The 54,679-nt window shown below is 55.3% G+C and carries 57 protein-coding genes; 18 read left to right on the top strand and 39 right to left on the bottom strand.

Features of this window, described 5'->3' with window-relative positions:
- The 20 genes from B5F80_RS08825 to B5F80_RS08725 all read right to left on the bottom strand — a co-directional run.
- On the bottom strand, positions 1–1,760 hold a 1,760-nt coding region (locus tag B5F80_RS08825; protein WP_158099976.1), incomplete at its 3' end, for an ESPR domain-containing protein.
- 16 nt (positions 1,761–1,776) lie between these two features.
- Positions 1,777–2,205 (bottom strand): hypothetical protein, encoded by a 429-nt coding sequence (locus tag B5F80_RS08820; RefSeq protein WP_087478462.1) that lies wholly within the window; start codon positions 2,203–2,205, stop codon positions 1,777–1,779.
- Positions 2,206–3,124: 919 nt separating this feature from the next.
- On the bottom strand, positions 3,125–3,310 hold the full coding sequence (locus tag B5F80_RS08805) for a hypothetical protein (RefSeq protein WP_087478459.1): 186 nt from the start codon (positions 3,308–3,310) through the stop codon (positions 3,125–3,127).
- A 91-nt stretch (positions 3,311–3,401) separates the two neighbouring features.
- On the bottom strand, positions 3,402–4,235 hold the full coding sequence (locus B5F80_RS08800; protein WP_158099975.1) for an Rpn family recombination-promoting nuclease/putative transposase: 834 nt from the start codon (positions 4,233–4,235) through the stop codon (positions 3,402–3,404).
- Between the two features lie 215 nt (positions 4,236–4,450).
- Complete coding sequence (locus B5F80_RS08795) at positions 4,451–5,503, bottom strand: helix-turn-helix domain-containing protein (RefSeq protein WP_087478457.1); 1,053 nt, start codon at positions 5,501–5,503, stop codon at positions 4,451–4,453.
- A gap of 22 nt (positions 5,504–5,525) precedes the next feature.
- Positions 5,526–5,822, bottom strand: coding sequence for a type II toxin-antitoxin system RelE/ParE family toxin (locus B5F80_RS08790; RefSeq protein WP_087478456.1), 297 nt, complete (start codon positions 5,820–5,822; stop codon positions 5,526–5,528).
- A gap of 148 nt (positions 5,823–5,970) precedes the next feature.
- The gene (locus B5F80_RS08785; RefSeq protein ID WP_087478455.1) at positions 5,971–6,507 is read right to left on the bottom strand and encodes an N-acetylmuramoyl-L-alanine amidase; all 537 of its coding nucleotides are present in this window, start codon (positions 6,505–6,507) and stop codon (positions 5,971–5,973) included.
- A 59-nt stretch (positions 6,508–6,566) separates the two neighbouring features.
- A complete protein-coding gene (locus B5F80_RS08780) occupies positions 6,567–7,091 on the bottom strand; it encodes a hypothetical protein (RefSeq protein ID WP_087478454.1) in 525 nt (174 codons plus the stop codon).
- Position 7,092: 1 nt separating this feature from the next.
- Positions 7,093–8,208: a phage replisome organizer N-terminal domain-containing protein gene (locus B5F80_RS08775; protein ID WP_158099974.1), complete on the bottom strand. Its 1,116-nt coding sequence runs from the start codon at positions 8,206–8,208 to the stop codon at positions 7,093–7,095.
- Positions 8,209–8,402: 194 nt separating this feature from the next.
- Positions 8,403–8,531, bottom strand: coding sequence for a hypothetical protein (locus B5F80_RS11465; protein ID WP_255376427.1), 129 nt, complete (start codon positions 8,529–8,531; stop codon positions 8,403–8,405).
- Positions 8,532–8,636: 105 nt separating this feature from the next.
- Positions 8,637–9,326, bottom strand: coding sequence for a GntR family transcriptional regulator (locus B5F80_RS08770; RefSeq protein ID WP_087478452.1), 690 nt, complete (start codon positions 9,324–9,326; stop codon positions 8,637–8,639).
- Positions 9,327–9,498: 172 nt separating this feature from the next.
- On the bottom strand, positions 9,499–10,638 hold the full coding sequence (locus tag B5F80_RS08765; RefSeq protein ID WP_087478451.1) for a hypothetical protein: 1,140 nt from the start codon (positions 10,636–10,638) through the stop codon (positions 9,499–9,501).
- Positions 10,639–10,651: 13 nt separating this feature from the next.
- The gene (locus B5F80_RS08760; protein ID WP_087478450.1) at positions 10,652–11,764 is read right to left on the bottom strand and encodes a histidinol-phosphate transaminase; all 1,113 of its coding nucleotides are present in this window, start codon (positions 11,762–11,764) and stop codon (positions 10,652–10,654) included.
- A gap of 249 nt (positions 11,765–12,013) precedes the next feature.
- Entirely contained in the window at positions 12,014–12,961 is a 948-nt protein-coding gene (locus tag B5F80_RS08755; protein ID WP_087478449.1) for a sugar kinase, read from the bottom strand.
- An 82-nt stretch (positions 12,962–13,043) separates the two neighbouring features.
- Positions 13,044–14,384 carry an MFS transporter gene (locus tag B5F80_RS08750; protein ID WP_087478448.1) on the bottom strand — a complete coding sequence of 447 codons (1,341 nt, stop codon included), beginning with the start codon at positions 14,382–14,384 and terminating at the stop codon, positions 13,044–13,046.
- A gap of 42 nt (positions 14,385–14,426) precedes the next feature.
- Positions 14,427–15,443, bottom strand: coding sequence for a zinc-binding alcohol dehydrogenase family protein (locus tag B5F80_RS08745; protein WP_087478447.1), 1,017 nt, complete (start codon positions 15,441–15,443; stop codon positions 14,427–14,429).
- Positions 15,444–15,469: 26 nt separating this feature from the next.
- Complete coding sequence (locus B5F80_RS08740; protein WP_087478446.1) at positions 15,470–17,074, bottom strand: mannitol dehydrogenase family protein; 1,605 nt, start codon at positions 17,072–17,074, stop codon at positions 15,470–15,472.
- 27 nt (positions 17,075–17,101) lie between these two features.
- Positions 17,102–18,187 (bottom strand): mannonate dehydratase, encoded by a 1,086-nt coding sequence (gene uxuA / locus B5F80_RS08735; protein WP_239386338.1) that lies wholly within the window; start codon positions 18,185–18,187, stop codon positions 17,102–17,104.
- A gap of 233 nt (positions 18,188–18,420) precedes the next feature.
- Entirely contained in the window at positions 18,421–19,368 is a 948-nt protein-coding gene (locus tag B5F80_RS08730) for a 2-hydroxyacid dehydrogenase (RefSeq protein ID WP_087478445.1), read from the bottom strand.
- A gap of 123 nt (positions 19,369–19,491) precedes the next feature.
- The gene (locus B5F80_RS08725) at positions 19,492–20,046 is read right to left on the bottom strand and encodes a 3'-5' exonuclease (RefSeq protein ID WP_087478444.1); all 555 of its coding nucleotides are present in this window, start codon (positions 20,044–20,046) and stop codon (positions 19,492–19,494) included.
- Between the two features lie 68 nt (positions 20,047–20,114).
- Between B5F80_RS08725 and B5F80_RS08720 the strand changes: the two genes are divergently transcribed.
- A complete protein-coding gene (locus tag B5F80_RS08720) occupies positions 20,115–20,837 on the top strand; it encodes a SprT family zinc-dependent metalloprotease (protein ID WP_087478443.1) in 723 nt (240 codons plus the stop codon).
- A gap of 414 nt (positions 20,838–21,251) precedes the next feature.
- Here the strand turns inward: B5F80_RS08720 and B5F80_RS08710 are convergent, their stop codons facing one another.
- The 6 genes from B5F80_RS08710 to B5F80_RS08685 all read right to left on the bottom strand — a co-directional run bounded on the left by B5F80_RS08710 (position 21,252) and on the right by B5F80_RS08685 (position 27,224).
- The gene (locus B5F80_RS08710) at positions 21,252–22,421 is read right to left on the bottom strand and encodes an ABC transporter substrate-binding protein (protein ID WP_158099973.1); all 1,170 of its coding nucleotides are present in this window, start codon (positions 22,419–22,421) and stop codon (positions 21,252–21,254) included.
- A 62-nt stretch (positions 22,422–22,483) separates the two neighbouring features.
- Positions 22,484–23,446 (bottom strand): M23 family metallopeptidase, encoded by a 963-nt coding sequence (locus tag B5F80_RS08705; protein ID WP_239386337.1) that lies wholly within the window; start codon positions 23,444–23,446, stop codon positions 22,484–22,486.
- A 50-nt stretch (positions 23,447–23,496) separates the two neighbouring features.
- Entirely contained in the window at positions 23,497–24,021 is a 525-nt protein-coding gene (locus B5F80_RS08700; RefSeq protein ID WP_087478440.1) for a DUF4446 family protein, read from the bottom strand.
- Between the two features lie 53 nt (positions 24,022–24,074).
- Complete coding sequence (locus B5F80_RS08695; RefSeq protein WP_239386336.1) at positions 24,075–24,989, bottom strand: ParB/RepB/Spo0J family partition protein; 915 nt, start codon at positions 24,987–24,989, stop codon at positions 24,075–24,077.
- Entirely contained in the window at positions 24,979–25,755 is a 777-nt protein-coding gene (locus tag B5F80_RS08690; protein ID WP_087478439.1) for a ParA family protein, read from the bottom strand. Before B5F80_RS08690 ends, B5F80_RS08695 begins: the two co-directional genes overlap by 11 nt.
- A gap of 125 nt (positions 25,756–25,880) precedes the next feature.
- Positions 25,881–27,224 carry an ATP-binding protein gene (locus B5F80_RS08685; protein WP_087478438.1) on the bottom strand — a complete coding sequence of 448 codons (1,344 nt, stop codon included), beginning with the start codon at positions 27,222–27,224 and terminating at the stop codon, positions 25,881–25,883.
- Positions 27,225–27,416: 192 nt separating this feature from the next.
- Here B5F80_RS08685 and B5F80_RS08680 point away from each other — a divergent pair, with 192 nt between their 5' ends.
- Positions 27,417–28,073 carry a hypothetical protein gene (locus B5F80_RS08680; RefSeq protein ID WP_087478437.1) on the top strand — a complete coding sequence of 219 codons (657 nt, stop codon included), beginning with the start codon at positions 27,417–27,419 and terminating at the stop codon, positions 28,071–28,073.
- Between the two features lie 119 nt (positions 28,074–28,192).
- Here B5F80_RS08680 and B5F80_RS11370 read toward each other — a convergent pair whose 3' ends face one another.
- The 4 genes from B5F80_RS11370 to B5F80_RS08660 form a co-directional block, all read right to left on the bottom strand.
- On the bottom strand, positions 28,193–28,375 hold the full coding sequence (locus tag B5F80_RS11370) for a hypothetical protein (protein ID WP_204246378.1): 183 nt from the start codon (positions 28,373–28,375) through the stop codon (positions 28,193–28,195).
- Positions 28,376–28,651: 276 nt separating this feature from the next.
- Positions 28,652–29,692 (bottom strand): hypothetical protein, encoded by a 1,041-nt coding sequence (locus tag B5F80_RS08675; RefSeq protein ID WP_087478436.1) that lies wholly within the window; start codon positions 29,690–29,692, stop codon positions 28,652–28,654.
- Between the two features lie 257 nt (positions 29,693–29,949).
- The gene (locus B5F80_RS08665) at positions 29,950–31,239 is read right to left on the bottom strand and encodes a hypothetical protein (protein ID WP_087478434.1); all 1,290 of its coding nucleotides are present in this window, start codon (positions 31,237–31,239) and stop codon (positions 29,950–29,952) included.
- A gap of 277 nt (positions 31,240–31,516) precedes the next feature.
- Positions 31,517–32,800 carry an adenylosuccinate synthase gene (locus B5F80_RS08660; protein WP_087478433.1) on the bottom strand — a complete coding sequence of 428 codons (1,284 nt, stop codon included), beginning with the start codon at positions 32,798–32,800 and terminating at the stop codon, positions 31,517–31,519.
- Positions 32,801–33,038: 238 nt separating this feature from the next.
- Here B5F80_RS08660 and B5F80_RS08655 point away from each other — a divergent pair, with 238 nt between their 5' ends.
- The 7 genes from B5F80_RS08655 (at position 33,039) to B5F80_RS08625 (ending at position 39,332) form a co-directional block, all read left to right on the top strand.
- Positions 33,039–34,403: a PhoH family protein gene (locus tag B5F80_RS08655; RefSeq protein WP_087478432.1), complete on the top strand. Its 1,365-nt coding sequence runs from the start codon at positions 33,039–33,041 to the stop codon at positions 34,401–34,403.
- Between the two features lie 69 nt (positions 34,404–34,472).
- On the top strand, positions 34,473–35,138 hold the full coding sequence (locus tag B5F80_RS08650) for an HD domain-containing protein (RefSeq protein WP_087478431.1): 666 nt from the start codon (positions 34,473–34,475) through the stop codon (positions 35,136–35,138).
- A 218-nt stretch (positions 35,139–35,356) separates the two neighbouring features.
- Positions 35,357–36,463 carry an NADH:flavin oxidoreductase gene (locus tag B5F80_RS08645; protein ID WP_087478430.1) on the top strand — a complete coding sequence of 369 codons (1,107 nt, stop codon included), beginning with the start codon at positions 35,357–35,359 and terminating at the stop codon, positions 36,461–36,463.
- A gap of 80 nt (positions 36,464–36,543) precedes the next feature.
- The gene (locus tag B5F80_RS08640; RefSeq protein WP_087478429.1) at positions 36,544–37,299 is read left to right on the top strand and encodes a hypothetical protein; all 756 of its coding nucleotides are present in this window, start codon (positions 36,544–36,546) and stop codon (positions 37,297–37,299) included.
- A complete protein-coding gene (locus B5F80_RS08635) occupies positions 37,256–37,651 on the top strand; it encodes a spore germination protein GerW family protein (protein ID WP_087478428.1) in 396 nt (131 codons plus the stop codon). Before B5F80_RS08640 ends, B5F80_RS08635 begins: the two co-directional genes overlap by 44 nt.
- Before the next feature lie 118 nt (positions 37,652–37,769).
- On the top strand, positions 37,770–38,201 hold the full coding sequence (locus tag B5F80_RS08630; RefSeq protein ID WP_087478427.1) for an OmpH family outer membrane protein: 432 nt from the start codon (positions 37,770–37,772) through the stop codon (positions 38,199–38,201).
- A 198-nt stretch (positions 38,202–38,399) separates the two neighbouring features.
- A complete protein-coding gene (locus tag B5F80_RS08625) occupies positions 38,400–39,332 on the top strand; it encodes an AEC family transporter (protein ID WP_087478426.1) in 933 nt (310 codons plus the stop codon).
- 213 nt (positions 39,333–39,545) lie between these two features.
- On the opposite strand, the gene B5F80_RS08620 is transcribed toward B5F80_RS08625, so the two are convergent.
- From B5F80_RS08620 to B5F80_RS08610, 3 genes are all read right to left on the bottom strand, one after another.
- Positions 39,546–39,893, bottom strand: a complete 348-nt coding sequence (locus B5F80_RS08620) for a thioredoxin family protein (protein WP_087478425.1) — start codon at positions 39,891–39,893, stop codon at positions 39,546–39,548.
- A gap of 2 nt (positions 39,894–39,895) precedes the next feature.
- A complete protein-coding gene (locus B5F80_RS08615; protein ID WP_087478424.1) occupies positions 39,896–40,909 on the bottom strand; it encodes a permease in 1,014 nt (337 codons plus the stop codon).
- A 90-nt stretch (positions 40,910–40,999) separates the two neighbouring features.
- Positions 41,000–41,314, bottom strand: coding sequence for a metalloregulator ArsR/SmtB family transcription factor (locus B5F80_RS08610; protein ID WP_087478423.1), 315 nt, complete (start codon positions 41,312–41,314; stop codon positions 41,000–41,002).
- A 293-nt stretch (positions 41,315–41,607) separates the two neighbouring features.
- On the opposite strand from B5F80_RS08610, the gene B5F80_RS08605 reads away from it, so the two are divergent.
- The 6 genes from B5F80_RS08605 (at position 41,608) to B5F80_RS08580 (ending at position 48,710) form a co-directional block, all read left to right on the top strand.
- On the top strand, positions 41,608–42,945 hold the full coding sequence (locus B5F80_RS08605; RefSeq protein WP_087478422.1) for an acetyl-CoA hydrolase/transferase C-terminal domain-containing protein: 1,338 nt from the start codon (positions 41,608–41,610) through the stop codon (positions 42,943–42,945).
- A 398-nt stretch (positions 42,946–43,343) separates the two neighbouring features.
- Positions 43,344–44,138, top strand: a complete 795-nt coding sequence (locus tag B5F80_RS08600) for an enoyl-CoA hydratase-related protein (RefSeq protein ID WP_087478421.1) — start codon at positions 43,344–43,346, stop codon at positions 44,136–44,138.
- A 41-nt stretch (positions 44,139–44,179) separates the two neighbouring features.
- Complete coding sequence (locus tag B5F80_RS08595; protein ID WP_087478420.1) at positions 44,180–44,923, top strand: 3-oxoacid CoA-transferase subunit A; 744 nt, start codon at positions 44,180–44,182, stop codon at positions 44,921–44,923.
- Positions 44,923–45,582 carry a 3-oxoacid CoA-transferase subunit B gene (locus B5F80_RS08590; RefSeq protein ID WP_087478419.1) on the top strand — a complete coding sequence of 220 codons (660 nt, stop codon included), beginning with the start codon at positions 44,923–44,925 and terminating at the stop codon, positions 45,580–45,582. The genes B5F80_RS08595 and B5F80_RS08590 overlap by 1 nt, the downstream gene beginning before the upstream one ends.
- Positions 45,583–45,794: 212 nt before the next feature.
- Positions 45,795–46,109: a metal-sensing transcriptional repressor gene (locus tag B5F80_RS08585; RefSeq protein ID WP_087478418.1), complete on the top strand. Its 315-nt coding sequence runs from the start codon at positions 45,795–45,797 to the stop codon at positions 46,107–46,109.
- 12 nt (positions 46,110–46,121) lie between these two features.
- Positions 46,122–48,710, top strand: a complete 2,589-nt coding sequence (locus tag B5F80_RS08580; protein WP_087478417.1) for a heavy metal translocating P-type ATPase — start codon at positions 46,122–46,124, stop codon at positions 48,708–48,710.
- A 318-nt stretch (positions 48,711–49,028) separates the two neighbouring features.
- On the opposite strand, the gene B5F80_RS08575 is transcribed toward B5F80_RS08580, so the two are convergent.
- Genes B5F80_RS08575 through B5F80_RS08560 form a run of 4 tightly spaced genes read right to left on the bottom strand, consistent with a single transcriptional unit; the run spans position 49,029 to position 51,917 of the window.
- Entirely contained in the window at positions 49,029–49,553 is a 525-nt protein-coding gene (locus B5F80_RS08575) for a GNAT family N-acetyltransferase (protein WP_158099972.1), read from the bottom strand.
- Between the two features lie 56 nt (positions 49,554–49,609).
- On the bottom strand, positions 49,610–50,731 hold the full coding sequence (locus B5F80_RS08570; protein ID WP_087478415.1) for a HAMP domain-containing sensor histidine kinase: 1,122 nt from the start codon (positions 50,729–50,731) through the stop codon (positions 49,610–49,612).
- Positions 50,728–51,426, bottom strand: coding sequence for a response regulator transcription factor (locus B5F80_RS08565; protein ID WP_087478414.1), 699 nt, complete (start codon positions 51,424–51,426; stop codon positions 50,728–50,730). Before B5F80_RS08565 ends, B5F80_RS08570 begins: the two co-directional genes overlap by 4 nt.
- 59 nt (positions 51,427–51,485) lie before the next feature.
- On the bottom strand, positions 51,486–51,917 hold the full coding sequence (locus B5F80_RS08560) for a MerR family transcriptional regulator (RefSeq protein WP_087478413.1): 432 nt from the start codon (positions 51,915–51,917) through the stop codon (positions 51,486–51,488).
- Between the two features lie 151 nt (positions 51,918–52,068).
- Here B5F80_RS08560 and B5F80_RS08555 point away from each other — a divergent pair, with 151 nt between their 5' ends.
- The 3 genes from B5F80_RS08555 (at position 52,069) to B5F80_RS08545 (ending at position 53,780) form a co-directional block, all read left to right on the top strand.
- Complete coding sequence (locus tag B5F80_RS08555; RefSeq protein ID WP_143747173.1) at positions 52,069–52,398, top strand: hypothetical protein; 330 nt, start codon at positions 52,069–52,071, stop codon at positions 52,396–52,398.
- Between the two features lie 28 nt (positions 52,399–52,426).
- Entirely contained in the window at positions 52,427–53,275 is an 849-nt protein-coding gene (locus tag B5F80_RS08550) for an AraC family transcriptional regulator (protein WP_087478411.1), read from the top strand.
- 82 nt (positions 53,276–53,357) lie between these two features.
- Complete coding sequence (locus B5F80_RS08545) at positions 53,358–53,780, top strand: DUF2000 domain-containing protein (protein ID WP_087478410.1); 423 nt, start codon at positions 53,358–53,360, stop codon at positions 53,778–53,780.
- Between the two features lie 144 nt (positions 53,781–53,924).
- Here B5F80_RS08545 and B5F80_RS08540 read toward each other — a convergent pair whose 3' ends face one another.
- Positions 53,925–54,299, bottom strand: coding sequence for a helix-turn-helix domain-containing protein (locus B5F80_RS08540; RefSeq protein ID WP_087478409.1), 375 nt, complete (start codon positions 54,297–54,299; stop codon positions 53,925–53,927).
- A 57-nt stretch (positions 54,300–54,356) separates the two neighbouring features.
- On the bottom strand, positions 54,357–54,557 hold the full coding sequence (locus B5F80_RS08535; RefSeq protein WP_087478408.1) for a 4Fe-4S binding protein: 201 nt from the start codon (positions 54,555–54,557) through the stop codon (positions 54,357–54,359).
- Positions 54,558–54,679 lie beyond the last annotated feature (122 nt).

Here is a 54,679-nt window from a genome sequence, read left to right as displayed (position 1 = left end):
CTGCCCACCGTAAGACCTGCCGAGGTCAGCTTCGTCGTCTCATTGACCTTAAACCCGTTTCCGGCTGTTACGCTGGTTACATTCAGGTCGTCTTTTAAGTCTAACGCGCTGTCTGTCATCGTCAGGTTCGTATCATCATACTTAACAGAAATGGATGGATTATTTCCTTCTGCCCCAGGAGTAATAGTGATGCCATCACCGTCATCATACGTAGTTCCGCCACTAGCATTATTTTTTACAGAGTTTTCTAAATAACCTACACTAACAGCATCGCTTTCATTCTCAATATTGGCTGTCACTAAGCCGGAAATCGTGCCATTATTAATTCGAATACCTGTACTTGCGTCACCAACCGTTACAGATGCACTGAAGGATCCTGTTGCACCATTAAAGGCATTGGCATTAACATCGGTCACAGTTAAACTATCTTTCAGATCTAATGCGCCGTTTGTCATCGTCAGGTTCGTGTCATCATACTTAACAGTTACCTTATTGCTGCTGTCTACCGTCAGGCCGTCGCCCGTATTGACCATCAGCTTGTTGCCGTCCTGTTCATCAAATCCTAAGCCTTTTCCGGCATTGACTGCGATGCTTCCTTTCTGATCGTCCGTCTTCTGCGTGACCGTTATCCCTTTGCCGCTTTCATATGCCGCGTCGCTGATAGCTGTTTTCATCTGTTCTAGATTTACAGCTTCGTCGTTCTTGGTCGCAGTTCCGACGCCGCTGATAACGCCGTTCGCGTTCAGGCCGGTACTCGTGATGTACGCTTTTCCTCCTACAGTCAGCGTATCTGCCGTCAGGCTTGTATTACTGCCCACCGTAAGACCAGACGAAGTCAGTTCTACCGTATCATTGACCTTAAACCCGTTTCCGGCTGTTACGCTGGTTACATTCAGGTCATCTTTTAAGTCCAACGCGCCGTCTGTCATCGTCAGGTTCGTATCATCATACTTAACAGTTACCTTATTGCTGCTGTCTACCGTCAGGCCGTCGCCCGTATTGACCATCAGCTTGTTGCCGTCCTGTTCATCAAATCCCAGGCCTTTTCCGGCATTGACTGCGATGCTCCCTTTCTGGTCATCGGTCTTCTGCGTAACCGTTATCCCCTTGCCGCTTTCATATGCCGCATCGCTAATAGCCGTTTCTAACTGTCCCACATTCACGGCATCTGTAAGAGCTTCACCAATATCTACATTAGTAATCTTCTGTCCACCCATATCAGCGCCTTTCTTAAACGTAGCCGTTCCATTGGTAAAGAGATTGCCGTCGTTATCAACATGGAAACCTACAGCTTGGTCATTGCCGCCGACCCACAGTCCGTCTTTCGTCAAGGCGTTGTACGTGTTTTGTTGATTATGGGCATAGAATCCTTCTTCATTGTAAATGGTATGCTGCTCCGGCTGTTCCGTCGGCGTCGTACCAGTCGTATCTCCGCCTTCGCCGGGCTGCCCTTCGTCTTCATTTGCCAGCGGCGCGACACTCTTTGCCAAGGGGCTCTGTACGAGCGTGACCAGCGTATCCGAAGAGGTACTGTTCGTTTCTTTTACCCGGGCATTAACAATGGCGTAGGGGTCCGTCAGGTCTTCGGCCTGTACGGGCGCGGCGCAGAGGCCCGTCGTCAGCACCAGGGCGGCCAATACGGCGGCGGCGCTCCGGCCGACGCGGCTGCCTGCGCTCTTCGTGCAGCTGTGAGCCAGTTCGGATACGACGACGTATTGATGTTTTACTTTACTCCATATAACTTTGTATATTCGATTCATACCTATTTCCTCCTTGCTATGGTAATACGCGTTCTTTTTTGCTTCGATGCAGGGAAAACCAGCGCAGGCGGCAGGCGGCGCTGCAAAAGGCGATTCGCCGGTCGTAGGGCTCGGTGATTTCCACATAAGTTCCGCAGTTTCGGCAGTGAAAGGCGTGGCGTATAGTCTGGGATTTGACTTTTTCCGAGTGCTTCCAGTACAGCCGCTCGCAATGGGCCGAGCAGAATTTTGTCCGCCGGTCCGTCGCCTCGGTCACCCGCACCAGCTTGCCGCATTTCAGGCAGTGAAAGGTCCGCAGGGCTTCCTTTTTCCGCGACGACCGGCCGTGATCGTTTACGCCGTGCCGGTGGGCGTAGCGCCGGCAGTAATTGCTGCAGTATTTCTGCGTGATTCGGTCCGCTTCAAATTCTTTGCCGCAAACGGGACATATGGCTTTCCGTTTCATAGGCAACCTATGGATTCTCTAGCAAGCACACGGAGCGCGCGCCGGGCGAAGCAGTTCCGGGCACGCAAAAAAGACAGCATACACCTATGCTGCCTGAAAAACATGGTATCGCCAGAGTATACGAACCCCCCAAAGGACGGCGCTGAAAAAGAACGCACGAATTCCCCAAGCCGGGTCATCGATACGCCAAAGCATGTATAGGAGGTAGTATTTATACCACTACGGTACCCCCCCCCCGTATGGAATTTCAGGAATTTGTCCGCTCCTGCGATGCCATTCCAATCGTTTCGGCTAGAGATCATCTGTTTCACCCCCTTCTATATACTTTTTAGTCTAGCATGTTATATCGGCAAATGCAATATCCCCTAATCCAATAATTATGAATAAATCGTTAAATCTATATTAAAAGATTATCGTCCCGCTTTTGTATCCTATGGTATGTAATTTCTGTAAATCAGGCCGTTTTCCCGGATATATGGCGTCGCATCGTGTAAAAAATTCCATTCAGAAAAAACGCACGGCGCAATGTCCAATGGATAAAAATACATCATACGGTTTAAAGCCACCCCTAAAATAAATGACAAATCCCGATACATATCACATTTCTCATAAACCATTCCACCCCTGCTATGTATCGTATCAAAAGACATTTCGTCCTCATTCCTCCTGTCTAGAAGCCCGCAAAAAAACAGGCTGGAACCCTCACTCCAGCCTGTCAGTGAACCATACTGCGCCTAAATCACGCGCCGCACTTCTTTATCTACTTCTTGTACAAATACGCCTTGGCCGCCCTGCCGTCGACGTACCTCAAAAACGCCCGCACATCCGGGTCCAGCGTTTCACTTTCGCCTTTGCAAAAACGAGGCCCTGCCTTACAACATAAGGCGTCCACTCCCGCAGACGCCTTATCTTATTCGGATTACAATAAATGATGTTTTTTTCCTAATTCCGTAATGTATTCTACTGAAACCTTTGCATACTTCGCTATCGTTTCTTTAGCAACTCCATCTTTCAGCATCGCCAATATCATCATGGTTTCCTTCTTTTTTTCCCCCTCGGCAAAGCTCGCCAGCTCACGCCGTTTGATTTCCATTGCGTACGTCATATATTCTCGCCTCGTTTCATCGTGCTGCTTCACGCGCCTACACACAATCCAGTATAAAACAGGCTGCTTGCCTTCACAAGCAGCCTCTCTGTTATAACAAATGTTGTTTTTTACCCAATTCAATAATATACTCTGCCGACGTCTGTACACAGTCCGCAATAAATTCTACAGACAGCCCCTTTTGCAGCATAGTTACTATTATTTTCTTCTTTTCGTTTGCACTGCCTTCTGCAAGACCTTCTGCAAGGCCTTCTGCAATACCTTCCTGCCGCTGCCGTTTCAGTTCCATTGCCAACGTCATATATTCTCGCCTCGTTTCATCGTGCTGTTTCACGCGCCGTACTTCCTTATCTACTTCTTGTACAAATACCCCTTCGGCCGCCTTGCCGTCGACGTACCGCAAAAACGCCCGCACGTCCGGGTCGAGGGCCTCGCTGTCGCCTTTGCTGTTCAGAAATATTTTCGTCGCCTCGTCGTTCAGCTCTATGCCATCCTGCTCTACACAACGATTTCTAAACGTGTACATCGGCAATCCCCGGTCAAAGGCGTCAAAGGTGCAGATAAAGATGATATACGCCGGGTTCAGCATACTATAATCGTCGCCCTTTTCCAGGACGTCCATATCGATCATGGCCTGATAGTAGCGCGTCCGCTTGGCCAGGCCGTTATCCTTTTCATCAGTACACTGCATTTCAATATCGAATACCCGCCCCGTATCGTCCTTGACATAGACGTCCAGGCGCACGCTTTTGCTGTCCAGCCGGATGTCGATAGTCTTCTCCGTATCGGGATAAGTAATGTCGGCTATCTTAATCTGCAGAATCTTCTCAATTAAATGCTGGCACAGGCGCTTGTTGCGCATGACCTTTTGAAATAAAAAGTTGTCTTGTATGGTCAGCTCTTCCCAGTCCTTAATTCGCTTCACGGCCTCGCCTCCTTCTACTTGGATTATACCAAACATGCGTACGCCTTGGCAATAAACGACCTATGCCTGATAGGAATACGTATACGAAATAAGACGTCTGCTCCCTTGCCAGCTGCGTATCGCAAGTATCAAAATTTCAGGCAAATCCAAGATACCCTGCGCCGTTTCCTTGGTTTAGATAAAAGAAAAAATCCCGCGCGCAGCGGGATAAAAAGCTAGGCAATGCTATCATATTTGACTTTATACTGGTTAAATTGTCTGTAATCTAACTGCTTATCATTTTGCAGACGGCCAATGACGATTCCTTGCTGAACGCCGATAGTTTCTGCAAACTGTGCGATAGACGCTATAGAATAATCTCCACGGCCGATAAATTGCTGCATCTTATCTTCCGGAATCAAGATATTGGCGGCGATTACATCCGCCTGTTTTTCTTCCTCTTCAGATACGCCGCGGCCACGGTAAATATGGCCTTCTAAAATATGCGCTATTTCATGGAACAAACTGAACCAAAATTTATCGGCATATTTTCCCCGCATCGTAACGCCTAACACAATCTTATTCTTATTGTCATCGTAAAATGTAATGCCATGCAAAAAAGACCCTTGCAGCCGCGGCAAGTATACAAGGGCAACGCCGCATTGTGCCAATACCGCTTCCAATTGTTTAGCGAAGGCTGTCGAACGGTATAAGGTCATCTTTCGTATTTCAGGCAGCGCGTTGACTAATTTATTTCTTGAAAAGGTCTCAACCTCTATCTCGCCGGCTTTATGTTTCGCGTATTGCGCCAACGTCCATGTAGCGTAGGTGCTTTTTTCAGTTTCCGCCAAACGCCGGCAGGCTATGGGCATAAACATATGCACTTTTTCCAGCGTATGCACGCCAAAATATTTACAGAGATTTTTTACTTTTTCTTCACTTTTAGTAGTATCGGCAACCATTCCCCATTCTGCAATACTTTTATACGGATATTTCTTAGCAATTTCAATCTCTTTTTCCAATTCATTTTCCCGTTTGGCTTTTATAAGCTTTTCTTGATATATAGCTTCCAATGTATTCCAAAAACGAGCCGGAATCCCCAGCACTAATTCAAGGCGCTCCGCCACGTCTGGAGTCAATCGGACAGTCCCGTTGATTAACTGGCTGACATGCTTTTCAGACAGACCCATGCGCCTGGCGAATTCTTTTTGTGTCATGCCATAATCGTCAAGCTGTTCTTTAATTGTAGCGCCAGGAGGCGTAGCAATATAGCTTTTACTTTCCAACATGACCCTCACTCCTTCTTCATCATTAATGATAATCTACAATTTCTTGTATCTCTGCAATTTGAATTTCTTCCCCTTGTTTAGTAAATATAAGACGATATGGCTGGCTTAAATCCATGGCATATTGATTCGCTCTGTCGCCTTTCAGCAGGTGACATCGCCCTATGCGCCCCAGCACCAATAGCTCCACCGTATCAGCCGCTTTGATTTGATCAATGCGCATATGTATTTTCCTGGCCATCTCCTCGCCATATTCACGACGTGCTGCACTGGCATCTGTACATATTTTCCGTATTTGATTGTTTCTATACTTTATTTCCAATGCCCTACCTCATTTACCTATTAGGTTAATTTTATAATATCAGATAGCGGAATAATAATCAATAACACGCAACCTATACTTGTCGTGAATGCGAAAACGACATAGAAAACCTCAGGATTTTCAACAAATCGAAAATCCTGAGGTTTCCTTACGCCGCAGCCTGACCGCGCATGGCCGGATATTGTATGATGCCTGCGGCAATGGCCCTGGCGGTTTCGTCCTTATGGGCCTCGTAGCAGCGCATGTCGTAGTCGTTGTCGATGAAGCAGACTTCCACCACGACGGCGGGCATGGCCGTGTTGCGCAGGACGAAGAGGCCCGGCCGCTCCTTCAGCCCCCTGTCGGGCAGGTTGAGGACGGCCTTGACGTTGGCCTGGATGCAGTGGCCCAGGAGCAGGCTTTGGGGCGTATTGGAAATGAGGGTTTCCGTGCCCGTGGCCCGCTTATTGAAGGCGTTGAAATGAAGGGACACGAATACGTCCGCTTCGGCGGCGTTGGCTTGTCCGCAGACAGCGTACAAATCGTCGGACTGGCCCAGGACGACGGCGACGCCGTTTCGCTCCAAATAGGCCTGGACGGCCTCGGCCAGCTCATAGGCCAGGTCGCATTCGCGCAGGTTCAGGGCGGCGTTGACCACCCCGCTGTCCAGCAGGCGGTCGTGGCCTGGATTGAGATAGACTTTCATCGGTATAGTTCCTCCTAATCAGAAAATACAGTATGCGGATGATAAAGACGACGGTCCGTTTATCGACAGACCTCAAAAAGCGCAGGATCTTCTGCATGGGCATCCTCCTCTCTGGGTCGCTTCGCCATGTACAGGGTCACGCAGCCCGTCTCGTCGAGCTCCATCATGGTGACGTAGGGGCTGGCGCAGCGGTCTTCCCGCTCCCGGTCGGCCCGGCAGTTGGCGATTTCCATCTTGTTTCGTTCGATGAGCTCCTCGCTCATGTGGGGAAAAAAGGATCGGGCAAAGGCCGTCAAGCCCTCCGATACGACGAGGCCCGGCACGGAGCGGCGCTGGCCGAGGGCTGTCCGGACGCGGCGCAGCTCGCCGGCGCGGCGTTTCCTCTCGGCGTGGGAAATCCGCGGCGGTGTCTCGTCCAGATAGATTGCCCCTTCCTGCTGCCGGCGGCGGCGTTCCATATCCCGCCAATGAGCGAGTACGTCGGCAATGGACGGCTCGAAGCGGTGGACCTCCAGGATGCGCCGCGCCAGGGCGCGGGCCTGATCCTCCGTCAGGGGCGGCAGCATGTCCTTCAGGATGCGCATTCTAGCAGCCATCCCCGTCGGATTCCCAGATTTGCCGAAGCATTGTATCAACGTATTGATTAAATTCCTTCTCCCGTCGTTCATACATCGTCTCCCTTCGCCGCGGCCGCCCGCCGCTGTTGACCAGGACGGCCCGGATGTAGCGAATGCCGGACGCGCCGTTGTCCCTGGCAATGTCTATGGCGGCGCAGACCGCTTCGTCGCCCCAGCAGCGGGCCAAGTCGGTCAGCTCCTCTGCCGTGCGGCTGCTCATCTGGCCGAAGGCCGCCGTATAGCAGCGCAAGGCGCCTCGTCCTGCCGAAGGGGACGGATCGTTCGCACCATCGCAGCCTCTTTGGGCTGCCGTAGTCCATACGGGCGCGATGCCGCTGTTGCCGCCGGGCTCGGCTATGTGGGCGCACGTATCCTGCAGGCCGGGGCGTTCTTCGTCCTGCCAAGGAGCTGCCGTCGGAGCTGCGTCGTCCCATACGGCAGGGGCTTCGCCGTCGCCATAAGAGGAAGCCGTACAGCCAGCCCCTTCCCGAACGGGAACGAGACCGCCGTCCGGGCAGGCCGAAGCCCTTTCGTCTGCCGCCGTCTCGTCAGGGCAGACGTATCCCGTCGGGACAGCCTGCGCCGAAGGCCGGGCATGGTCTTCGCCGCCGCAGCGCGGGTCACTGGCAGCGTCTTCCGCCCATGGGCTGCTCTCGGCCGGAGCTTCAGACGTATGGCAGCGCGCCTCGCCGCCTTCGGCCTTGCGGCGGCGGTAGCGGCGCATGCGGTCGCGGGCATCGCGGCGTTTTTTCTCGTCCCGGTCAAAGCTCTGGATTTCATGCCATGGCACGATGCGGATCAGGCCCGTCTCGTCGCGGCTGATGAGGTCGATTTGCTCGAACACGTCGAGGACTTTTTCCACAAAGGCCCGGCGGCGGTGCAGCTGACGAGCCAGCAAGGCCGTCGTCACGGCCTGCCCCTTGGCTACGTAGATATATCCGTCGTCGTTGACCATGCCGGCCAGGTCCTTCAGGTAAAACCAGATGACGAAGTAGGAGTCGCCGCTGGGTTGACTCAACAGATACATCATGCGCGGGTCCTGAAACAACCCGACCTTTGTCTGAAACCACCGCAGCTTCTTCATGGGCTGCTCCTTTCCGCCCGCCCTGGGGCCGTCTTTGCTCGCTACTGTATATGGGACAGGGAAGGGAGCATTTATTTCCCCTTCAATCATGCAGATTCAGCATACCTGTCCGCTGTAAAAACACGCTTCGTTCTATGCAGTTATAGCTGTATACAAAAAAGAGAAAGCAAAAATAAAAAAGAAAAGATAAGACGTTACGCGTAACGGTTCCGATGTGTCGCAGCGGTTATGGGCAGGGAAATCGGCATAATGACGCCGATGGAGCCAAACATCCCTGCGCCGTATACGCCGATATTAGCCCGATATAGGCCGGTATATTCCAAGTATGTCCTGCTGTATTTCGCCGTATAACGGCGATTTTCAAACGGATTTCCGCCGATAACAAAAAAAACTCCCTGCCGAATCGTCCGGCAGGGAGGGGCTATGCATTATTTAAAGTAATCGGGATACTGCTTGCGCAGCACTTCCACGTCGATGATGCCCTTGTTGATATGCTCTTCCATAATGGCTACGCCGCGCTGGGCGTCGTGGCGCAGGATGGCTTCCGCCAGGGCCTGATGCTGGCTGTAGAGGATGTTCATCTGCTCGGCCGCCGCGGCGATGTTCAGCACGCGGGCCCGCATGTAGTCGGCCGTAGAGCTTTCGATGATCTGCCAGATATGCGGCTTGCCGCAGCCCTGGTACAGGATGCTGTGGGTCTGGTTGTCGCTGGCGAAAAAGCCGTTGACGTCGCGGCGGCGCAGGTACAGCTCCTGCTCCTTCAGGCATTGCTGGAGCTTCCACATGTATTCTTCGGGAAACTCCCGGCAGGCCAGGGCGACGACAGCCGTCTCCATGGTCACCCGCAGAAAGCGGAATTCCGCCAGCTGCTCCGTATTGATCTTAGACACGAAGGTCCCCCGCTGGGGCAATACGTCGAGAAGGCCCTTCTGGGCCAGGCGGATAAAGGCCTCCCGCACGGGAGTCCGGCTGACGGACAGCATCGTCGACAGCTCCTGTTCTGACATGGCCGTCCCAGGCACCAGATGCAGATTCATGATGTTATCGTACAACACGCGGTAGGCGTATTCCCGCACGTTTTCCCGCGGCTCTTTTTCCAGTAATCGTAACTGTTCCATTGGCGTCCCCTGTATCTAAAAAATTACCATACTTCATATTCTACCATATTACGGCTTCAAATTGAAATGCATTGGCTAAAAAAATGATGTATACCGATACAAAAAATGCCTCCTCTTTCTGTACTTTGACGAAAAATACCCCCTTGCCGCAGAGGCAAGAGGGCAGGAGACGTTATTCTTCCCGTTCCAGGCCGGGGTCTTTGTTGTCCTTCAGGATGAATACCTTGACCAGGACGACGATGATCATGAGCACGCCGACCTGTCCCATCAGGGGATAGAGGAAGCCGATGAGCTTGCCGAAGCCGATCTGCGCGCCGAAGTAGGCCACGACGCCCAGGACGACGGTCACGGCCATCTTGACGGTCTTGTTGGGCATCCACTGCTCCAGCTTGTTGATGACGACCCAGAACATGGGAGCCGCCGTGCTGTAAATGCCCAGGAGCAGGATGACCGAGAAGATGAGGGCCAGGGCCGGAGCGAACTGCTGGGCCAAAAACAGGTTGGGAACCTGAAGCTTTGCCACTTCCGCCGGGAAGCAGAGCATGGCCGCCATCATGAGGGCGCTGGCGATCATCAGGGCCACGCCGCCGAGGAACCCGCCGAGGAAGGCTTCGCGCCGGCTGTTGGCCTTGCCGCCCAGGCCCGTCAGGAAGGGGATGGAGCCGAAGACCATGCAGGAAGCGTACAGGACGCCGCTGAACCAGGCCGAATCGAGGAAATCGTACGTCGAGAACCACCAGGATTTCGTCGAACGCAGGTCGTACAGGATGTCCCAGCCCTTGGCCCAGTCCGTATTGGCGTTGAGGACTGTCAGGATGCCGATGCCGATGGTAAAGAAGATGATGACCGGACCCATGGAGCCGATGACGTCGGCCAGGCGCATCAGGCCCAGCAGGATGGACAGGATGCACAGGAGGGCCATGAACACGCTGCCTACGTCTCCGGGCAGGGCAAAGTATTCCGAGGCCACAGCTCCCGTGCCGGCAATCATGATCGACACGACGCTGAATAAAAATAAGATCGTAACCCATTCCAAAAACGTGCCGATGTACTTGCCGCAGTAGTAGTGAAAGACCTGGGTGTGGTATTTCAGCTTCAAATCGTAGCCCTTCTGCATGAGGGCCCCGCCCAGAAAGGCGAAGATGAGCATGCTGACGAAGCAGCCGATGATGCCCTGAGGGCCGAAGGCTCCGAAGAACTGGAGGATTTCCTGGCCCGTCGCATAGCCCGACCCGATGCTGAAGGCGCAGTAAGCGCCGGCGAAAATGACGACGTTGCGCAGGCTGACTTTTGTGTTGCTGTCTTGATTCATATCCATCTCTCCTTTATCGCGCCGTCTGCAGTTCCGCTTCGATGCGCTCTAAGCGGCGCGCTAATTCCGTAATGTCCTGAGGCACGCGCAGGCGGACGTGGCGCTTGCCGATGCCTTCGAAGTCGACGCCGTTTTCCACGCGGATGCCGTATTTCCAGAACAAGGCTCCCAAATCGACGTCCTGATCCGTATAGAACAGGGTAATGGGCACGTCATCCCGCGTCGCCGACGTCTTGAGCACCTGCAGTCCGCTGATGAGCTTCTGGTTGTTCTGGGCGATGAGGTCCCGCGAATAGGCCAGGAAAGCCGGGTCGGACAACACGACGGGGATCATGGCCGCCGCCGGCGTCGTCAGGTTCATCTCTCCGCCGAAGGCTTCCAGAATATCGGCCATGGCCTTGGGAACGGCGATGTAGCCGGCCCGCAGGGCTCCTAAGCCGAAGCCCTTGGAAAAGGTCCGGGTCACGATGAGGTTGTCGAATTCATCGAGGAGGGACAGGGCCGACTCGGATTTGTCCAAAAAGTCGCCGTAAGCTTCGTCGACGAGGACGAGGACGCCTTTTTCCCGGGCCGCCGTCAAAATCCGCCGCAGGTCGGCAATAGACAGGGCCTGCCCCGTCGGGTTGTTGGGATTGTCCAGGTAGGCCAGGCGGTGATCTTCGCGGATGGCCGCGACGTATTCTTCTACAGGGAAGGCAAAATGATCCTCTTCCCGCAGGGGCACGACGTCGACTTCGGCTCCGCAGGCCCGGGCGTCCGTCGTATACGACGAAAAGCAGGGCTGGGGAGCGAGGACCCGCGTCCCGTCTTCCAGAAAGATGGAGTTGACAGCCCGCAGGGCGCTCATGGAGCCGTTCTGCATGCTGAGTTGGCCGACGTCCAGCGACGCCACGTCGGAAAAATACTCGCAGATATGCCGCCGCGTTTCCACGTAGGGATGAGCCGGATAGCTGGCCAAGATGTCGAAGGTCGCCGCGTACATGTCCTTCGTCAGCTTCGGCGTGACGCCGCAGGGGTTGATGCCCAGGGAGCAGTCGATAATATCCTTTTCCAGAGCCGTCCCCTCGTCCTTCAGGTAGCTGTGCCTCACCATGCCCTGCAGGGCCCGGCGAATACGATATTCCATAGGTAAAACCTCCTCATGACGCAAATCCCGCCGAGGCAGCCTGATCCAGGCGCAGGGGCAGAACGCGTTTCATAATTTTCCGCTCATATTGATAAAATATGATGTTTTGTTCTTCATTATAGACTACGTAAATCCTTTTGTAAAGTAAAACGATTGTGTATTAAAGTATACCAAACAAGCCTCGGCATAACCCAAAAAACGGGCCGAGGACATGTCGTTCCTCAACCCGTTTTGGTGTAGTTCCATCTGCTATTCTGCCTGTTCGGTTTGAAATGCAGCCAGCTGGTCCCGCGTCGGCAAACCTTCGTTGTCGCCGGCGACCTGGATGACCATGGCCCCGACGGCGGCGCCCCGGCGGGCCGCTTCTTCCATAGACAAGCCTTCCAGCCAGGCGCTGGTAAAGCCGACGGCAAAGCCGTCTCCGGCTCCGACGGTGTCGACGACATGGTCTACGCGGTAGCTCGGTACGTACTGCCCGCCTTCGCGGTCGGCGACGTATGTGCCGCTGCTGCCGCCCAGCTTGATGACGACGAGCTTCGCGCCCCGTTCCAGATAATAGCGGGCGATGGCCTTTTCATCGTCCAGCCCGGTCAGTATCTTTCCTTCGCTGAGGCCGGGCATGACGATATCGGCGTACTGGGCGGCGTCGTTGATGACGCTGGCCATCGTTTCCGTATCGGGCCAGAGCATGGGCCGCAGGTTCGTATCGAAGGAAACGGACACGCCGCGGCGGCGGGCTTCCTTCATGAGGGCCACGACGGTCTGGCGGCACGATTCCGACACAGCCAGGGGAATGCCTGTCGTATGGACGTGGGTCACGCCGTCCCAGCAGATGCCCTGCAGGTCGTCGGGCGTCATGAAGGAGAAGGCCGTATACTTGCGGATGTTCGCCACGGCCGGGTCGCCTTCCAGGACCCGTTCCTTCATCTGAAAGCCCGTCATATGGGCCTCGTCGGTCTGCACATAATCCGTATGGATTCCGTTGTCTTTCAAAAAGGCCCGAATGCTGCGGCCGAAGGGGTCGCCGCCTACCTTGGAAATATAGGATACGTCATGACCTAAGCGGGCCATGCCGACGGCGTAATTTAATTCAGCCCCGCAGACGTGGCGGGAAAATTGCTCCACTTCGGCCAAATCGCCGGGCCGGTCAGCAATGAGCAGGCCCATGGCTTCGCCGATGGTTAATACCTTTGCCATAGAAATCCTCCTTTTTTTCTTAGAAAAATAACTGAGTACAGTAAGGTACTATACTCAGTTATCCGTTGCATATGACATGACGTTACATTGCGTCGTCCAATTCGTTCAGGTCTCGTCCCGTCGTATCTTCCGCAAAGTACGCGCCGAAGAAGCTCGACATGGAGAAGAGAATGGTCATGATGGCCAGGGGAACCCAGCTGCCCGTCATCGCCGTAACGGCGGCGGCCGCGATGATCGGACCGAAGCCCGTAGCGACGAGGCCGGCGATTTCCTTCGCCAGCGATACCATGGTGACGCGGTGTCTTGCGCCGAACAGCTCCGTCAATACGACGTTTTCCAGAGCGAAGAGGCCCTGTACGCCGACGTTCAGGCCGATGACCATGGCGATGGTCAGGATGACGGGGTCCTTCGTTTCGAAGAGAAGCATCATGGGAACGGCGTAGATAGCCGTAGCCAGGGACAGAACCATGTACATCTTGCGGCGGCCGAACTTATCGCCGAGCCAGCCGACAAAGGGAATGGTGAAGAAGGAAACGCAGGAAGAAATGATGTTGGCTTCCGTCGCGACGGTCTTTTCCATGGCGAGGACCGTGACGATAAAGCCGGCCAGGTAGGTCTGCATGAGGCCGCTGTTGCCGGCCTGGCCGAAGCGCAGGGCCAGTGCGACGATAAAGCTCTTCCGGCCTTTTTTCGGCTGCTGTTCGACAGGGACGTCGCCGGCAAGCTGTTTTTCCCGTTCCGCTTCCAGCAATTTCTTCTTTTCCGCCATGACCGGGCTTTCGTGAACGAACATCCGGATCAATACGGCGGCGATCATGACGACGAAGGAGGCGTAGAAGGGGATTCTCCAGCCCCAGAGCAGGACTTCTTCCTTGGTGAGCATCGTCAGGATGATGGTCCAGATGAGGTTGGCCAACAGGGTGCCCGACGAGGTGCCGAGGCCGACGAGGCTGCCGACGAGGCCGCGGGTCTTCGTTTCGCAGAATTCCGTAACCATGACGCCGGCGCCGCTGATTTCCGCGCCTGCCCCTAAGCCCTGGATGATGCGGAGGGCGACGAGGCCGGCCGGAGCCCAGATGCCAACTTCAGAGTACGTCGGCAAAAAGCCGATGAGGGTAGATGCCAGGCCCATGAGGGTAATCGTGACGAATAATACCGTGCGGCGGCCCATCTTATCGCCGACATGGCCGAAGACGAAGGCGCCGACGAGGCGGGCGACATACCCGGCCCCGTACGTGCCCATGGCCATGATGAGGCCCATGGCCGGGTCCGATTCGGGGAAGAAGATTTCGTTAAATACGATAGCCGCTGCCAGAGAGTAGAGCTGGAAATCCATGAACTCCATGGCCGTGCCCAGCCAGCCGCTGGCGACGACTTTGACTAATTCTGACGTTTTGATTTGATACGATGCTTGTTGACTCATTCGCTGATACCGTCCTTTCGGAAACATTAAACTACGGGAATGTTAAAACGTAAGAACGATTTTCAGCACGTTTTCCGGGTGTTCGTCGTTGTATTGGAAGGCCTTGTCCGCTTCGGTGAAGGGGAAGGTGTTGGTGACGATGGATTTCGGGTCGACCTTGCCTTCTTTAAACCATTCGATGACTTCGGGGAAGCGGTAGTTGTTGAGGCGCGTGCCGATGATTTCCAGTTCCTTGCTCATGATGTCGACCTGGCGGATGGGGAATTCGACCGTCGAGAAGCCCAATACGACGACGCGGCCTGCCGGGCTGGGCAGCTTCTGGATGCACATCTGCAATACGTTGACGTTGCCCGTTGCTTCGTAAATGAGGTTGAAGCCTTCGCCGCCGGTAAATTCGTTCATCGCTTCGACAGGGTCTTTCGTCTTGCTGTTGATGACCATGTCGGCGCCCATTTCCTTCGCCGTTTCCAGGCGGGAATCGACGACGTCGAGGATGGCGACCTTCGCGCCCTTCATCTTGGCGACCTGCAGGATGATCAGGCCGATGGGGCCGGCGCCGCAGATAAGGACCGTGTCGTCGCCGGTCAGGCGGCCCTGATGGGCGACCTGAGCGCCGATGGAGTACGGTTCAACTGTCGCGGCGATTTCCCAGGGAAGGTCCTTCGGCAGCTGGTGGAGCTGGTCCTGTTCTACGGCGACGTATTCCTGGTAGCCGCCGTCGCGGTGGACGCCCAATACGTTGACGGTCTTGCAGACGTTGTGGCGGCCCGTGCGGCAGGCGTAGCAGTGGCCGCAGGAAACGACGGGGTCGACGGCGATGTGGTCGCCGACGGCGGCGTTCTTCACATCTGCGCCGACTTTGACGACTTCGCCGACAAATTCATGGCCTACGACGCGGGGATAGGTGGCGAAGGCGTTTTTGCCGTGATAAATGCCTACGTCGGAGCCGCAGATACCGGCTGCTTTGACCTTGAGCAGGACCTGGGTGCTGGTGATTTCAGGTATTTCACGTTCTACGACGGTAATCTTTTCCGGTGTTTCTACTACGACAGCTTTCATAATTGCATTTCCTCCTTAAACGATATCTATTTCACGTACTTGACTAATGTATTGCGGACAGCATGGGGGCCGGCGATGAGTTCTTCGAAGTAGCCTTCGATCTTTTCGCCTAGGCCGACTTCGTACAGGTCGCTGCCGAAAATCCCCTTGTTGGACAGGATGGGGCGGAGCTTGCCTTTGGCCGAGCTTACGTCGCCGAGGACAACGCCCTGCAATGCGTCCTGCACGTTCTGGAGCAGCGGGTCCGGGCTCGGCGTGAAGGCCTTGCCTTCGTCGTCGACGGCCAAGAGATAGCGGCACCAGCCGGCGATGACCAGGGGAATATACGTCAGGTCCTTGGCTTTATCGCCGTAGGCGCGGATCGTTTCGCCGAAGCGGATGCCGACCTTCTGCGACGTGTCGGTGGCAATGCGCTGGGGCGTATCGGGCAGGTTGCCGTTGGTCAGGCGCTGTTCCAGGACTTCGGCGATGAAGGCCTTCGGGTCGAGGACGCCGGGGTTGGTGACGACGGGCAATCCTTCGCCGTAGCCCATCTGTTCAATGAGGCCTTTGAGCTGAGGGTCCTTCATTTCGTCGGCAATGAGGGTGTAGCCGAGGAGGCAGCCGTAAACGGCCAGGGCCGTGTGCAGCGGGTTGAGGCAGGTGCAGACCTTCATCCGTTCGACCTTGTCTACCGTTTCCCGATCCGTAAAGATGACGCCGGCCTTTTCGAGGGCCGGGCGGCCGTTGGGGAACTTGTCTTCGATGACCAGGTACTGGGCGTTTTCAGCGTTGACGAAAGCCGCATAGGTACCCTTGTTTGTGTGAATCAATTCCGTATCGCCGAAGCCGATGCCTTTCAGGTATTCCTGTACCTTTTCCGACGAGCGGGGCGTAATCTTGTCGATCATGCTCCACGGGAAGGAGACCTTCGTTTCGTCGTTGATGTAGTCGGCAAAGCCCGGTTCGGCCACGCCGTTGGCGACCCACTGCTGGGCAAAGGCCGTCATGGCTTCTTTGATCTTGTCGCCGTTGTGGGAGCAGTTATCGAGGCTCAGGAAGGCGAAGGGATAGGCGCCGGCTTTGTAGCGGGCGTAGGCCAGGGCGGCGATGGAGCCCATGGAGCTCGTCGCGTGTTCCGGGCCCTTCTTCATGTCTTCAGCGACGGCAGGGAAGTAATTGCCGGCGTAGTCCGTCAGCTTGTAGCCCTTTTCCGTAATGGTGAAGCTGGCTACCTGCAGCGACGGCGCTTCGAAGATTTCCTTGAGGCGCTTCCAGTCTTCTGCGAAATCGGGACGGCAGACGACGGATTCGACGACGGAGCCGATGACTTCGTTTTCAAAGCGGCCGTCGGCGTACATGGTGACGGCCAGGCTCAAATTGTCGAAGGGGCGGTATACGTGCTCGATGACTTCTTCGTCGTACGTTTCAGCCGTAATGATGCCCGTTTTAGCCAATCCTTCGTCGAGCAAACGCTGCTGGAGGGCGGCGATGAAGGCGCGGAAAATATTGCCGCCGCCGAAGTGAATCCACTGGGGCGTTTCTTTCGTCGCTGCTTCAACAGCTTCTGTATCGAACTGATACAGGGCAATGCCGGCTTGTTCCCAGGCAACCTTGTCTTCGACGAGGCTGCGGCGATGTAAATGTAGCATGTCAGGTTCCTCCTTATCGTATACGTCCTATTTCTGGCCGCAAATGCGGTTGATAGCGTCCCAAAGGCCGCAGAGGTAGTTTGCGCCGAGAGCGCGGTCGTACAAGCCGTAGCCGGGACGGCCTTCTTCGCCCCAGATCATGCGGCCGTGGTCCGGACGGATGGGGCCGTCGAAGCCGATGTCGTAGGCGGCCTTGACGATTTCAAACATGTCGAGGTTGCCGATCTGCGATTTATGAGCCACTTCGTTGAATACCCACGGTTCGTGAACCTGTACGTTGCGGATGTGGAGGAAGTTGACGCGGCCCATCTTGCCGAACTTGCGGATGATGTGGGGAATGTCGTTCTGGCGGTTGGCGCCGAGGGAGCCCGTGCAGATGGTGAAGCCGTTGCTCGGGCTGTCTACCATGGCGGCGATCTTGTCGAGGTCCGATTCGTTCTTTACGATGCGGGGCAGGCCGAATACGGAAATGGGGGGATCGTCGGGATGAATGCCCATCTTGATGCCCACTTCTTCAGCCACGGGGATGACGGCTTTGAGGAAGTATTCCAGGTTCTTGCGCAGGCCGTCTTCGTCCATGCCTCCATACGCTTCAAACAGGCGGGTCAGCTCTTTCAGCCGTTCCGGTTCCCAGCCGGGGAGGACGTAGCCGTTGCTGTTTTCCAGGACTTCCTTTACCATGTCCTGGGGCGTCTTGCCGGCTACCATGTGGTAGTCGTAAGCTAGGACCGTCGAGCCGTCGTAGAGGGGCTTGGCCAGCTCCGTGCGGGTCCAGTCGAAGACGGGCATGAAGTTGTAGCATACCATTTCGATGCCGGCCTTTGCGGCGTTGCGCAGGGACTGGATGTAGTTTTCGATGTACTGGTCGCGGCTGGGAAGGCCGAGCTTGATGTCTTCGTGGACGTTGATGCTTTCCAAATCCTTGAATACGAGGTTGTTCGCTTCGGCTTGTTTCTTAATGTGAAGCAGCGGCTCTACAGGCCATACGTCGCCGACGGGAATGTCGAACAATGCGCCGACGATGCCGTCCATGCCGGGGATCTGGTCGATCTGCTGCAGCGTAATCTTGTCGTCTTTTTCTCCGTACCAACGGAAGGTCATTCTCATGCTCATACTGGTTTGCTCCTTTTACATATGTGCTGAATACTTGGTTACCTAAATGGTGTCTTTCGTTGTTTACATACTACCATACTAGTGTTATGTTAAGCAATATATTTTTCGTTGCTTGCAAATATGCTATAGTTATTTGATTTCCTATCTATTTATGGTATAGTGTATGCTATTTCCGCCCATAAAAAAAGCAGTACAGGCCTGACAGGCCTATACTGCTTGGGGATTCGTATACCTTATAAGATTACGTTTTTCTGATTTCCTGCCATGTAGGCGTCGATGTTGTCGAAGACGATGACGGCGCGTTTTTCCATGGATTCCTTCGTCGCAAAGGCTACGTGGGGCGTGACGATGGTGTTCTTGGAATGGAGCAGGGGATGATTCGTATCGAGAGGCGGTTCGTTTTCGAATACGTCGATGCCGGCGCCGGCGATCTTGCCGCTGTTGAGGGCGTCAGCCAGGGCCTGGGAGTCGACGACGGGGCCGCGGGCTTCGTTGACCAGGAAGGCCGTCGGCTTCATGTACGACAGCGTTTCGGCGTTGATCATGCCGCGGGACTGGTCCGTAACAGGGCAGTGGAGCGATACGATATCGGACTGTTCCATCAGTTCCTTCAGGGGAACGTATTTGATGAGCTCCGTATCGGCTTTATGGGAGAAGCCGTTGTAGGCGATGACCTTGGCGCCGAAGGCATGGACGAGTTCGGCGACGCGGTGGCCGATAGCGCCCGTGCCGATGAGGCCGACAGTCTTGCCTTCCAGTTCAGCGCCGATGAAGCCGGCCTTCGTGCCGCCGGCGCGGCAGGCTGCGTCTACCTGGGGCACGTAGCGGAGCAGGTCGAGGATCATGGCGATGGTCAGTTCGGCGACGGCGACTGTCGAATAGCCCGAAGCGTTGCTGACTTTGACGCCTTTGGCCTTAGCCGCTTCCAAATCGACGTGGTCGACGCCCGTAAAGGCAACGTTGATGTATTTCAGGTTCGGGCAGGCGTTGATGACTTCGCCTTTCAAGGGCATGTTGGCGATGATGAGGATATCGGCGTCCTTGGCTTCTTCGATCTGGACGGCCGGGTCGTCGTTGCGTTCGTAAGCGGCGAATTCATGGCCCTGTTCCCGCAGCGGCTTTACGTACGAATCGAGAAGTTCCTGGCTGATTCCCAGCGATTCAAGCAATACAATTTTCATGATGTTCAATCCCCTTTCGGTATAGAAATTATCTTGTTTCATTATACGCATAGATTGACGATAATGTAAGATATGTATTACCAAACGACATGGGGCGCCCTTCTATATGCAAAATTCATATGTCTATAACGTCTTCAGGGAGAGGCCTGTCGCCGCCATGAGTTCTTCCATAGAAGACGCGCCGACGTGCTTCGCCGCCTCGCAGACGATGAAGGCGCAGGCCCGGGCGTCGTCCAGGGCCTGATGGTGGCGGAAGGAAAAGCCCAGGAAGCCGGCCACCGTGTCGAGCTTGTGGTTGGGCAGATCGGGCCAGACCTTGCGGGAAATTTCCACCGTGCAGGCGTACGTCGCCCGGGGCGGTTCCAATTCGTACGTCTTGAGGAGGCTGCGCAGGACCCGCGTGTCGAACACGGCGTAGTGGGCCACGAGGATGCGGCCCTCCAGATGAGGCCGGACGCGGTCCCACAGGGCGTCGAATTTCGGCTTGTCCCGCACCTGGTCGGGCGTGATGCCGTGGATGCGGATGTTGTCCGGCGAAAAGGACATGTAGGGAGGGCGGATGAGGGTATAGCCTTCCCGGACCGTCTCGTAGTCCCGTACGGAAACGGCCGCCAGGGAGCAGGCGCTGTTGTAGTATTTATTGGCTGTTTCAAAATCGATAGCCGTAAAATCGAGCATGATAGTATCTCCTTGCAGCATATAGTATAATATGATGGTATTATACCACATCGACAGAGGAGAGGAATATGAATCCCATATCGCAGCGCCCCATCTGCCTTGAGGGCCGTCAGCTGACGTACGTCCTGGAGCGGAAGGCCGTAAAAAACATCAACCTCCGCGTCCGCCCCGACTTATCCATTTACGTATCGGCAGGGCCCCGCGTTCCCATAGAGCACATCGAGGCCTTTCTGCAAAAGCAGGGCCCCTTCATCGTGAAAGCCCTGGACGAGTACGTTTGCAGGAAAGCCCTGCCGGTGCTGACCTTGCGGGACGGCGACGGCCTGTACGTGGCGGGGACGGCCTGTACCCTCGACGTGCGCCTGGGCCTGCGCAATACGGTGCGCCGCCGCGGCCGGACCGTATTCATGGAGCTGGCCGACAACACCGTCGAGGAGCGACGCCATCTGTACCACGAGCTGCTGCGCAGGGAAGGGGAGAAGCTGTTCGCCGAAAGCCTGGCCCGCATCTTCCCCCAGCTTTCGGCCTACGGCATCGCCATGCCCAAGCTCCGCCAGCGCGTCATGCGCTCCCGCTGGGGCTCGTGCATGCCCGCCAAGGCCATCATTACCATGAACACCTACCTGGCCATCATGCCGGCGGAAATCATCGACCACGTCATGCTCCACGAGCTGTGCCACCTCGTCCATCCCAACCACTCGCGCCACTTTTACAACGTCATGACGATGATCATGCCCGACTGGAAGGAGCGCCGCGCCGCTATGACGCCGTATTTGCCGTACTGCGTGTAATTGCTATAGAAAGGAGCCAAATGATACATGGCCAGACACATTCGCCCTAGACGCAATCCGTATCCGCCAGTTTCTTTAAACCCTATGACCTTTTTAGATACGTCAAGCAATCGGTGGTCCGATCGTATCTTATTTTCTCCAAAGGAAGTATCTGAACTAACGGGTGTCCCTTTGTCGGGTATCTATGAGTTATGCTACAGCGGACAGCTGCAAGCCTTTAAAATTGGCAGCCGCTGGCGTATTCATCGTGAGGGATTGTACCACTACTTAAAACATCAGCTGGACACGGCGATTATCATATAAAGCGTCAGCCTCGTCTAACCCAACTAAATTTAGTCGTATTGCAAAAAAAATTGCGGAACTGTCATCTCGACAATTCCGCAATTTTTTATGTCTGCTGCCGTGTACAGCCTATCATAATTGGACTGTCGGCCGCTTTTCCAGCAGCGCCGGCTGGCCCTGCCAGAAGGTCATGATAAAGACCGGCTTGATGGCGTCGTGGTTGGCGTCCAGGGCGATCATGCCCGTCACGCCGTGGTAATCGATGGTCTTGGCCAGCTCTGCGGCGATTTTTTCCGGGTCTGCCGAGCCGCTGCGCCGCACCGCTTCGGCCACCATCATGAAGGAGTCGTAGCCCAGGGCGGCGTAGCTGTCGGGAAGCTCGCCGTATTTTTCATAATAGGCCTCGGCAAATTCCTCCGCCACGGGTTCGCTGGCGTCGTTGGCATAGTGGTCCGTATAGAACAGGTTCTGCAGATATGCCGGCGAGAGGGACTGAGCCATGCGCCGGCCGTTCCAGCCGTCGGGGCCTAAAATCAGGGCCGTAATGCCGGCATCGCGGGCCTTTACGATAAATTCCATGGCCTTTTCATCGTAAAAGGGCGCGTATACGACCTGGCACGGCGAAGCCTTCAAGGCCGCTATGGCCGCCGCAAAGCCGTCATCCGACGAGACGTCGGCGTAGACCGGGACCTGGCCGCCGTCGGCTAAGAAGGACTGCTTGAAAAAGGCCGCCAGCCCTTTGGAGTAGGCCTGCCGTTCGTCGTATACGACGGCAGCCGTGCGGGCCTTCAGCTGGCCGAAGGCGTAATCGGCCATGGCCCGCCCCTGATAGGAGTCGATAAAGGTCGCCCGGAACATGTACTCGTGGGCTTCGCCCGTCCCATGGTCGACGGTGATGTCGGGATTCGTGCCGGCCGGGCTGATAACGGGCATCTTCGCCGCCGTCGCGTCGCGGACGACGGCCAGGGCGCAGTGGGATAAATTCGGGCCGATCATCGCCACGGCATGACGGCTCGTCAGCTGCTTCACTGCCGCTTCGGCGTCGCCGGCGCTGCCGTGATTATCAACGGTGACGACCGCTACGGCCTCGTCCAGCAGGCCGCCTTCGGCGTTGATCTTATCGCGGGCCATGCCGATGCCCCGGGCCGTCGCTTCGCCGTAGGCCTTTTCCTCGCCGCTGAGGGCCAGGTTGACGCCGATGACGACGTTATGGGGCCGCTGGACGTAGGACGTGCCGAAGCCCAACGCGCCGACAACGATAAAAAACAAGATAACGCTGCCATAATATTTGAGTTTTTGCATAACAACCTGCCTTTCAAAAAAAGAGGCGGCGCCGCCCCATATCGGGCAGCGTCCCCTCATCTTTACGGCAAGAATAACAAGGGGTCGGTCGGAGTCCCTTGTACGCGGACTTCATAATGGACATGGGGCCCCGTGCTGCGGCCCGTGCTGCCGGCCAGGGCGAGGATGTCGCCGGTATGCACCGTTTGTCCCACTACGACGAGAACCATGGAGTTGTGACCATATCGCGTGACAAAGCCGTTGCCGTGATCGACTTCGACAAGGTTTCCGTAGCCGTCTACCCAGCCGGCCGCCGTGACCTCGCCGGCCGCCGTCGCCTGGACGGGCGTGCCGTAATCGACGGCAATATCCAGGCCTTCGTGGAAGCCCGTGCCGCCGCCGATGGGATTGCCGCGGTAGCCGAAGTTAGACGTAATCGTGCCGTACGCCGGCCAGATAGACGGCGTCGTCGACGATGCGTATTGCGCTGATACCTGCTGCATCTGCCGGACCTGCAGCCCCGCCGTATCGCTCAGTACGGTTTTCAGCGTAATGAAGCTGATAATGCGGGCGTTCGTTTTCGTTTCCAGACGGGCGGTGGCCAGCAGCAGGTCGTTGTAGTCGGCAGAGGAAAGATCCGGCCCTTTCTTCTGCGCCCCCGCTGTGCCACCGTCACCTTTTGGGCTGCTGCCCGTCCCTGCGCCCTTGACCATCTGGCGGAGCTCCTGGTCCAGGGCGTCCATCTTATCCATTTTTTCCTGGAGCGACGCCGTCTTTTCCCGCATGAGCTGCAGCTGCTGCTCGTGGAGCGCCTCCTGGGCCCGGGCCTGCTGCAGGGAAATAAACTGGTACAGGCCGAACCCGATAGCCGCGACTAAGACGACGGCCCCGGCGATGGCCGCCCGCAGCGCCGTCCGATACTGCTGCGGCGACAGGGTGACCGGCTCCGTCCCGGAACGGCGCAGGGCGCCGGCCAGGTCGGCGGCGGACTGCGTCATATTACGCCAACGGGCCCTAAGCCCCGTCATAATTTCCTGTAATTTCAAGGTCTATCCCTTCTTCAATCCTACAATACGGCGCTGCCGCGCCTGTTATCCTAATCCTTCCGGACCGGCTGCACGTCGCCGTGATAGTGCAGGGCCTGGTCCAGGCTTTCCTTTTCCTCTTCGCTCATGCCGTACAGGCATTTTCCCTCGACGATGGGCTTGGCAAAGATGCGCGACTCGCTGCGGCCGTATACGCTCGACAGGCAGAAGCCGTCGTCCTTGCCGTCCAGGACGGTGCAGGCGAAGCTCAGGTTGTTGCCGATGTTGTCGAAGGCGTTGTACCGCACGAAGCCGATTTTACGGAAGCAGTGGTTCTGCACGGCCAGGATATCCTTCTGAGTCTCGTGAATCCGGTCCAGCGTGTCCTGCAAGCCGTGGAGCTCCGCCACGTCCTCGCGCAGCTTGGCTTCGACGCTTTTCCCCGTTTCATCCTTCATAAAAAAGGTGTATTTTTCTTCCAGCGCCTTGATGCGCCGGTTCAATATGACAATATACGCCAGCAGCAACACCAGCACGAGCCCGGCGATGCCGGCCCCTATCGTGTACGCGAGCTGCGCGTCCAATCCGTAAAGCATGTCGTTCCTCCTGACAGGTCAATGACTTTCGTAAACAGGCCTGTTTTTGCCGATCACACGCGGAAAGAGGAAGGGGAGAAGGAATCCCCGTCTTCCGGCTCATCAGTCAAAATAGCCAGCAATCGTTCAAATTCTTCTTCTGAGGCAAAGGAAATCTCGATTTTCCCCTTCTTCTTGTTCCGGCCCAGACGGATGGCTACATTGGTACCCAAATGCATCTTCATCCGGTCCTGCATGGATTCCAGATAGGCGTCGGGCTCCGGCGCGTCCTTCGGCGGCTCTTCCCGGAGCATGGCCCGGACCATGGCTTCGACCTGACGGGCCGACAGCTCCTGGTCGATGATGCGGGCCGCCGCTTCCAGCTGGGCCTGCCGGGCCTTCAGCTGCAGCAGGGGGCGGGCCTGTCCGATAGACAGGACGCCGTCGATTAAATACTGCTGGATTTCCTCCGGCAGCTGGAGAAGGCGCATCATATTGGACACGTGGACCCGGCTCCGGCCGACCTTTTCCGCCGCCTGCTCCTGGGTCAGGCCGAATTCCTGAATCAGGGCGCGGTACGCCGACGCTTCTTCTACAGGGTCCAAATCTTCCCGCTGCAAATTTTCAATGAGGGCCAGCTCTGCCGACGCCTGAGGCGCGCAGTCCCGCACGACGGCGGGAATCTTCGTCAAACCGCAGAGCTTCGCCGCCCGCAGCCGCCGCTCGCCGGCAATCAGCTCGTAGGCGCCGCCCTTTTTCTGGACGACGACGGGCTGGATCAGGCCGTACTGCCGAATGGACTCGGCCAGCGACTGGAGCGCCTCGTCGGAAAAGGCCCGGCGGGGCTGCTTCGGGTTTGGGGAAATCAAGTCGATGTCGATTTCCAGGGCTGCGCCGTCGTGAGGCTCCGGATGCTCCTTCAGCCCCAGGGCCTGCAGGCCCCGGCCTAAGGGCTGGTTCTTGCCCAGTCCCATCTTCTTAGCCGACACGGCGTATCACCTCTTTCGCTAATTTCGTATACACCTCGGCGCCCCGCGAATGGGGATCGTATATCGTAATGGGCTCGCCGTGGCTCGGCGCTTCGCCTAGGCGGACGTTGCGCGGAATAATCGTGTGGAACACCTTGCCGCTGAAGTATTTCTTCACTTCCTCCGTCACCTGGATGGACAAATTCGTCCGGCCGTCGTACATCGTCATGAGCAGTCCCAGGAGCTGCAGGCGGGAATTCAGATTGTCCCGCACCATGTCCACGGTCTGCATGAGCTGGGCCAGCCCTTCCAGCGCGTAAAATTCGCACTGCACGGGAATGAGGACGAAATCAGCCGCCGCCAGGGCGTTGAGCGTCAGCAGCCCCAGCGAAGGAGGGCAGTCGATGACGACGTAGTCGTAGGACTTCTTCACCTGCCCCAGGTAAGCCTGCAAGGCCTTCTTCAAAATATACTCGCGGTCTTCCATCGTGACCAGCTCCACCGCCGCGCCGGCGACGTCCATCGTGGCCGGTACGAGGGATAATTTCTTTATCATTGTCGGCTGCACGACGTCTCCCATCGGCCTTCCTTCGATCAGGCAGTCGTACAGATTCGTTTCCAAGCTCGCCTTGTCGACGCCCAAGCCGCTTGTCGCGTTGCCCTGCGGGTCCAAATCGACGAGGAGCGTCCTCTTGCCGCTTTCGGCCAGACAAGCGCTTACATTGACGGCCGTCGTCGTCTTGCCGACACCGCCTTTCTGGTTCGTTATGGCGATGATATGCGCCAACACACCCACCTCATTCCCTGTATATAAAGTCAACTTCATTTTAAAGTCTATATTATAGTATAGCATAGTCAATGTCTCGTAGCCAGTGGTCAGCGAGGTATGATAACGTAAAGTTGCAGAATGATTTACGTATGGTTCCGTTGTTCCATCGCTAACCCAATCAGCCGGTCCGTTTGGTCGGCCATAAACAGGGGAATGTTCAGCATATCGTCGTCCAGCTTCAAATTATCCAGCGAAAACCGGACGCGGAGCTTCACCTGCTTTGGGAACAATTCCTTGAATTTCTTTAAGCTCTTGCTGGCTGTGTTTGCCTCGGATTTGACTTCGATTGGAAATATGTCGTTCTCCCGCTGAACTAAGAAATCTACTTCGTAAGGCGGATTGTTCTGGCTCCAGTACCGCGGAACGACTTCAAATTGCGTAAGCAAGGTCTGCAGTACGAAGTTCTCCGTCAGCGCTCCCTTGAACTCGGTAAACAAGCGATTTCCCTCGCCAAAGGCCGTCGGCGCCAGCTGAGCCAGCCGGCGGAGCAGCCCCACGTCTGCCAGGTAAATCTTAAACGCTGAAAGATCATCGTAAGCAGACACGGGCAGGCCCGGCGCGGTACTGCGGTAAATCTTATGCACCAGGCGGGCATCGACCAGCCACTGCAGGGCGTCCTCATATTCGCGGGCTCTTGCCCCTTCTTTGACTACTTTATAGAGAAACTTTTTATTTTCCCTCGCCAGCTGGGACGGGATCGATTTCCAGATCATCGAAATCTTGGGAAACTCGCTGACGTTGGGGTGCTTGGCAAAGTCTCGCTCATAGGCCCCCAGAATATCGGACAACGCCTCCTGCATGGCCTCCACATCCCGCGCCTCAGTCCACATCTTGACAGGTTCGGGCATGCCGCCGGTCACATAATACATTTTCAGCTTTTCGTATAAAGGATTAAAAAAGGCGTCGGGAATGGGCTCCAGGGTATTCACCGTTTCCAGATATGCTGCCAGGTTTTCATCCCCATTGGCCAGCAGGAACTCCGTAAAGGTCATGGGGTCAATCTGCATGAAGTTGACCTTGCCTACGGGGAACGAAGAGGGCTTTGCCAAAGCGATGCCCAAGAGGGAGCCGGCGCAGGCCACGTGATACTGCGGCGCATTTTCACAGAAATACTTCATGGAGTTCATGACCTTGGGGCAGTCCTGCACCTCGTCAAAAATGATCAGGGTTTGTTCCGGCACGATCTTTTGGCCGCTTGCCAGCATCAGATTCTGCAAAATCCGGTCTATATCCTTTGTCGTTTCAAAAAACTGCTTATATTCTTCATGTTCATCAAAGTTGAAATACGCCGTGTTTTCATAACAGCGTTTTCCGAATTCCTTCAGAATCCAGGTCTTGCCGACCTGGCGCACGCCTTTCAAAATCAACGGCTTGCGATAGGGGGAATTCTTCCATTTCAGCAGTGTATTCAATATCAATCGTTCCATAGGCCCACCTCATCACACTTTTATACGGTATTTAGTGTTGTTATATCACATTTTTATTGTATATTACTGGCCATGAAAATGACAAGGCCCATCACAAAATTATCAGCAGCCTCAAATTTTTATGGTATAATAAGACCATCGTCACACATCGTTCAGAAGACGACTACACTACACGAAAGAAAGGGAACCATCATGCCAGTATACGAAGGTACCATACCCTCCATCAACATGGAGCAAGTGAGAGAATACGCCGCCCAGCGGGGACAAGGGGATGCAGACGACGCCGTCGTCAGCGAAGCCTGCACCACGGCCCTGCGCCTGGCCGCGCCGAAGGGCGTCTTCCAGCAGGGATACTACGACGCCGCGTCCCATCATATCCTCTGCAGCGCCCCCTTTAAGCTGAAAAGCGAGCAAATCGTCCCGTATTTGGAACAGGCGCGCATCCTTCTCATGGCCGCCGTCACCATCGGCCCGGCTGTAGAAGAAGAAATCGACAAGCGCTTCCTCAACCAGGACGTCGCCGGCGGCATCGTCCTCGACTCGGCGGCAGCCGTCGCCACGGGACAGCTCCTGGACCAGCTGACCCATCACATCAACGAAATCTGCGAACCCAAGGGATATAAAATCCTCTGGCGCGTCAGCCCCGGCACGGCCGACTGGCCCATCGGCCAGCAAATGGACTTGGCCAACGCCGCAGGAGGCGGGCAAATCGGCCTGGCCGTCACGGCCGGCGGCATGCTCAGCCCCCGCAAAACCCTGACGGCCCTGTTCGGCCTCGTCCCGACGGAAGAAGGCTGCGGCGGCTCCTGCTCGAGCTGCTCCATGTCGGGATGCTGCGGCAGCTGCTGACGTATCTGCGGCAGCATATCGTCAGAGGAAGGGCAGAGAGCAGTCAACCTCTCTCACGGCACGGCGCCCGTATACGAAGCTTTTAATAGTTCGACATGCTCAGACTGATAAACAGCGGCTCACAGCTGCAGTTTATCAGTCTTTTTGTCATGGCCGTATGTATGGCCGCTGCAGGTATCGGAAGCCAGTCCCTTGACGGCACCTTCCAGCCTGCAGCACCGGTCTGCCAGCACTTCTGACAGCTGTACGCGCGGCCCCTTAGCTCCAGATTGGTTGCATGGGGTCCCTATGTGCATACGCATTCCGTAATAGAACCACCCATTGAAAGCATCCGTTCTCTCCCCAGTTAAAGCCAAGACGCTTAAAATGGCAGATGATAAGCGCGCTGGCCCCTGAAAAACGTGCGCCGCCAGACGTACAAAACGGCCCGGACATTTCACTGTCCGGGCCGCTTCGCCTCACAGGTCGCACGATACCATGCTGGTTCCTGCATCACGCTCCCTTAGGCTGAGGATACGGAGAAAATAGAGCAGCCTCTATGATGAACCCCTTCGGGTTCCATTCTTCCGGGACTACCTTCAAAACGTATCTTCCAGCACACGATTTGCCTTTTGGATAGACTGTTCTACGGCTGTCTTATTGATTGTATTAATATCGTTTTCATCATCACTTTTAATAACCAGTTCAACTTTACACATACTATAAAGTAAGCCTACAAGAAGAACGGTATTCTCGGTAATTATCTTTTCTTCTGGAGTAAACGTCTTCCAATCCCTATGGCCAAGAACCACAACTATTCTCTTCAGGTCGTCAAGGTGTCCCTGATAAATATCGTTTACCCTTGCCAGCGTGTCGTAATATGCATTCGAAGTCGTACGTATGTCCGCCAAATACATGCAAATGGCGTTGATTTTCTCCTCAGCTTTTTTCATCTGTTCCCAGGCTTTATCGGCTTTATCTGATAATTGGCTGCCTGTAAAGCTGAAAATAATCCCTCCAACCAGCAAGCCAACGCCCAGCGTAGCCGCGCTTAAGGCTGCGGCACCAGCGGCCATTCCGCCGCCGCCAGCGGCGAGAGTCCCCCCGCCCAGCAAGGCCAGCGTAGCATTGGTTGCAGCAGCCCCGCTCAGCGATGCAATGGCCGTCCCCGTAGAGGCCGTCCCTAAAGCCATCACAGCCGCCGTAGTCGCCCCGGCAGCAGCAAAGCCGCCTGCGGCGCCTAATCCAGCGCCGCCAAGGCCTCCAAGCAAAACACCTGCGCCCACAGAAACTTCCTTGATTTTCTCTCCATCGTACTTCGGAAGCTTGACGCCATTCTTCGAATAAGCGCCGAAAACCGGCCGATTCTTAATCTGCTCAAATACATCGGAAAACTCGCTGAAGCTATGGAGAATTTCCAGCTCCAACTTCCCAAGCGCATCCATAGCCTCAGCAGTAATCTCGTTCTCTTTCTCGAATTTTTTCATGTTTTTTTCGTGCTGATTTTTAGCAGACTCCATAGTGTCATTTGCGTCCTTCATTTTCTTGACACCATGCGCAGCTGCAGCTGCTCCGGCAGCACCAGCAACCACTGCCGCACCTTTTACGGCTAATGGAATTAACCAAAGTGGTAATGGCATACCTTATCCCTCCGCTTCTGATTTTAATAATTTACAACATGCATAATTGAGCTGTATATATGCTTCATAGCTCATTTGCTCCTTGAAAAAAGCCTCGTAACTCTCATCTACCCGGCATATAAGAGGTCTTGTTTCGTATATGGAGCACATATTTCCCCTCAGAAATCTGCAAACACCATCGCCATTATGCAGCGCCCTGTAAATCGGGGATCGGTGCAGGTTTCTGCAGCACTGACCACATGCATCGCATACAAACATCACGTAAACTCCAATGAAGAAGAAGCATCATTCATAAAGTCATCAAAATCTCCGCTGTACGGCAACGCTAAACCAAGCGACTTGTATTCGTTTCTCAGCAAGATGTTCAGATCGTCTTCAGTATCAGCCGCTTCCATCATAACAAGCAGCTGGTTATATTGCTCCGTTTCCTTCCTGAACAGCTCAGCATCCAGTTCCTCAAGCTGCTCCAAATACAAAGCCAACGCCTCGTTGATTCTGATATAGGCGTCCAGCTGTTTCTGCAGCGGGAAACTAATTCCCAAGCGGATGCAAACCTCTCTAAATACTAGAAAAAGCAGGCGATACCATGCCACGATATTTAATCGCAGAAAGAAATTGACACAATTACCTCCAGACCGAATGGCCGCATCTGCTCCGTCCATTAGGCACAACATGCCGTTTCCAATAATAAGCATGATTCTGAGATCGTCATGTCTCTTAGAGGGGATGCACTCACGCAGCGGCCGCTTATAATAGAAATACCGTTTGATTGCCCAAATCAGCTTTATGGACAAATCACAGAGAACCACAGGAATAGCCATGGTAAGACCAAATCTTGCATCATAGCCTTCTTGAAATACCTTAGTAGCCACTGTCGCCAATGTATTGCGGTGTTGACCGACTGGAAAGCTGCCGAAATCACATAATTGGAACAATTCATAAAAGGGAATAACCACGCCGCTTCCTCGGCCAACGGCACCAGAACTGCCAGCCACATCAGACATAATGTGACCAAACCAATTTGCTGTACCGCAAAAGAGCTTTGATATAAAATCATGCCCCTGCAGCTCATACGTCTCAGTCTGAATGGTAATTAGCTGTCCATTATGCAGAAAAGAGGACGTGGAGGTAAACTGATTTAAAACAGAGAAAAACAATCCAATAATATCTGGAGAGTGGGCTAACGACTTCATGTGATGATTCTTTGCAGACATCGGAAATAGTCCGCCTACATCTCCAGAATGACGCTGATCATAGTTTACGGGAAACTTCTTTTCTAAAAACCCAATCGCGCTGGCAGCGCTATTTTCTTTTCCCTCCCTCGGCGACCAGCCGCAGGTTTTCGCAAACAACATTACCGTCTTATCGACCTGTGCATCTGTCCAATGCAGAAGTTTACTATCAGCCGGTGATCCCACTAAAAAAATATCTACCAGCCCTGCGGCAGCACCGCAGGCAATGGAAATCAAATAATCATAGGCATCACACTTGTCATGATAAAATACGGCTTCTAAATTCGTCTCATTCCGGATAGTGCCAATATTCAAACTACTCACCTCCATTTCTCCCGGCCTGGCAAACAGCCCCTTTGGGTTTGATAGAGCATCAGCATTATATATACGGTGCAGCAGATATGCCCGGTATTTATACGGGCAATATAAATATCTGTTCAACCAGTGTAAAACTGGCAAGAAGTTAAGTAAAATTATTGTATCATGGGACAAAAAAATTTTCTATGCCGCGCCAGACAAAGGAAAAAGCCGGCCCCCATATAGGCCGGCTTTTCCTCATGTTGTATTGTTATGGTGAAAATCCAAAAATCTCTTAGAAGATGTCGTGCAAGATGATGGTCTGGCTGCGGTTCGGACCGACGGAGACGATGCCCAGGGGCACTTCCGTCAGTTCGCTGATGCGTTCCACGTACTTGCGGGCCGCTTCAGGCAGTTCTTCATAGGTCTTGCAGTCCGAAATGTGGCATTTCCAGCCGGGCATTTCTTCGTATACCGGTTCGACCTGTTCCAATACGTCAAGGCTGGCCGGGTATTCTTTGAGCAGCTCGCCCTGGTATTTGTAGCCCGTGCAGATCTTGATCGTGTCGAGGTCGTCGAGGATATCCAGACGGGTGATAGCCAGGTAGTCGAGGCTGTTCAGCATAGCCGCGTATTTGACGACAGCCGTATCGAGCCAGCCGCAGCGGCGGGGACGGCCCGTAACGGTGCCGAATTCATGGCCCGTGTTGCGGAGGTATTCGCCGATTTCGTTGTTCTGTTCCGCCGGGAAGGGGCCTGCGCCGACGCGGGTCGTGTAGGCTTTGACGACGCCGACGATGTTTTCCATGCGGCGGGGGCCGACGCCGGAGCCGGTGCAGGCGCCGCCGGCCGTCGGGTTGGAGCTGGTGACGAAGGGATACGTGCCGTGGTCGAGGTCGAGCATGGCCGCCTGGGCGCCTTCAAAGAGGACCTTCTTGCCTTCCTTGACGTACAGGTTGGCCGAGTAGTTCGTATCCTTGACGTACTGGCGGATCTGGTCGGCGTAGCCCAAATATTCCTTGAGCATCGTATCGTAATCGAAGCCTTCGCAGCCGTAGTATTTCTCAAATAAGCGGTTCTTCAATTCCAAGTTGACGCGCAGCTTTTCGGCGAAGACCTTTTCGTCCATCAAGTCGCCGATGCGGATGCCGACGCGGTTTACTTTATCTGCATAGCAGGGACCGATGCCGTTTTTCGTCGTGCCGATCTTGGCGTCGCCCTTGAGCTTTTCGTCTTCTTCATCGATGCGGATATGGTAAGGCATGATGACGTGGGCCCGCGTGGAGATTTCCAGCTTGCTGATCTGCACGCCCTTGGACGTCATGCCTTCGATTTCTTCCAGGAGGACGGCCGGATTGACGACGACGCCGCTGCCGATGATGCAGGTCTTATCGGCAAACAAGATGCCCGACGGCAAAAGACGGAGCGCAAAGGATTTATCGTCGACGACGACCGTATGGCCTGCGTTGTTGCCGCCTTGGGAACGGATGACAACGTCCGCTTTCTGCGCCAAATAATCTACGATTTTACCTTTACCTTCATCACCCCACTGGGTGCCTATTACCATTGCTGTAGCCATATATTCAACATCCCTTCACTAACTTTCAAATTAACAAACACTTATATTATACACGAAAACGGGCTGAATTCCTATTCTCTTGCGAAAAATATATACAAAAGGCCGGGAGAATTTGGCATGGCTTCCATTTTTTGCATAGTTTTTACAGTATTGCGGTAGAAAACCCCGAAATTACCTTGCTATGATAGGGTATACATGGAAAAAATTGCAGTAAAACAGAATAAAGGCAGGGATTTTCATGGCAAAAACATACGTAATCGACACGAACGTACTCATCCAGGCGCCGTACGCCCTTCAATGCTTTGAAGAGAACCGCCTCGTCCTTCCGCTGGTCGTCCTGGAAGAGCTGGACGGCCTGAAAAAGGCCGACGGCGAGCGGGGAGCCAACGCCCGGCGGGCTATCCGCTTTTTGGAAAAGCTGCGCCTCCAGGGCGACCTGCTGGGCGGCGTGGCCTTGCCCACAGGAGGGACGCTGCGCGTCGAGGCCAACTGCTCCGATGTCGAGCTGCCGGCGGCCTTGCCCGACGACAAGGCGGACAACCGCATCCTCAAGGTCTGCCAAGGCCTGAAGGAAGAAGGGCCTATCCTCGTCACCAAGGATCTCGTCCTGCGCCTGAAGGCCCAGATCCTCGGCATCGAAGCCGAAGATTTCAGCACCGAGCAGGTCATCCCCGAGGAGGATCAGTACACGGGCCGCCTCCAGTGCTACGTGCCGGAGGACAAGTTCAAGGATTTCAAAAAGAAGGGCGTCCCGACGAAGGACGTCTACCTGTCCGACGCCGAAGGGAACACGAGCCGCCCGGACCTGACGGAAAACCAGTTCGTCATCTTAAAGGCCGACCAGTCCCTGCGCAAAACCCACTTAGGCCGGGTCAAGGGCAAAAAGATCGTCCCCCTGGAATACAAAAAGAGCCAGCCCTACGGCGTCAAGCCCCGCAACTCGGGCCAGTATTTCCTCCAGGAAGCCCTCATGAAGCCGGCCGACGAAGCGCCCCTGGTCATCGTCAAGGGCCAGGCCGGCACGGCCAAGACCTTCTACGCCCTGGCTGTCGGACTGGAGAAAATCGTCAACCGCCCGACCGGCGAGTACCGGCGCATCCTCGTCTGCCGTCCCAACGCCCAGTTCGACTCGGACATCGGCTTTCTGCCCGGCGACGAGCAGGAAAAAATATCACCCCTCATGCGGCCCATCATCGACAACCTGGAGCAGCTCATCGACGCCAGCGAGGAAGAGCGCTATGAAAACGAATTGGAGCTGAAGGACAAAATCGACGAGCTCTTCGACCGCCACGTCATCCAGACAGAGGCCCTCAATTTCATCCGCGGCCGCTCCTTCGTCAAGACCTACCTCATCATCGACGAGGCCCAGAACATGACGCCCAACCAGGCCAAGAGCATCATCACCCGGGCCGGCAAGGGGACGAAGATCATCCTGCTGGGCGACCCGAACCAGATCGACAAGCCCTTTTTGGACGAGCGGACCAACGGCCTGAGCTACGCCTCGGAAAAGATGAAGGGCAGCCCCCTGTGCTTTCAGATCACCATGACGGCCGACGAATGCGAGCGCTCCGAACTGGCCTTAGACGCCGTTCAGCGCCTGTAAATATAAGGAAAGGATAAGGGAAGGCGCGCCGCACAGGCGGAGCCAAGGCCTTCCCTGCACAGCACGACTATGAAAAAATTCACCTATGAAAACGTAATGAACGCCAAAGAACTGAACATCTACCTCGAACAGGGCAACGAAGTGCTCGGCGTCCTGGGCTACACGGAGCATTCGCGCCGCCACGCCGCCAAGGTCGCCGTCACGGCCGGCAAAATCCTGAAAAAGCTCGGCTACGACGAGCACACCGTCGAGCTGGCCCGCATCGCCGGCTACATGCACGACCTGGGCAACTGCATCAACCGCGTCGACCACGCCCACACGGGAGCCCTCATGGCCTTCCAGTTCCTCCGCCATTGGGGCGCGCCGCCTGAGGACATCGCCGTCATCATCACGGCCATCGGCCAGCACGACGAGGGCAGCGGCACGGCCGTAGACCCCGTATCGGCGGCCCTGATCCTGGCCGACAAGACCGACGTGCGCCGCAACCGCGTCCGCAATCAGGTCCGGGAAACCTTCGACAAGCACGACCAGGTCAACTACGCCGCCATTTCGTCCAAGCTGAAAATAGACCCGTCCAAGAAAGTCATTACCCTGGAAATCGAGCTGGATGAAACGATCTGCTCCATGATGGACTATTTTGAAATCTTCCTGCAGCGCATGCTCATGTGCAAGCGCGCCGCCGAACGGCTGGGCCTGCGCTTTAAAATGACGGCCAACGGCAACAAGATCTGCTGACCTGACCATACGCCGCCTCCGACCCTCTATGCCGGAGGCTTTTTCACGCCTTTATCCCATCCAATCCCCTCCAAGGTAGTCACATCGCCTCAATTCATCATGACAATTCGCAATACATATTATTCACACATAGAAAAAGATTAGATTTTTGCGGAGATTTAGTTTATAATGATGAATAAAACTTAAAACCTTTTTTGATTACCAAGGAGAGATTGCCCATGTTATTTGATAGATGCCGTATCGGCGGTATTGACGCGGCGTGTCCCATCGTCCGCTCGGCTACCTTTGAAGGGATGGCCGACGCCCAGGGATACCCTACGGATAAATTAGCTCAGATGTACGAACGCCTCGCCGACGGCGGCGTCGGCGTCATGATTACGGGAATGATGGCCGTCAGCACGCTGGAACCGCGGCAGCACCGCCAAATCCGCATCGACGACGACAGCTGCGTCGCCCCGCTGGCGGACATGGTACGGCGCGTCCACGGCCGCGGCGGCAAGATCGTCGCCCAGATCGTCGTCATGGGCTCGTCCATCATGATGCCCGAAGGGGAAGGGCGCATCATCGTCAGCCCCAGCGGCGTCACGGAGAAATTAGGCAAAATCGAACAGGAATCCCACGCCCTGACGACGGACGAAATCGCCCGCCTCACAGAAGACGCCGGCCGCGCTGCCCTGCGGGCCAAGGAAGCCGGCTTCGACGGCGTGCAGTTCCACAGCGCCCACGGCTATTTGGCCAGCAAGTTCTTATCGCCCTATTTCAACCGCCGCGAAGACGAATACGGCGGCAGCCTGGAAAACCGGGCCCGCTTCCTCTTGGAATGCATCGCCTCGATCCGCAAACACGTCGGCCCGGAATACCCCGTATGGGTAAAGATCAACAGCGAAGACTTCATGAAAGAGGGGGGCATGACCTTCGACGAAAGCCTGCAGGTCATGGAATGGCTGGCCGACGCCAAGGTCAGCGCCATCGAAGTGAGCGGCGGCAACATGTCGTCCCTGCCGCGCAAGGGCCCCATCCGGGCTATCCGCCGCACGAAGGAGCCCATGTATTTCGTCCCTTACGCTGAAAAGGCTGCGGCGAAATTAAAGGGCCGGACCGATGTCGGCGTCATCGGCGGCTTCCGCCAGGTCGGCGAAATCGAAAGCTGCCTGGCAAATACGGACATCGCCTTCGTCTCCCTGTCCCGGCCCCTCCTGCGCCAGCCCGACCTGCCCAAGCTGTGGCGGGAAGGCAGCACGGAGCCTTCGGCGTGCATTTCCTGCTCCCGCTGCTTCGGCGCCGAAGACGTGGACTGCATTTTCAATAAACAAGAAAAGGCCTGACCGATAAAAGGATTTTGCCCCCTTAGCCTCGAATACTATGTACAGGCGGGAATTTCCGCCTGAAAGGGAGGGCAGCGCGTATGGGCATCGTCGTCATAACGGCAGCCGCCGTATTATGCGCGGCGGCCGTGCTGTTCATACCCTTTACCTATCATGTCAGTATCCGCACGGGCCGGCCGTTCCGCCTCTGTATCCGGGCCGGCTGGTTCGGACGGGCCCTGGCCGGCACCTGGGATTATACCTGGGGTCAGCGGCCCGTTTCGTCGGTATACATAGGCTGGAAGCGGCAGGCCGGACCGCCGCCGGACCTATCGGAAGATACAGCGAAAAAAGGGGCTGACCAGGCCGCCGAGGCCGTCCGGCAGCAGGCGGAGACAGCCGGCGCCGTGACCTATGAATCGCTGAAACAGGAAGACGACAGCGGCGCGCCGAAGACGGCAGGCTTTCATTGGAAGCCCCTGGTCTTCAACAGGGACTTCGCCGCAGCCTTCTTCTGCTGGCTGGGACGCATCCTGCATCATTCGCGGGTCCGCTCGCTGGACATCCGCGGCGTCGTCGGACTGGGGCAGCCTCACGAAACGGGTATCCTTGCCGGCGCGCTGTACGCCGTCGTCCCAGAGGCCATCGGCGGCCTGCGCTTCGACTACCTGGAAGAACGGTACGACAGCACGATACGCGGCAGCGGGACCCTGTATCCGGCGGCGCTGCTGTGGTATTCGGCGCTCTTTATAGCGTCCCGTCCCGTTCGCCGTCTCATCGCCGGCTGGCATGCATCGAAAAGGGGAGAGCATCATGGACAACACGATAAAAAACAATCTGGAAACGATCTTCAATAATTTCAGGGAAATGATCAAGGTAGAAACCGTCGTAGGACAGGCCGTCCAAATCGGCGGCGCGACGATCATTCCCTTCGTCGACGTCACCTTCGGCTTCGGCTCCGGCTCAACAGACGGTCAGGGCAGCCGCGCCGGCGGAGGCGGCGGCGCGAAGCTGGAACCGGCGGCCGTATTGGTCATCAAGGGCGACAGGGTGGAAATGTTTTCCATCAAAAAGGACGGCTATCAGGCCTCGGCCTTTGAAAAGCTCATCGCCATGGCTCCGGAAATCATCGACAAGATGAAAAAGGATAAATATATTTACATCAAAGACGAAGACGAGGAACCGGCGGGCCCGAAGGAAGAAAAGTAATCCCTGAGGTTACAAAATTGTCTCAGTTTTGCGGGGCCCGTTGTAGTTTTTCAATGAGTCTGATATAATAAAAAAACGAAATAAAGTTAAATCTATTCAACGCAGGAGGATTGTTAGAATGAAATTGAAAAAGCAGATAGCTTCTCTCGCAGTAATCGGTATGATGAGCGTAGTGGCCGCTACGTCCGCCTTTGCGGCCGGCGTCGGTTACGTCAACTTCGATACCTTGATTTCTTCTCATAAAGATTATCCGAAAGTCAGCGCTCAGATGCAGGAAGCCATCAAAAAAGCCGACGCAGAATTTACGAAAAAAGCTGCCAACATGAAGACGGACCAGGAAAAACGCGATCTGGCAAGACAGCTGAACCAGAACATCGCCGAATTGGAAAATAAACTGGTCGTTCCCATGGAAAAAGACGTCGTACAGGCCGTCGACCAGGTCCGCAAGAACAAGGGCTTAGACGCCATCGTCGTTCAGGGCTCCATCATCGCCGGCTTCGAAAACGCGACAGACGAAACGCAGGAAGTCGTCAATATCCTGAAAAAATAAGGAAACCTACTCCAGTAAAAATACTCCCGCTCAGGGAGTATTTTTTTATCTATGCCCCATAGGCCCCGGCAAATCCAGCAAAATCCCTGCCGATTGCCGGGCAGGCGGATACCCTCGCCTCGGTATAGATACTTTGCAGCCGACGTATTATACTAATTTATATTCAGCCTGTATTCTGTATAAAAAGGTAGGTATACTATGGATTTATTCTATATCATTTCGAACCAGCTGTTCCAATTCCTCGTCATGATGGTCTGCGGATACATTGCCGCCCGCCGGGGGATTCTGGCCCAGGCCTCGCTGGACGTATTGTCCAAGGTCATCATCGGCATCCTGCTGCCCATCCTCATCTTCGCCAACGCCATGAACGGCACGACGCGGCAGGTTCTGTTCGACTGCTACGCCATGATCCTGCTGTCGGCCGGCATATACGGCGGCCTCATCGTCCTGCAGGCCGTCGTAGCTCGTCTCCTGGGCCACCGGGGCAACCGCAGCCGCATTTACCAGGCCACGATGATTTACGGCAACGTAGGCTTTCTCGGCATCCCCTTATTGTCGGCAGCCTTCCCCGAACGGGGCGGCCTGTACATCGCCTTGTTCAGCATTATCGACCAGCTCGTCTTGTGGACCTACGGCATGTACCTCACGACGCCGGGCGAAAAAAAGGCCGCCTTTTCGCTGAAAAAATTTTTTAATCCGGCCTTATGCGCCATCGTCTTGGCTATCGTCCTGATCCTGGCCGACATAGGCCTTCCCAACGTGCTGGAAACATCCCTGCTGACAGTCGGGCGAGCAGCGACGCCCTTGTCGCTCCTGTATCTGGGCGGCCTCATCTACTATACGGACTGGAGCGTCGGAGCCAAGACGAAGGACCTGTACGCAGGCATTGCGACGAAAATGCTGCTCTTTCCCGTCGGCTTCTTCCTCATCGCCCGCAGCCTGTGCGGCGATCTGGAAATGGTCCAGGCGGCGACGCTCATCGCGGCCCTGCCGACGATGGCCGCCGTGGCCATGTTTGCTCAGTCCAACCGCAATCACGGCGACTACGCCCTGAGCATGGTCCTCCTGACGACGGTAGCCTGCCTGGGCACGATGACCGTCGTAGCCTATTTGATATTCAACGTATTGTAATAGGCCCTTCCTTTAGACGAAATACAGATTTATGTACGGCTTCGTGTCATCCGCGCACGCTGACAGCTAAAAACGCTTTACTGACAAGATAAGAAGGTAAAAAACAGCAAACCGGCAGGGATTGACTCCCTGCTGGTTTGCATATGGGGAAACTATACTTTATAGAGATAAAAGGCAGCCTGCCAGAAATCCATGACACGCTGCCTTTAAATGTTATTCCGATTTTTTTCGGGCCGCCGCAATAAGCCCTTTGGCTTCTTCTGTTTTTAATACCTTCCCATACGATACGACGACGTTGTCTACGACGAGGGCAGGAGTAGTCATGACGCCGTAGGCGGCAATTTGTGAAAAATCCGTCACGTCGTCGATTGCCGCCTCCAGGTGCAGTTCTTCCAAAGCGGCGCGGACAGATTTTTCCAGTGCATGGCACTTAGCGCAGCCCGAGCCTAATATTTTGATTCGGACAGATCCGCCGGTGCCTTGCCCTCCGATTTTCGGCAAGCAGCTGGCTTCGCTACCGTCGTTTTTTGAGGTTTCTTTTTTCTTGTTAAATAAATTCATACTTACCACACTCCTTTTATCAACATATATTGAAATGCGTTAAATACGCAGCCGACGAGGATAATACCGGCTGCGCAAACGCCGATAAACAGGGCCAACAGCGCCGGCTTAACGGCCTTGCGGAGCATAATGAGTGAAGGCAGGGATAAGGTCGTAACGGCCATCATGAAGGACAGGACCGTTCCAAGCTGCGCGCCTTTGGCAAATAAGGCCTCCGCTACAGGGATGGTCCCGAAAATATCGGCATACATAGGAATGCCCACAATCGTTGCCGCAAGAACGCCAAAGGGGTTGTCCCTGCCAAGAGCTGTTTCTATCCAGCTTTCAGGAATCCAGTTGTGAATGACTGCGCCGATGCCGACGCCTGCCAGAATATACGGAAAGACCTTTTTGAACGTGTCCAGCGTTTGCTCCTTTGCGTACGTCAGACGTTCTCGCCTTGTCGGAACCGGCTCATCTATATCGGCGCTGTCCGCTGCGCGGACAAAAGGTTCTACATGTTTTTCCATACCCAGCTGTCCGATAATAGCGCCGCCGGTGACGGCAATGACAAGACCGAGGGCCACATAGATAATGGCTACCTGGGCGCCGAAAATACTCATGAGCAGCACCAAGCTTCCTAAATCGACCATGGGAGAGGAAATTAAAAAGGAAAATGTGACGCCCAGCGGCAGTCCTGCCCTTGTAAAGCCGATAAACAAGGGAATCGACGAGCAGGAGCAAAAGGGAGTGACGGTTCCCAGCAGGGCCGAAAGGATATGGGCTGAAAATCCATGAAAACGACTTAAAATGCGTTTGCTCCGTTCTGGCGGAAAGTAGCTTTGAACGTACGAAATCATAAAAATCAACAGGCAAAGCAACAGCGTGATTTTCAATGCGTCATATACAAAAAAATGGATACTGCCTCCTATACGTCCGTTCAGGTCCAGGCCGAGCGACGATAGCCCCGTCCCGACCAGGTGCTCAAGCCATTTCATGCCGAGCAGCTGATATTGAATAAATTCCCAGATATGCATGTCAACCGCTTCCTTTCTATTTCCATAATACATCAATATTTTTTGATGTGTTGGGTTAAAAGAAACGCCGTCCAGAGTCCGATGTCTTTTCTATCTGCACGGAGGAACGGGCGTTTCTTGTTCAATAGTAGGCGTCGTGAGCTTTTTCAGTAATTGCACGGCCCGGTCTCTGCCGGAAGAGCTCAACCGGTAGTGCGTCCATTTTCCTTCCTGCCGGCTGACTACGATGCCGGAATCGCAAAGGATCTTCATATGGTACGATAAGCCCGACTGGGTCAAATCCAACGGCTCCTGCAGCACGCAGGCGCATTTTTCGCCGCCCCGCAGCTGCTCCAGAATAGCCAGGCGCTTAGGATCACATAGTGCCTTAAAGACTTTCGCTTGTTCTTGGTATTCCGTTTTCATAGCGTTACCTCACATCAAATTATTTTGATGTGATTAGTATAGGCTTTATGCCGCAGCTTGTCAATACCATCGATAGTCCTTGCCCGTATCGGTTCAGCCGCACAAGGGATTTTCGCCCTCAGCTCTCACGCCGTGCTGTCAGCTTCCCATAGGAGGTTTCACGGGCAGGACGGTATTTCAGCTCCGCAGAAGGCTCTTTTGCCATGACTTTTTATGTTAATTCGTATATAATAAACACATACATACCGACGTGAACTGTTTTCCTAAAAATTGGCTATATACGAGGTGATACTATGGACGTATACCGCGAGTATCAGGCCAAGCTCCGCAGTCCGGAGCAGGCCGTGCAGATTGTCAAAGACGGCGACTGGGTAGATTACAGCCATTGCTGCTCCTTCCCGGCGGCCTTGGACAAGGCCCTGGCAGGGCGGCGGGACGAATTGAAGAACGTAAATGTACGGGGCAGCGTGACCTGCCGGCCGGTGCAGGTCTTGGAGCAGGACCCGGACAATGAGGTCTTTTCGTATAATGTATGGCATTGCTCGGCCATCGACCGGAAGTATTTAGACCAAGGCCGGGCCTACCATCAGCCCATGCTGTTCCGCAACTGCGGTTCCTACTACGAGAGGGGATTCGCCCCGGTCAACGTAGCCATGATCACGGTGGCCCCTATGGACCGGCAGGGGAATTTTTCTTTCGGCCTGACGAACTGCTGCCAGCAGGAGGTCCTCGACGCGGCGGACCACATCATTCTGGAAGTCAATCGGGACATGCCCGTCGTGTACGGCGTAGCCAACGACCATATCCATATTTCCGACGTGGACTGGGTCGTCGAAAGCGACGAGCCGATCAGCGCCATGCCAGGGCGGCCGGCCAGTGAAATGGACAAGAAGATAGCCGCCCAGATTTTTCCCTATCTCCACGACGGCATGACCCTGCAGCTGGGCATTGGCGGCATGCCCAACGCCTTAGGCGAGCTCATCGCCGAATCGGATCTGAAAGACTTAGGCATGCATGCCGAAATCATGAGCGACGGCTATTTAAAGCTCTATCAGTCGGGAAAAATTACTAATAAAAAGAAGCCCCTCCAGCGGGGAAAGGGCGTGTTTTCCGTCTGCCTGGGCTCGAAGGAGCTGTACGAGTTCCTCCATTGCAATCAAGGCATCCTGTCGGCGCCGATGTACTACGTCAACGCCGCCGAGACCATCCGCCAGCTCGACGACTTCATCTCCATCAACAGCTGCATCGCCGTCGATTTGTACGGCCAGGTCTGCGCCGAATCGGTCGGGACGCGGCAGATCAGCGGCACCGGCGGTCAGCTGGACTTCGTGACGGGCACCTACATGGCCTCCCACGGCAAGGCCTTCCTGGCCATGCCCTCTATGTACTTTGACGCCTACGGCGTCGGCCGCTCCAACATCCTGCCGAAATTTACGGACGGCGACATCATCACGACGCCGCGGACCCAGACGCCTTACGTGGCGACGGAATACGGCGCCGTCAACCTGTCGGGCCTGGCGACGTGGCAGCGGGCCGAGGCCCTTATCAGCATCGCCCATCCCGATTTCCGCGACGCCCTGATCAAGGCCGCAGAAAAGCAGCGCATCTGGCGGCGAAGCAACAAGCGATAGGCCGCGCAATTTCATATACTCCATGTACAAAGCCCTGCACGGACGAGACGGTGCAGGGCTTTCTTGCAGTTTTGATATCGTACAGTTCGGGTACCGCCTCTATTTGCATGGCAAATCCATGAAATATAGAACTAATGTCCATTCTAAAACGACTCATTATTGACAATTTAGCATAATCCATATATTATTTACTTATAAGAACCCGAACGTGTACATGGAAATTGAATATAGAGAAACCAGCAGGGACGCCGCAACAGGCGTCAGTAAGAAGGTTTGCCGCGCCGCAGACAGGAGCATGGCCCGCCCTTCGTATAAACGGTTAATTTTTATATTCCCCCGACTAAAGGCTGCCCAAGGCAGTTTTGGTGATAGAGAAGACCTGTAAAGGAGGAACTGGTATGGAATTGCAGAAGTTGATTTACACGGTAGAAGACGGCATCGCCGTCGTTACGATGAATTACATGAAGAACCTCAACGCCATTGACGAGCAGATGGCCGACGAGCTCATGTACGTCGTCGACAAGGCGGAACACGACCCGGACGTGCGCGTCCTGGTCATTAAAGGGGCGGAAAAGGCCTTCTCCGCCGGCGGCGACATCGGCTATTTCTACAAACTCATCCAGGCCGGCGGCGAAGTCAACATGGACGGCCTGATCAGCAAGGTCGGCAGCGTCGCCGACGGCTTGAAGAAGATGAGCAAGATCGTCATCACCTCGGTCAGCGGCGCGGCGGCCGGAGCCGGCGTGAGCCTGGCCATCGGCGGCGACTTCATGATCTGCGCCGACAACGCGAAATTCATCCTGGCCTTCGTCAACCTGGGCCTCGTTCCCGACACGGGCGCGACGTATCTCCTGACCCGCCTCATCGGCCCGAACCGCACGATGGAACTGGCCGCTACGGGCCGCCCCGTCGGCGCGGAAGAAGCCAAAGCCCTGGGCCTGGCCTATAAGGTCACGACGGTGGAAGAGCTGGACAGCGTGACCATGGCCTTTGCCAAGAAGATCGCCGCAGGACCGCTCCTGTCGTACAAGAACATCAAAAAGCAGATATACGACGCCATGTATGTCGACTACAAGAAATGGCTCGACGAAACGGAAGTGCCGACGCAGCGCGAATGCTCGGCGTCCATGGACTTCCAGGAAGGCTGCAAGGCCTTTATGGAAAAACGCAAAGCCATATTCCAAGGGAAATAAGCGTATAGACGCAGTGTTATAGGAGGAAAGGAGGTCATTTTGTGTTTGCAAACAAAGTAGTGACCAAAGAAGAAGCGCTGAGCAAGATTCACGACGGCCAGACGATTATGTTCGGCGACTGGCACGGCGAATTCGCCGCCGATGAAATCATCGACGGCATGCTGGAAAAGGGCGTTACGGACATCCACGCCATCGCCGTTTCAGCCGGCATGCCCGACCAAGGCGTCGGCAAGCTGATCGTAGCCAAACGGGTCAAGAGCATTATTACGACCCATATCGGCCTGAATCCCGTAGCGAAGGACCAGATGCTGGCCGGCGAGCTGGACGTCGAATTCAGCCCCCAGGGCACCTGGGCCGAACGCATCCGCTGCGGCGGCGCAGGCCTCGGCGGCTGCCTGACCCCGACGGGCCTCGGCACGGAAGTGGCTGAAGGCAAGCAGGTATTGACCATCAACGGCAAGGACTATCTCCTGGAGCTGCCCCTGCGGGCTGACGTCGCCCTGGTCAAGGCGACGAAGGCCGACAAGGCCGGCAACATTTCCTTCCGCCTGAACTCGCGGGCGACGAACAGCACCATCGCCCTGGCGGCGGATTTCGTCATCGCCGAAGTCGAAGAGCTGGTTGAGGTCGGCGAACTGGGACCCGAAGAAATCGACGTGCCGGCTCCCATCGTCGACATGGTATACGTGCGGACCGGCGAAAAACGGCCGATGTGCCCCATGTGGCAGCGGGCGAAGGCCAAGGCCGAAGCAAAGGCTAAGGCTGCGGAAGGAGGCGGAAAATAATGGCGGCATTAACTGGACGGGCGCTCATCGCATCGCGGTGCGCTAAATTCTTCAAAAACGGCGACTTTGTCAATCTGGGCATCGGCGTTCCTCTCTTGTGCGTCAACTATCTGCCTGAAGGCGTCAACCTCTGGCTGGAAGCGGAAATCGGCACCGTCGGCAGCGGCGCGACGCCGCCCTGGGACAGCGTCGACATCGACGTCATCGACGCAGGCGGCCAGCCGGCCTCCATCATCACCGGCGGCAGCGTATACGACCATGAAATGTCCTTCGCCTTCATCCGCGGCGGACACATCGACGCTACCGTACTGGGCACCCTGCAGGTCGACCAGGAAGGCAACCTGGCCAACTGGACTATCCCGGGCAAGCTCGTTCCCGGCATGGGCGGCGCCATGGACCTGTGCGCCGGCGTCAAGAAGATCATCGTAGCGACGGACCACTGCGAAAAGAGCGGCAAATCGAAGATCCTGAAAAAATGCACCTTGCCCCTGACGGGCGCGAAATGCGTCACCGACATCGTCACCGAACGGTGCTACTTTGAAGTCACGCCGGAAGGCTTAGTCCTGCGGGAACTGGCCGCAGGCTACACCGTAGACGACATCAAGGCCTGCACCGAAGCGGATTTCATCGTCCCCGACGAAATCGGCGTCATGGAATAAAAGTATATAACGTATAAAACGACAAAACGGTATGGAACGGCAGCCAGCTTATAGCAGCTGTCGTCCCGTACCGTTTTTTATTTCTCAGCTCCTTCCGTACGTCCGTCCATATATCTCTTTCGGCATCTTGACATATACCCTTACTGGGTATATTATGTTTATATACCGGTATGGGGTATATCATCTCTGCGCATATGTCAGGAGGGATACATATGGATTCAACGAACGATACGAGCTGCTGCGGGGGCATGAAGCTGAAGCACCGCGACGAGAAGGAATATAAACGACTGATTTCCCGGTTAAACCGGATTGAAGGGCAGGTACGGGGCATCAAGCGCATGGTGGAGACGGACCGCTATTGCATCGATATCCTGATGCAGGTCACGGCCATCCAGTCGGCCCTGAATTCCTTCAACAAGGAGCTCCTCGGCCAGCACATCAAGAGCTGTGTCGTCCACGATATCCGCGAGGGGAAGGACGACGTCGTCGATGAGCTCGTCTGTACCCTGCAAAAATTGATGAAGTAAGGGAGTGATTGCATGAAGCATGAAACATACCAGGTAACGGGCATGTCCTGCTCGGCCTGCTCGGCCCGCGTCGAAAAAGCCGTCTCCAAGCTGGAGGGCATAGAAAAGGCCAGCGTCAATTTGCTGACCAACAGCATGCAGGTCGATTACGACGAAACGGTCCTTACGAGCCAGGCGATTATCGACGCCGTCGTCGACGCCGGATACGGCGCATCCCTAGCCGGCGGGCAGTCCGCCACTAAGGGCGCCTCGTCTCCGGCAAGTCCGGCCAATACGGCCGAGCAGGAAGTCAAACAGATGAAGCGGCGCCTCCTGTGGTCCATCGTCTTTCTCATTCCGACGGTTTACATCGCCATGCACCACATGCTGGCCTCTCATCTGGGAATTCCCGTCCCGTCAGCTATATCAGCAGTATTCGACGGCCCGGAAAATGCCATTTCCTTCGCCTTCGCACAGTTCCTGCTCATCCTGCCGATCATGTATTTGAACCGCAAGTACTACATCAACGGCTTTTCCAACCTGCTTCGCGGCGCGCCCAACATGGACAGCCTCGTCGGCATGGGCTCCATGGCCTCGGCGGCCTTCGGGGCCTTCGCCATCTTCCGCATGGGCTGGGGCATGGGCCACGGCGACTGGGCCTTGGTACAGACCTACAGCGCCAACCTGTACTTCGAGTCGGCCGGCATGATCGTCACCCTCATTACCGTGGGCAAGTATCTGGAAACGAGGGCTAAGGGCAAGACCAGCGCAGCCATTGAAAAGCTCATGAAATTAGCGCCTAAGGAGGCGACGGTCCTGCGCGGCGGCATCGAAACGGTCATCCCCGTCGAAGACTTAGCCGTCGGCGATGAAATCGTCGTCCGCCCGGGAGAGCGCATTCCTGCCGACGGCATCGTCTCTCAGGGTACGACGAGCATCGACGAATCGGCTATTACAGGCGAAAGCATCCCCGTTGAAAAGCAGGTCGGCGACAAGGTCACATCGGCGACGATCAATACGTCGGGCTATATTCACGTCACGGCCCAACGAGTCGGCGACGATACGACGATCAGCCAGATCATCCGCCTCGTCGATGAAGCCAGCGCCAGCAAAGCGCCTATCGCCAAAATCGCCGATGCCGTCGCCGGCATCTTCGTCCCGGCTGTCATCACATTGGCCGTCGCCGTTACGGCCCTGTGGTACTTCGCCATGGGAGCCGACTTGGAATTCGCCTTTTCCATCGGCATTTCCATCTTGGTCATTTCCTGCCCCTGCGCCTTAGGGCTGGCGACGCCCGTCGCCATTATGGTCGGCACGGGGAAGGGCGCGGAAAACGGCATCCTCATCAAGTCCGGCGAAGCCCTGGAACGGGCCCACGCCATCGACACCGTCGTCATGGACAAGACCGGCACCATTACGGAAGGTAAGCCCCGTGTCACCGATATGCAGGCCCTGACCTGCAGCGAAACAGAGCTACTCGCCCTGGCCGCCGGCATGGAGCAGGGGAGCGAGCATCCCCTGGCAGAAGCCATCGTAGCCTGCGGAAAAGAAAGGGGCGTCACACCGAAGGCCGTATCTGATTTCCAGGCCGTCTTTGGAAAGGGCGTCATCGCCTCCGCCGATGGGAAGACCTATTACGCCGGCAACGCCGCCCTCATGGCAGAGCAGGGCATCGCCATCGGCAGATATACAGGCCGTCTCGACGCCTTAGCCGATCAGGGCAAGACGCCCCTCATCTTCGCCGACGACAGCGGCGTCATCGGCATCATCGCCGTCGCCGACATGGAAAAAGCCACCAGCGCTGAAGCCATTTCCCGCTTTGCCGGCATGGGCATCGACGTGGTCATGCTGACCGGCGACAACGCCCGCACGGCCGAAGCCATCCGCAAGCGCCTGGGCATTCCCAAGGTCATCGCCGGCGTCCTGCCGCAGGATAAGGAACGGCACATCGCCGAGCTGCAGGCCCAGGGGCGCACCGTCGCTATGATCGGCGACGGCGTCAACGACGCGCCGGCTTTGGCCAAAGCCGACGTAGGCATCGCCATCGGCGCAGGGACTGACGTCGCCATCGAAAGCGCCGACGCCGTCCTCATGCGCAGCGACCTCCTCGACGCTGTCAGCGCCGTCCGCCTCAGCAAGGCCGTCATCAAAAACATCAAAGAAAACCTGTTCTGGGCCTTCTTCTACAACGTCATCGCCATTCCGTTGGCAGCCGGCCTGTTTTACCCGGCCTACGGCCTCAAGCTGAATCCCATGATCGGGGCGGCAGCTATGAGCCTGAGCAGCGTCTGCGTCGTCATGAACGCCCTGCGCCTGCGCTTCTTTAAGCCCAACCATTCGGCTGGAACTGTTTCACGTGAAACACCACGGGAAACTCCAAATACACCTATATCTGAACAGAAGGAAGGAGAACCTGCTATGAAAACAACATTACACATCGAAGGCATGATGTGCCAGCACTGCCAGAAACACGTTCACGACGCCTTAGCCGCCATGGACGGCGTAACGGACGTAACCGTCAACTTGGAAGGCAAGACGGCCGACGTCACGGCGACAAAGGACATTACGACGGACGAATTCGCCAAGGTCATTACCGACGCCGGATACGAACTGGTAAAATAAGACGCAGCAAGCAAAACGGGACCGCTGATGAAGAAAAGCAATCCTTCATCGTCAGTCCCGTTTTTATATATCATATCCAACGCACTGCGCATCCACAGGCAATGACCATAAACCTTGCCATCTTATGAAGAAACGCTGCAAAACCAAAGTGTATCGCAAGAGCGCTGAATGCAGAAATATGCTGCTATTGTCTTTCAAATCATATACTGCAAAACAGGGGCATATGTTTCACGTGAAACAGTATGTCCCTGTTTATATATATCAATAGATTTTATGCTGAAGGCCAGACGGCCCGACACTCTCAGAAGAGAAGGGCCCTTACAGAATATACTCAAACAGATCGAATTCGGTCCATCCCGTATCTTCATAAAACATACAGGCCGTCCGGCAGTAGGCAAATCCAACCTTTCGATAGGCCCGCTCTGCCGGAATATTACCCTTCAGCACATCGAGGCGAATTGTCTTCATTCCGGCCTCCCGTCCCAAGCGGATGGCGTACTCCGTCATCGCCTGGGCTATGCCCTGGCCGGCAAAGGACGGGCGCACGCCTAAGGCGTGGACGACGAGAAGTTCTTCGTCCGCCGCGTCGACAGACCACGGCGCGCCGTCATAGCTTTCGTTGTATTCGTGATTGACGACCATCGCCGCTACAAGATGGCCTCCTATTTCGCCGACGTAGAGCTCGCCCCTGTCCAGCGACGCCCGCAGAAAGTCCTGCGACGGGTATACATCCTGTTCCCATCCCGGTTTAAATTCGGCATCCTTCATTTCGTCGATCACAGCGTAATAAAACTCCCGCACTGCCGCAAATTCCGCTGTGCCGGCTCTGCGAATCTGTATCATAAAACTGCCTCCTGCCGCGTTGTCATATACGTCCATCCCTCCCGTATACTGCCGTCTCAGCCCAGGGGAAGGTATATGTAAAAGGTCGTACCCTTGCCGACTTCGCTTTCCACGTCAAGCAGGCCCCCGTGGCTGACGACGAACTGCTTCGCCAGGGCCAGCCCGATGCCGCTGCCGCCGCTCTTACGGCTCCGCGATTTTTCGCCGCGGTAGAAATATTGGAAAATATGGGGCAAGTCTTCAGGAGAAATGCCATTTCCCGTATCGGCAATAGAGACTAGAACGTACTCTTTTCCTTCCTTGACGGCCCGCTCCGTAGTTACAGCTATCGTATCGCCCCGGTTGATATAGCGGATAGCGTTATTCAAAATATTGTAGACGACTTGGTTGATCCGGTCCACGTCGATGGACACGCTCGGCAGCTCAGGGCATAGGTGCAGCCGGACAGTCAGCTCCTTTTCGTCGCACAGGGGCTGGAGCATGCCGACAGCCCGTTCCAGCAACACGTTGATGTCAGCCCGTTCCTTGTGGAGAACGAGCTTGTCGATTTCTGCCAGAGACAGGTCGTTCAAATCCTGCACCAATCGCCCCAGCCGCAGGATTTCGTCTTCCATGGACAAAAACATCTTTTTATTAGCCGGTATGACGTCGTCGATCATGCCTTCCAAGTTTCCCTGGATAATCGCCAGAGGCGTCCGCAGCTCGTGGGCTACGCTGGCGAAGAGGTGGCGGCGCATGGTTTCGTTTTGCTCCAGCTCCGTCGACATGTCGTTGAAGGTCTTGGCCAGGATGCCCACTTCATCCATCCGTTCGACAGGCACGGTCTGCCCGAATTTCCCTGCCTGCACGGAGCGCACAGCCTCAGTCAGGGAGAGGAGGGGACGGACGAGCTTCTGCACGACGATGTAGCTGACACCGACGCTGATGACCGTCATGCCCAGGCCGACCCACAGGAGGGAGCGATGGATGGACTCGACGTATTGCAGCTCCGCTGCGCCGCGCATCATGTGATGCCCCATGCCCATTCCCATGCCGCGGCGGGGAGCCATCTGCAGGTATTGGGTGAAATGCGTATCCATCTGGCTGTTTACCAAAAAGAGGATGACGGCAATCGTCACGGCCAGCAGGATGAAGACCATCGCCGTCAGGCGGAATACTAAGCTGTCTGTCCGTTTCATAGGCCGCCTCCGGAAAACTTATAGCCGATGCCGTATACGGTCAGAATATACGTCGGCTTGGCCGGCTCCGGCTCTATTTTTTTGCGCAGGTTGCGGACGTGCGTATCGATGGTCCGCTCATAGCCTTCAAAGCCGTAGCCGCCCTGGGCCTTTTCCATGATCTGCATGCGGCTGAACACCCGGTCCGGCGAAGAGGCCAGGGTGTCGAGGATGTTGAACTCCGTCGGCGTCAGCACGATAGGCTCGCCGCTGCGGAACACGGTGAACTTGTCCCTGTCGATGAGCAAATCCCTGACGGCGTAGCGGGACGAGCTCTGGATGACTTCGCCCCGGGCCCGGCGCAGCAGGCTGTGGACACGGGCGATGAGCTCCTTGACGTTGAAGGGCTTCGTCACGTAATCGTCGGCGCCGATATTCAGCCCCACGAGGCGGTCCAGCTCGTCGTCCTTGGCCGTCAAGAAGATGATGGGGACGTCGCTGAACTGGCGGACGCGGCGGCAGACTTCAAAGCCGTCCATGACGGGCAGCATCAAATCCAGCACCATAATCTGCGGCTCGTGCCGCCGTACCATCGAGACGGCCGTCATGCCGTCGTTGGCAATATATACCAGGCATTGCTCTTGCTCGAAGTAGGAGCGCAGCAGGGCGCACAATTTCTCGTCATCGTCGACGATGAGGATAGAGTAGGGGACCATAGGATACACCTCCGTAATGTGTCTATGCAGTCAACTATGTTTCACGTGAAACAACGATACTATTTTCCGCCGCCGTGGAGAAATTCGTCGGCGTAGGGCAGGGTGTCCTTGCCCATCATGTGCTTTTCCGTCCCGGCCTCGACGGCCCGGCGATAGTAGTCGCACTTGTGATTGATGACTTCCAGCGATTTCTGCAGCTCGGCGATCTGCTGCTCTACAGCTTCCTTGCGGCGGACAAATAAGTCGTACCGCTCCTTCAAAGAGCTGTCGCCTTCCTGCACCCATTGGGAAAACTGCTTCATCTCGCTGATAGACATGCCCGTCGCTTTCAGGCACTGCAGCACCTGCAGCATAGCTAAATCGACGTCGGAAAAGGCCCGATAGCCCGACTCGCGCCGTTCCAAAAAGGGGAGCAGCCCTTCTTTATCGTAGTAGCGCAGCGTCGTCGCCGGGATATGGGTCATCTTCGCCACCTGCTGAATCGTATACATAGGAAAACCTCCTTAGAGAAGCCTGAGTAAAATTTTTTCAAATTTTTTGAAAGACAAGATTGACTTTAAAGCTAACTTTAATGATATAGTAAGGCTGACCAAACGTCAAGACATTCCGCCAATTTATATACTGTACGATGAAGGAGAGTGCATGATGATGAAATCTCGTATGATGAAAGCAGCCGTCCTCACAGGACCGCGCCAAGTAGTCGTTAAAGAAGTCGCCGTACCGGACGTGCATCCCGGTGAAATCGAAATCGCCGTATCGTCCTGCGGCGTCGTCACCGATCCCGGCGACAGCTCGTTTGAAAGACATCGCAAAAAGCTCTCTGCCCGCAGTAATGCATCTGCGGACAGAGAGCTTTTGTATTGTTATAGGGAAAATGTTTCACGTGAAACACATTGGCGTATAGGCCAAGAGAACAGCCTCGAAATTCTCTTCGTTGAAGATATATTACAAGCCGCCGGCAAGGCCAAGTGATACAATAAGCCGTGAGGGGGAATCACCTATGAGGAAAGACATAAAGACCCTGGTCTACGACGAGGAGCTCCGCCTGGAAGCGTATCGCTTTGAAGGAATGTCCAAACCCTTTCCCAATCATTTCCACGACTATTACGTCATCGGATTGATAGAAAAAGGGGAGCGCCGCTTATGGTGCAGACATCAGGAATACGCAATCGGCACAGGCCAGGTCCTGCTGTTCAATCCCGGCGATACTCACGCCTGCGTTCAGGCCGACGGCGGCGCCTTAGACTATCGGGGATTGAACATCCCAAAGGAAGTCATGCTGGATTTGGCCGAAGAAATCACGGGAAACAGGGCGCTGCCGGGATTTTCGCCGGCCGTACTTTGCGACGAAGAAGTGTCCTGCTATTTGCGGCCCCTCCATGACCTCGTCATGAACGGGTCCCTGGAATTTGGAAAAGAAGAAAGCCTCCTCCTGATGCTGTCCCTGCTTATGCAGCGATACGGACAACCCTTTGAAGAATGCATTCCCGAATGCCGGGAGGAAATCGAGCGGGCCTGCGCATTTATGGAGGAACACGCTGCAGAACGCATCTCCTTGGACCAAATATGCCGCGAGGCTGGCTTGAGCAAATCTACCTTACTGCGGGCCTTCGCCAAATCAAAGGGCGTCGCGCCGTACTGCTATTTGGAAAGCCTCCGCATTGGCAGGGCGAAAAACTTACTGGAACAAGGCGCGTCTCCTATGGAAGCGGCGCTGCAGACGGGATTTTCCGACCAAAGCCACTTCACCAATTACTTTACCCGCTTCATCGGCTTAACGCCCGGCGCTTATAGGGACATCTTTCTAAAAAGCGACGAGGCGAGCAGGGAAGGGCAGGATGCTCCATAGAAGCAGGCCCTTTTCCCATAGCCCATAGGACTCGCAGCAACACAGCGTTCCAATAAAAATAAGAGAAATGAGGTTGAAACCAATGAACGTGCAAAATGAAAAATGTGTCATAGTACTCGACGAACGATTGCCCTTTGGGATCATCGCGAATACGGCGGCAATTCTGGGGATTACCTTAGGAAAGGCCATGCCGGAAGTCGTCGGCGCCGACGTCACCGACAAAACAGGCCGGGAGCACGCCGGCATTATCCAATTTCCCGTCCCCATTTTAAAGGGCGATACGGAAAGCATAAAGGTCCTCCGCGAAAGGCTGTATGAGCCGGAATTTTCTGACGTGACCGTCGTCGACTTTTCCGATTTGGCCCAGGGCTGCAAGACCTACGACGAATTTATAGAGAAGATGAAGGACGCGCCTGAAAGGGACCTGAACTACTTTGGAATCGCCATGTGCGGAGTAAAAAAGAAAATAAACAAATTGACGGGACAGATGCCCCTGCTGCGCTAGACTGCCCCTAGGCAGGAGCGTATCCCTTCATTGCGCCATAAAAAGCTCTCCCTCCGCATCGTCGTATTTGCGGACGGAGAGCGTTGTATCATCGCAGGGAAAACTACGTCATGTTTCACGTGAAACACAACGCCTTCCATCGCATTACAGATAATCGCATCGTTGACATTGCGTCATTTTATGCTCCGTATCTTCTTTGTAAAAGACGCCGGCCCAATGGCAGATACTCTGCAAAATAGGGACGACGGACCGGCCTTTCTCTGTCAGCGAATATTCGACTCTGGGCGGAATTTCATCATAGGATTTACGGAGTACCATCTCGTCGGCTATGAGCGCCTTCAACGTCGAAGCCAGCACGGCGTCGGTAATATTGCTCATTTCCTTGCGCAGCTCGACGTACCGCAGCGTTTCCATAGCCGCCAGCACGCAGATGATCCGCGATTTCCACTTGCCGCCGAATACGTCCAAACCGTATTCCAGGGGGCAGCGGATATCGGGCTGTAATTTTTTCTGATACATAGGCGACACTTCCTTTTTTCTTTTATTGTACCATGCCGGTTCATTATGGTTAAGCAGCTATGAAATGTACGAGCCTTTTTCCTGCAGCCGGACAGCCTTCTTATGGCACACGGCGGCGCACGCGCCGCATCCGATGCAGGCATCCTGCCGTACTGCGCAAATCCATCCCGGCATCATGCGAATTGCCCCGACGGGACATAGGCCTATGCAGGCTTCGCAGCCGACGCAGACTGTTTGGTCAATATACGCCGTATACATCTTCATCTCTCCTTGGTAAATTGCAAGTTGAATTTGAACAACCATAATCAGGAAACACACTCACTAGCATAAACTTCATCGAGGAATGCATCAAATAGCTCTGACGGCGTATGGTAGCCCAA

The organism is Megasphaera sp. An286 (assembly GCF_002163455.1).
Taxonomy (GTDB): domain Bacteria; phylum Bacillota; class Negativicutes; order Veillonellales; family Megasphaeraceae; genus Megasphaera; species Megasphaera stantonii.
Note: the sequence above shows the minus strand (reverse complement) of the source record. Positions and strands in the feature narration are given on the sequence as shown.

Bases quoted from the DNA above. Each gene is read 5' to 3' on its own strand.
- B5F80_RS08820 (WP_087478462.1), bottom strand. From the start codon at position 2,205: ATGAAACGGAAAGCCATATGTCCCGTTTGCGGCAAAGAATTTGAAGCG.
- B5F80_RS08805 (WP_087478459.1), bottom strand. From the start codon at position 3,310: ATGACGTACGCAATGGAAATCAAACGGCGTGAGCTGGCGAGCTTTGCC.
- B5F80_RS08795 (WP_087478457.1), bottom strand. From the start codon at position 5,503: ATGTTGGAAAGTAAAAGCTATATTGCTACGCCTCCTGGCGCTACAATT.
- B5F80_RS08785 (WP_087478455.1), bottom strand. From the start codon at position 6,507: ATGAAAGTCTATCTCAATCCAGGCCACGACCGCCTGCTGGACAGCGGG.
- B5F80_RS08780 (WP_087478454.1), bottom strand. From the start codon at position 7,091: ATGCGCATCCTGAAGGACATGCTGCCGCCCCTGACGGAGGATCAGGCC.
- B5F80_RS08775 (WP_158099974.1), bottom strand. From the start codon at position 8,208: ATGAAGAAGCTGCGGTGGTTTCAGACAAAGGTCGGGTTGTTTCAGGAC.
- B5F80_RS08770 (WP_087478452.1), bottom strand. From the start codon at position 9,326: ATGGAACAGTTACGATTACTGGAAAAAGAGCCGCGGGAAAACGTGCGG.
- B5F80_RS08765 (WP_087478451.1), bottom strand. From the start codon at position 10,638: ATGAATCAAGACAGCAACACAAAAGTCAGCCTGCGCAACGTCGTCATT.
- B5F80_RS08760 (WP_087478450.1), bottom strand. From the start codon at position 11,764: ATGGAATATCGTATTCGCCGGGCCCTGCAGGGCATGGTGAGGCACAGC.
- B5F80_RS08755 (WP_087478449.1), bottom strand. From the start codon at position 12,961: ATGGCAAAGGTATTAACCATCGGCGAAGCCATGGGCCTGCTCATTGCT.
- B5F80_RS08750 (WP_087478448.1), bottom strand. From the start codon at position 14,384: ATGAGTCAACAAGCATCGTATCAAATCAAAACGTCAGAATTAGTCAAA.
- B5F80_RS08745 (WP_087478447.1), bottom strand. From the start codon at position 15,443: ATGAAAGCTGTCGTAGTAGAAACACCGGAAAAGATTACCGTCGTAGAA.
- B5F80_RS08740 (WP_087478446.1), bottom strand. From the start codon at position 17,074: ATGCTACATTTACATCGCCGCAGCCTCGTCGAAGACAAGGTTGCCTGG.
- uxuA (WP_239386338.1), bottom strand. From the start codon at position 18,187: ATGAGCATGAGAATGACCTTCCGTTGGTACGGAGAAAAAGACGACAAG.
- B5F80_RS08730 (WP_087478445.1), bottom strand. From the start codon at position 19,368: ATGAAAATTGTATTGCTTGAATCGCTGGGAATCAGCCAGGAACTTCTC.
- B5F80_RS08725 (WP_087478444.1), bottom strand. From the start codon at position 20,046: ATGCTCGATTTTACGGCTATCGATTTTGAAACAGCCAATAAATACTAC.
- B5F80_RS08720 (WP_087478443.1), top strand. From the start codon at position 20,115: ATGAATCCCATATCGCAGCGCCCCATCTGCCTTGAGGGCCGTCAGCTG.
- B5F80_RS08710 (WP_158099973.1), bottom strand. From the start codon at position 22,421: ATGCAAAAACTCAAATATTATGGCAGCGTTATCTTGTTTTTTATCGTT.
- B5F80_RS08700 (WP_087478440.1), bottom strand. From the start codon at position 24,021: ATGCTTTACGGATTGGACGCGCAGCTCGCGTACACGATAGGGGCCGGC.
- B5F80_RS08685 (WP_087478438.1), bottom strand. From the start codon at position 27,224: ATGGAACGATTGATATTGAATACACTGCTGAAATGGAAGAATTCCCCC.
- B5F80_RS08680 (WP_087478437.1), top strand. From the start codon at position 27,417: ATGCCAGTATACGAAGGTACCATACCCTCCATCAACATGGAGCAAGTG.
- B5F80_RS11370 (WP_204246378.1), bottom strand. From the start codon at position 28,375: ATGCGTATGCACATAGGGACCCCATGCAACCAATCTGGAGCTAAGGGG.
- B5F80_RS08675 (WP_087478436.1), bottom strand. From the start codon at position 29,692: ATGCCATTACCACTTTGGTTAATTCCATTAGCCGTAAAAGGTGCGGCA.
- B5F80_RS08660 (WP_087478433.1), bottom strand. From the start codon at position 32,800: ATGGCTACAGCAATGGTAATAGGCACCCAGTGGGGTGATGAAGGTAAA.
- B5F80_RS08655 (WP_087478432.1), top strand. From the start codon at position 33,039: ATGGCAAAAACATACGTAATCGACACGAACGTACTCATCCAGGCGCCG.
- B5F80_RS08650 (WP_087478431.1), top strand. From the start codon at position 34,473: ATGAAAAAATTCACCTATGAAAACGTAATGAACGCCAAAGAACTGAAC.
- B5F80_RS08645 (WP_087478430.1), top strand. From the start codon at position 35,357: ATGTTATTTGATAGATGCCGTATCGGCGGTATTGACGCGGCGTGTCCC.
- B5F80_RS08640 (WP_087478429.1), top strand. From the start codon at position 36,544: ATGGGCATCGTCGTCATAACGGCAGCCGCCGTATTATGCGCGGCGGCC.
- B5F80_RS08635 (WP_087478428.1), top strand. From the start codon at position 37,256: ATGGACAACACGATAAAAAACAATCTGGAAACGATCTTCAATAATTTC.
- B5F80_RS08630 (WP_087478427.1), top strand. From the start codon at position 37,770: ATGAAATTGAAAAAGCAGATAGCTTCTCTCGCAGTAATCGGTATGATG.
- B5F80_RS08625 (WP_087478426.1), top strand. From the start codon at position 38,400: ATGGATTTATTCTATATCATTTCGAACCAGCTGTTCCAATTCCTCGTC.
- B5F80_RS08620 (WP_087478425.1), bottom strand. From the start codon at position 39,893: ATGAATTTATTTAACAAGAAAAAAGAAACCTCAAAAAACGACGGTAGC.
- B5F80_RS08615 (WP_087478424.1), bottom strand. From the start codon at position 40,909: ATGCATATCTGGGAATTTATTCAATATCAGCTGCTCGGCATGAAATGG.
- B5F80_RS08610 (WP_087478423.1), bottom strand. From the start codon at position 41,314: ATGAAAACGGAATACCAAGAACAAGCGAAAGTCTTTAAGGCACTATGT.
- B5F80_RS08605 (WP_087478422.1), top strand. From the start codon at position 41,608: ATGGACGTATACCGCGAGTATCAGGCCAAGCTCCGCAGTCCGGAGCAG.
- B5F80_RS08600 (WP_087478421.1), top strand. From the start codon at position 43,344: ATGGAATTGCAGAAGTTGATTTACACGGTAGAAGACGGCATCGCCGTC.
- B5F80_RS08590 (WP_087478419.1), top strand. From the start codon at position 44,923: ATGGCGGCATTAACTGGACGGGCGCTCATCGCATCGCGGTGCGCTAAA.
- B5F80_RS08585 (WP_087478418.1), top strand. From the start codon at position 45,795: ATGGATTCAACGAACGATACGAGCTGCTGCGGGGGCATGAAGCTGAAG.
- B5F80_RS08580 (WP_087478417.1), top strand. From the start codon at position 46,122: ATGAAGCATGAAACATACCAGGTAACGGGCATGTCCTGCTCGGCCTGC.
- B5F80_RS08575 (WP_158099972.1), bottom strand. From the start codon at position 49,553: ATGATACAGATTCGCAGAGCCGGCACAGCGGAATTTGCGGCAGTGCGG.
- B5F80_RS08570 (WP_087478415.1), bottom strand. From the start codon at position 50,731: ATGAAACGGACAGACAGCTTAGTATTCCGCCTGACGGCGATGGTCTTC.
- B5F80_RS08565 (WP_087478414.1), bottom strand. From the start codon at position 51,426: ATGGTCCCCTACTCTATCCTCATCGTCGACGATGACGAGAAATTGTGC.
- B5F80_RS08560 (WP_087478413.1), bottom strand. From the start codon at position 51,917: ATGTATACGATTCAGCAGGTGGCGAAGATGACCCATATCCCGGCGACG.
- B5F80_RS08555 (WP_143747173.1), top strand. From the start codon at position 52,069: ATGATGATGAAATCTCGTATGATGAAAGCAGCCGTCCTCACAGGACCG.
- B5F80_RS08550 (WP_087478411.1), top strand. From the start codon at position 52,427: ATGAGGAAAGACATAAAGACCCTGGTCTACGACGAGGAGCTCCGCCTG.
- B5F80_RS08545 (WP_087478410.1), top strand. From the start codon at position 53,358: ATGAACGTGCAAAATGAAAAATGTGTCATAGTACTCGACGAACGATTG.
- B5F80_RS08540 (WP_087478409.1), bottom strand. From the start codon at position 54,299: ATGTATCAGAAAAAATTACAGCCCGATATCCGCTGCCCCCTGGAATAC.
- B5F80_RS08535 (WP_087478408.1), bottom strand. From the start codon at position 54,557: ATGTATACGGCGTATATTGACCAAACAGTCTGCGTCGGCTGCGAAGCC.